Source organism: Fundidesulfovibrio sp. YSD1 (genome assembly GCF_055397115.1).
This window is the reverse complement of the sequence record NZ_AP043666.1, coordinates 444,235-495,000: the sequence shown is the minus strand read 5'-3', so window position 1 is coordinate 495,000 and position 50,766 is coordinate 444,235. Positions and strand designations below refer to the sequence as shown.

The 50,766-nt window shown below is 68.4% G+C and carries 39 protein-coding genes and 1 tRNA gene (2 of these 40 cut by a window edge); 26 read left to right on the top strand and 14 right to left on the bottom strand.

Annotated elements, in window-relative coordinates:
• Positions 1-759 carry the 3' portion of a glutamate racemase gene (murI, locus tag ACZ5V4_RS02395; RefSeq protein ID WP_464316582.1) on the top strand. It extends 51 nt beyond the left edge of the window, so only the last 759 of its 810 coding nucleotides appear in the window; its start codon lies off the left edge, out of view; its stop codon occupies positions 757-759.
• An 11-nt stretch (positions 760-770) separates the two neighbouring features.
• Here the strand turns inward: murI and ACZ5V4_RS02390 are convergent, their stop codons facing one another.
• The 4 genes from ACZ5V4_RS02390 to ACZ5V4_RS02375 form a co-directional block, all read right to left on the bottom strand.
• A complete protein-coding gene (locus ACZ5V4_RS02390; RefSeq protein WP_464316581.1) occupies positions 771-1,364 on the bottom strand; it encodes a hemerythrin domain-containing protein in 594 nt (197 codons plus the stop codon).
• Positions 1,365-1,632: 268 nt separating this feature from the next.
• On the bottom strand, positions 1,633-2,604 hold the full coding sequence (locus ACZ5V4_RS02385) for a chemotaxis protein (RefSeq protein WP_464316580.1): 972 nt from the start codon (positions 2,602-2,604) through the stop codon (positions 1,633-1,635).
• A 68-nt stretch (positions 2,605-2,672) separates the two neighbouring features.
• On the bottom strand, positions 2,673-3,524 hold the full coding sequence (gene ispH / locus ACZ5V4_RS02380; protein ID WP_464316579.1) for a 4-hydroxy-3-methylbut-2-enyl diphosphate reductase: 852 nt from the start codon (positions 3,522-3,524) through the stop codon (positions 2,673-2,675).
• Positions 3,511-4,512 (bottom strand): tRNA dihydrouridine synthase, encoded by a 1,002-nt coding sequence (locus tag ACZ5V4_RS02375; protein WP_464316578.1) that lies wholly within the window; start codon positions 4,510-4,512, stop codon positions 3,511-3,513. The genes ispH and ACZ5V4_RS02375 overlap by 14 nt, the downstream gene beginning before the upstream one ends.
• 196 nt (positions 4,513-4,708) lie before the next feature.
• On the opposite strand from ACZ5V4_RS02375, the gene ACZ5V4_RS02370 reads away from it, so the two are divergent.
• From ACZ5V4_RS02370 to ACZ5V4_RS02335, 8 genes are all read left to right on the top strand, one after another.
• Positions 4,709-5,635: a branched-chain amino acid transaminase gene (locus tag ACZ5V4_RS02370; RefSeq protein WP_464316577.1), complete on the top strand. Its 927-nt coding sequence runs from the start codon at positions 4,709-4,711 to the stop codon at positions 5,633-5,635.
• Between the two features lie 45 nt (positions 5,636-5,680).
• A complete protein-coding gene (gene dnaX, locus ACZ5V4_RS02365; protein ID WP_464316576.1) occupies positions 5,681-7,651 on the top strand; it encodes a DNA polymerase III subunit gamma/tau in 1,971 nt (656 codons plus the stop codon).
• A 13-nt stretch (positions 7,652-7,664) separates the two neighbouring features.
• A complete protein-coding gene (locus ACZ5V4_RS02360) occupies positions 7,665-7,976 on the top strand; it encodes a YbaB/EbfC family nucleoid-associated protein (RefSeq protein ID WP_464316575.1) in 312 nt (103 codons plus the stop codon).
• A gap of 87 nt (positions 7,977-8,063) precedes the next feature.
• Positions 8,064-8,669 (top strand): recombination mediator RecR, encoded by a 606-nt coding sequence (gene recR / locus ACZ5V4_RS02355; RefSeq protein WP_464316574.1) that lies wholly within the window; start codon positions 8,064-8,066, stop codon positions 8,667-8,669.
• A gap of 10 nt (positions 8,670-8,679) precedes the next feature.
• The gene (recD2, locus tag ACZ5V4_RS02350) at positions 8,680-10,854 is read left to right on the top strand and encodes an SF1B family DNA helicase RecD2 (protein WP_464316573.1); all 2,175 of its coding nucleotides are present in this window, start codon (positions 8,680-8,682) and stop codon (positions 10,852-10,854) included.
• A gap of 22 nt (positions 10,855-10,876) precedes the next feature.
• Positions 10,877-11,839, top strand: coding sequence for a lysylphosphatidylglycerol synthase transmembrane domain-containing protein (locus tag ACZ5V4_RS02345; RefSeq protein WP_464316572.1), 963 nt, complete (start codon positions 10,877-10,879; stop codon positions 11,837-11,839).
• Positions 11,836-12,639 carry a bifunctional hydroxymethylpyrimidine kinase/phosphomethylpyrimidine kinase gene (gene thiD, locus ACZ5V4_RS02340; protein WP_464316571.1) on the top strand — a complete coding sequence of 268 codons (804 nt, stop codon included), beginning with the start codon at positions 11,836-11,838 and terminating at the stop codon, positions 12,637-12,639. Before ACZ5V4_RS02345 ends, thiD begins: the two co-directional genes overlap by 4 nt.
• A gap of 18 nt (positions 12,640-12,657) precedes the next feature.
• A tRNA-Leu gene (locus tag ACZ5V4_RS02335) sits at positions 12,658-12,740 on the top strand.
• A 312-nt stretch (positions 12,741-13,052) separates the two neighbouring features.
• Here ACZ5V4_RS02335 and ACZ5V4_RS02330 read toward each other — a convergent pair.
• The 3 genes from ACZ5V4_RS02330 to ACZ5V4_RS02320 all read right to left on the bottom strand — a co-directional run bounded on the left by ACZ5V4_RS02330 (position 13,053) and on the right by ACZ5V4_RS02320 (position 14,935).
• A complete protein-coding gene (locus ACZ5V4_RS02330) occupies positions 13,053-13,316 on the bottom strand; it encodes a hypothetical protein (RefSeq protein WP_464316570.1) in 264 nt (87 codons plus the stop codon).
• A 569-nt stretch (positions 13,317-13,885) separates the two neighbouring features.
• Positions 13,886-14,149 (bottom strand): hypothetical protein, encoded by a 264-nt coding sequence (locus ACZ5V4_RS02325; RefSeq protein ID WP_464316569.1) that lies wholly within the window; start codon positions 14,147-14,149, stop codon positions 13,886-13,888.
• A gap of 297 nt (positions 14,150-14,446) precedes the next feature.
• Positions 14,447-14,935, bottom strand: coding sequence for a thermonuclease family protein (locus tag ACZ5V4_RS02320; RefSeq protein WP_464316568.1), 489 nt, complete (start codon positions 14,933-14,935; stop codon positions 14,447-14,449).
• Between the two features lie 282 nt (positions 14,936-15,217).
• Between ACZ5V4_RS02320 and ACZ5V4_RS02315 the strand changes: the two genes are divergently transcribed.
• The gene (locus ACZ5V4_RS02315; protein WP_464316567.1) at positions 15,218-16,144 is read left to right on the top strand and encodes a carcinine hydrolase/isopenicillin-N N-acyltransferase family protein; all 927 of its coding nucleotides are present in this window, start codon (positions 15,218-15,220) and stop codon (positions 16,142-16,144) included.
• A 43-nt stretch (positions 16,145-16,187) separates the two neighbouring features.
• Here the strand turns inward: ACZ5V4_RS02315 and ACZ5V4_RS02310 are convergent, their stop codons facing one another.
• Together ACZ5V4_RS02310 and ACZ5V4_RS02305 are read right to left on the bottom strand one after the other, a co-directional pair.
• Positions 16,188-17,852 (bottom strand): sensor domain-containing diguanylate cyclase, encoded by a 1,665-nt coding sequence (locus ACZ5V4_RS02310; RefSeq protein ID WP_464316566.1) that lies wholly within the window; start codon positions 17,850-17,852, stop codon positions 16,188-16,190.
• A 35-nt stretch (positions 17,853-17,887) separates the two neighbouring features.
• On the bottom strand, positions 17,888-21,919 hold the full coding sequence (locus tag ACZ5V4_RS02305) for a hybrid sensor histidine kinase/response regulator transcription factor (protein WP_464316565.1): 4,032 nt from the start codon (positions 21,917-21,919) through the stop codon (positions 17,888-17,890).
• Positions 21,920-22,132: 213 nt separating this feature from the next.
• On the opposite strand from ACZ5V4_RS02305, the gene ACZ5V4_RS02300 reads away from it, so the two are divergent.
• A complete protein-coding gene (locus ACZ5V4_RS02300) occupies positions 22,133-22,615 on the top strand; it encodes a PAS domain-containing protein (protein WP_464316564.1) in 483 nt (160 codons plus the stop codon).
• On the opposite strand, the gene ACZ5V4_RS02295 is transcribed toward ACZ5V4_RS02300, so the two are convergent.
• Positions 22,616-23,677, bottom strand: a complete 1,062-nt coding sequence (locus ACZ5V4_RS02295) for a choice-of-anchor A family protein (protein ID WP_464316563.1) — start codon at positions 23,675-23,677, stop codon at positions 22,616-22,618.
• A 339-nt stretch (positions 23,678-24,016) separates the two neighbouring features.
• Entirely contained in the window at positions 24,017-25,312 is a 1,296-nt protein-coding gene (locus ACZ5V4_RS02290) for an MFS transporter (protein ID WP_464316562.1), read from the bottom strand.
• A 275-nt stretch (positions 25,313-25,587) separates the two neighbouring features.
• Between ACZ5V4_RS02290 and ACZ5V4_RS02285 the strand changes: the two genes are divergently transcribed.
• The 8 genes from ACZ5V4_RS02285 to ACZ5V4_RS02250 all read left to right on the top strand — a co-directional run bounded on the left by ACZ5V4_RS02285 (position 25,588) and on the right by ACZ5V4_RS02250 (position 33,658).
• The gene (locus ACZ5V4_RS02285; RefSeq protein WP_464316561.1) at positions 25,588-26,262 is read left to right on the top strand and encodes a DedA family protein; all 675 of its coding nucleotides are present in this window, start codon (positions 25,588-25,590) and stop codon (positions 26,260-26,262) included.
• Positions 26,263-26,478: 216 nt separating this feature from the next.
• A complete protein-coding gene (locus ACZ5V4_RS02280; protein WP_464316560.1) occupies positions 26,479-28,269 on the top strand; it encodes a methyl-accepting chemotaxis protein in 1,791 nt (596 codons plus the stop codon).
• Positions 28,270-28,283: 14 nt separating this feature from the next.
• Positions 28,284-28,619: an STAS domain-containing protein gene (locus ACZ5V4_RS02275; protein ID WP_464316559.1), complete on the top strand. Its 336-nt coding sequence runs from the start codon at positions 28,284-28,286 to the stop codon at positions 28,617-28,619.
• Positions 28,616-28,975, top strand: coding sequence for a response regulator (locus ACZ5V4_RS02270; protein WP_464316558.1), 360 nt, complete (start codon positions 28,616-28,618; stop codon positions 28,973-28,975). Before ACZ5V4_RS02275 ends, ACZ5V4_RS02270 begins: the two co-directional genes overlap by 4 nt.
• Positions 28,976-29,000: 25 nt before the next feature.
• Positions 29,001-31,097 (top strand): chemotaxis protein CheA, encoded by a 2,097-nt coding sequence (locus ACZ5V4_RS02265; protein WP_464316557.1) that lies wholly within the window; start codon positions 29,001-29,003, stop codon positions 31,095-31,097.
• Positions 31,098-31,116: 19 nt separating this feature from the next.
• Entirely contained in the window at positions 31,117-31,971 is an 855-nt protein-coding gene (locus tag ACZ5V4_RS02260) for a CheR family methyltransferase (protein ID WP_464316556.1), read from the top strand.
• A gap of 11 nt (positions 31,972-31,982) precedes the next feature.
• A complete protein-coding gene (locus ACZ5V4_RS02255; protein WP_464316555.1) occupies positions 31,983-33,056 on the top strand; it encodes a protein-glutamate methylesterase/protein-glutamine glutaminase in 1,074 nt (357 codons plus the stop codon).
• A gap of 2 nt (positions 33,057-33,058) precedes the next feature.
• Positions 33,059-33,658 (top strand): class IV adenylate cyclase, encoded by a 600-nt coding sequence (locus ACZ5V4_RS02250; protein WP_464316554.1) that lies wholly within the window; start codon positions 33,059-33,061, stop codon positions 33,656-33,658.
• Between the two features lie 14 nt (positions 33,659-33,672).
• Here the strand turns inward: ACZ5V4_RS02250 and ACZ5V4_RS02245 are convergent, their stop codons facing one another.
• Entirely contained in the window at positions 33,673-36,627 is a 2,955-nt protein-coding gene (locus ACZ5V4_RS02245) for a PD-(D/E)XK nuclease family protein (RefSeq protein ID WP_464316553.1), read from the bottom strand.
• The gene (locus ACZ5V4_RS02240) at positions 36,628-39,798 is read right to left on the bottom strand and encodes a UvrD-helicase domain-containing protein (RefSeq protein WP_464316552.1); all 3,171 of its coding nucleotides are present in this window, start codon (positions 39,796-39,798) and stop codon (positions 36,628-36,630) included.
• A gap of 192 nt (positions 39,799-39,990) precedes the next feature.
• On the opposite strand from ACZ5V4_RS02240, the gene ACZ5V4_RS02235 reads away from it, so the two are divergent.
• Positions 39,991-40,320, top strand: a complete 330-nt coding sequence (locus ACZ5V4_RS02235; RefSeq protein ID WP_464316551.1) for a hypothetical protein — start codon at positions 39,991-39,993, stop codon at positions 40,318-40,320.
• 144 nt (positions 40,321-40,464) lie between these two features.
• On the opposite strand, the gene ACZ5V4_RS02230 is transcribed toward ACZ5V4_RS02235, so the two are convergent.
• The gene (locus ACZ5V4_RS02230; protein ID WP_464316550.1) at positions 40,465-42,840 is read right to left on the bottom strand and encodes an AsmA family protein; all 2,376 of its coding nucleotides are present in this window, start codon (positions 42,838-42,840) and stop codon (positions 40,465-40,467) included.
• 52 nt (positions 42,841-42,892) lie between these two features.
• Between ACZ5V4_RS02230 and ACZ5V4_RS02225 the strand changes: the two genes are divergently transcribed.
• The 6 genes from ACZ5V4_RS02225 to ACZ5V4_RS02200 all read left to right on the top strand — a co-directional run.
• Positions 42,893-43,768, top strand: a complete 876-nt coding sequence (locus ACZ5V4_RS02225) for a pseudouridine synthase (RefSeq protein ID WP_464316549.1) — start codon at positions 42,893-42,895, stop codon at positions 43,766-43,768.
• Positions 43,756-44,274, top strand: coding sequence for a hypothetical protein (locus ACZ5V4_RS02220; protein ID WP_464316548.1), 519 nt, complete (start codon positions 43,756-43,758; stop codon positions 44,272-44,274). The genes ACZ5V4_RS02225 and ACZ5V4_RS02220 overlap by 13 nt, the downstream gene beginning before the upstream one ends.
• A gap of 101 nt (positions 44,275-44,375) precedes the next feature.
• Entirely contained in the window at positions 44,376-45,089 is a 714-nt protein-coding gene (locus ACZ5V4_RS02215; RefSeq protein ID WP_464316547.1) for an ABC transporter permease, read from the top strand.
• A 3-nt stretch (positions 45,090-45,092) separates the two neighbouring features.
• Complete coding sequence (locus ACZ5V4_RS02210) at positions 45,093-45,833, top strand: ABC transporter ATP-binding protein (protein ID WP_464316546.1); 741 nt, start codon at positions 45,093-45,095, stop codon at positions 45,831-45,833.
• 1 nt (position 45,834) lies between these two features.
• On the top strand, positions 45,835-50,637 hold the full coding sequence (locus tag ACZ5V4_RS02205; protein ID WP_464316545.1) for an ABC transporter permease: 4,803 nt from the start codon (positions 45,835-45,837) through the stop codon (positions 50,635-50,637).
• Between the two features lie 3 nt (positions 50,638-50,640).
• On the top strand, positions 50,641-50,766 hold the beginning of the coding sequence (locus ACZ5V4_RS02200) for a DUF6785 family protein (protein ID WP_464316544.1). Its footprint extends 1,854 nt past the window's final position; the window shows 126 of its 1,980 coding nt (coding positions 1-126); its start codon is at positions 50,641-50,643; the stop codon falls past the right edge of the window.

Genomic DNA, 50,766 nt, shown 5'->3' with positions numbered 1-50,766 from the left:
GGGCTCACCGTGGCCCGCGCCGTGATGGAACGGCTCCCGCGCGAGAGCATCGTCTACTTCGGCGACACGGCCCGCGTGCCCTACGGCGTGAAGTCCCCGGACACTGTGAAGCGCTTCGCCGAACAGATCGCGCGCTTCCTGCTGGAGAGGCAGGTGAAGATGCTGATCATCGCCTGCAACACCATGGCCGCCGTGGCCTTCGATTCCGTGCGCGGGCTCTCCCCGGTCCCGGTGCTCGAGGTGATCGACGCGGGCGCGCGCACCGCCGTGTCCCGCACGCGCAACCACCGCATCGGGATCATCGCCACGCCCTCCACCATCGACTCGGGCGCGTACCTCTCGGCCATCCAGCGCCACGACGACAAGGGCATGTTCATCGCGGCCCAGGCCTGCCCGCTCTTCGTCCCACTGGTGGAGGAGGGCTGGCTGGACCACCCCGTCACGCGCCTGACCGCCTTCGAATACCTGACCCCGCTCCTGGCCCAGAACATCGACACCCTGGTGCTCGGCTGCACGCACTATCCGCTGCTCAAGCCCATGCTGGCCTCGGTGATGGGCCAGGGGGTGCGCCTGGTGGATTCGGCCGAGGCCGTGTCCGAGCGCGCGGAGAGCCTCCTGCGACAGATGTGCCTGGAGAACCCGGGCGCTGGCGAGCCCGAGCACGTGTTCCACGTCACGGACGTGCCCCAGCGTTTCCGCGAGGTCGGGGAGCGCTTCCTGGGCCGCTCGCTGGGCCGCGTGCGCGTTGAGAGCTTGTAAGGCCGCCGAGGCTACCAGTTGGAGCAGGAGAACTGCTGGGGGCATTTCTCCACGAACATGATCAGGTCGTTGAAGAGGGCGATCTTGTCGCGCTCGGGCAGGCGCTCGATGAAGACCCGGTAGTAGTGGTCGTAGCTGGTGCGGTTGGCGCCGGTGGCGTCGCGGATGTGGTTGTACCACCAACGCGCCACGTCGAAGAGCGCCTCGGAGACGAGGTTCTCCACCATCTCGGACTTCTGCGATTGCTCGAATATCTCCACCTGCGCTTCCAGCGGACGCATGAAGTTGTTCACGAACTTGGAATGCGCCAGTAGATGCCCATCGAACACGTTTTGCGGGAATCCGAACTTTTGCAACAGGATATGCAGCATCGTGTCCTCGAAGGCGAAGTGCGTGTCGCTGAAGAGTTCGAGGAACTTGAACTTCTTGCGCATGTAGTCGATCGACTGGAAATTCGTGACCTTGTTGCGGGAGATGTCGGTATACCAGGCGTTGATGAACCTCAGGATTCCCTGGTGCTGGCAGTTGATGAGGTGGACGATGCAGTCGTAGGTGGGTTTCCAGGTGATGAAGGGGATGATGGGCGACGCGTCTTCCTGCTGCATGATGCTGCTCCTCAAAGCGGGTACGTCCGTATGCTCCCCATCTCGCGGAGGATGGGTTTCTCTCTGCTTGGGTGCTCAAGGCCGCTCAGGCTCTCCTTCGCCCGGCTGTAATCGCTCATCTTGTATTTGTTTGAGTGCAGGCTGTCACGTTTTTCCGCAAATGTAAATGGGCGCTTCCCCGGGCAGGACCTGGGAAACAGGCCGGCCGGAAACGGAAAACGCCCGGGGCTTCGGCCTCCGGGCGTTCGAACTCGCGGGGGGATGAAGCTCAGACCGCTTCGGCGAGCCTGGCCTCGATGAGGCTCTTGGCCCTAAGCGCCAGCTGGCCCACCTCGGGCTTGGAGATCTGGTCGTCCGCGCCCACGGCCTCGCCCTTGTGGCGCAGCTTGTCGGTGATCAGCGAGGAGAAGAGCAGCACCGGCAACTGGCGCAGGGCGCTGTCCTCCTTGATGCGCTTGGTCAGGTTGTGGCCGTCCATGGTGGGCATTTCGATGTCCGAGACCACCACCTGCACGTAGTCGGAAACCTTCTTGCCCTCGTCCTCGGCCTTCCCCTTGATCTGCTGGAGCCGTTCCCAGGCCTGGAGCCCGGTATTGACCACCTCCACGTCGAAGTTGGCCTTCTCCATGAGGTCGCGCAGCATCTCGCGCACCAGGGCGGAGTCGTCGGCGATGAGCGCGCGGTAGCGCTGGCTGGCCTTCCAGTCGATGCTGGTGTCCAGGCGCAGGCCCAGCTGCGGGTTGAGGTCCGCCACGATCTTCTCCAGGTCCAGCAGGAAGACGATGCGGTCCTCCAGCTTGACCACGCCGGTTATGGAGTCCCCGCTCAGGGTGGAGACCAGGTTGTTGGGCGGCTCCACGGCCTCCCAGCTCAGGCGGTGGATGCGCGTGACCCCCGAAACCATGAAGGCGGTGGTGACCTTGTTGAACTCCGTGACGATGACCTTGGGAGATTCGTGCTCCACGCGCTGTTTGGCCAGCCAGACCGAGAGGTCCACCAGGGGGATGATGTGGTTGCGCAGGTTGAAGGCCCCGAGCACCGACGGGTGCGAGACCTCGGGCAGCTCCGTGACGCGCGGCAGGCGGATGATCTCCAGCACCTTGGCCACGTTCACGCCGTAGTAGCCCTTGTAGGCGTCGCGCCCGGAGGGGTCGCCCTCGGGCACGGCCTCGTCCAGGAAGAACTCGACGATTTCCAGTTCGTTGGTTCCGGCTTCGAGAAGGATGTTGGTCTGGGCCATCGGGGGTCCTCCGGGACTGGGGTGCTGCTTCTGCGGGGCGGGCCTGCCGGTGCGGCCCGGGAAAGGACTCAGAGCGTGCTCAGGATCGATTCCACCGCATCGATGATATTCTTGGGCGTAGAGGCTCCTGCTGTCAAGCCGATCACAGCTTTTCCCCTGATCTTTTCCAGGGGCAGCTCGCTTGCGGTCTCCACGTGCGCGCAGGGCACGCCCTGGGCCTCGGCCACCTTGGCGAGCCTCCTGGTGTTGCCGCTGTCGCGCCCGCCCACCACCACCATGAAGCCCGCCTGGCGGGCGATGTCGATGGTCTCCTCCTGGCGCTTGCGCGTGGCGTCGCAGATGGTGTGCAGCACCGGGATCTGGCGTCCCAGGGCCTCGAAGAGGTGGTCGCGGATGCGCTCGAACTCCGCCTCGTCCTGGGTGGTCTGGGCGGCCAGGAAGTAGGAGTCGGCCGGGTCCAGGGAGTAGCCCTTGATCTCGTCCAGGCTGTCGAAGACGATGGCCCCGTGGGAGGCGTGGGAGAGAAGCCCGCGCACCTCGGGGTGGGCATCCTCTCCGTAGAGCAGCAGGATGCCGCCCTTGTCGGCCTGGCGGGCGATGAGGTGCTGGGCCTTCTTGACCTTGGGGCAGGTGGCGTCCGCGATGACCGCCCCCCTGGCCAACAGCCGCTCGTAGACGCCCTTGGGCACGCCGTGGGCCCGGATGAGCACCGTGGCGCCGGGCTCCACGGCCTCGGGGTCCTCGATGCGCCTGACGCCCCGGGCCGCGTAGGCCTCCAGGACCTGCGGATTGTGGATGATGGGGCCGAAGGTGTAGATGGGTCCCTGGGCCTGGCCCGTCTCCAGAAGCTTGTCGAGCTTGCGCAGGGCCAGGTCCACGCCCATGCAGAACCCGGCGGACTGCGCTCTAAGGATGGTCATGGTCTTCTCCGTGGGCAGTCTCCCGGCTCCGGGCGGAGGGCGGCGTCAATTCGGCCACCCGGGCCGTGATGTCGTTCAGGTGCTCCCAGGAAGCGCACGTGGCCATCTCCTGGCGCAGGGCGCGCGCCCCGGGCAGCTCGCGCACGTAGCGCGGCACGATGGAGCGCATGCGCAGGATGGCGCGCTCCGGCGCGCCGTGCTCGCGGATGAGCGCCGCGTGGCGCTCGATGAGCCTGGCCACGTCCGCGCCCGAGGCGGGCTTGTCCGTTCCTTCGAGAAAATGCCTGAAAACCAGCGGGTCGTACATGGCCCCGCGCGCGAACATCACCCCGTCCGCGCCGGTCTCCTCCAGGCAGCGCCTGGCGTCGGCCGCCGTGAACAGGTCGCCGCTTGCGATCACGGGCACCTTTGCGCCCGCCTTGAGCTCGGCCAGGCTCTCCCAGCGGGCCGTTCCCGAATAGCCCTGGCGGGCGTGCCTGGGGTGCAGGGTCAGCCAGGCCGCGCCTTCGCCCTCCAGCATGGGGGCCAGGGCGAAAACCGCGCGGTCCTCCGCGTTCCAGCCCGTGCGCAGCTTGACGCCCACCCGGCCCGGGCCCGCCTTGGCCACCATCGCGGAGACGATGCGCCTGAGAAGCTCCGGTTCGCGCAAAAGCGCCGCGCCCGAGCCGGTCTTGACCACCTTGGGCACGGAGCAGCCGCAGTTGAGGTCGAAATAGGCAAACCCCATGTCCAGGAGCGTGTCCATGGCCCGCTCGATCATCTCGGGCTCGGAGCCGAAGAGCTGCACGGCCAGGGGCTCGTCCCCGGGGCAGGTGGCCAGAAGCCCCGAGGTGCCGGGGCTATGGAAGACCATGCCCTTGGCGCTGACCATCTCCGTGACCGCGCACGCGGCCCCGTACTCCCGGCAGAGCATGCGGAAGGGCAGGTCGGAGTAGCCCGCGAGCGGAGCCAGCCAGGGCTTGCGCGGGCCTATGGGGGGAAGAGTCATCAGCCGTGGAACCTCGGTGGGCGGGCTTCGCGGCCCGCAGGAAAAAGGCTCTAATCATTCCGGCGGGGCTTGGCAATCGTCACGGGGCAAGCGTCTCGTCCGGCCGGGTGTCCTTGACCTCGCGGGGGCTTTTGTCTAGCCTGCCGGTTTCAAGCCCGCCCGCCAGGGCCCGGGAAATACCACGAAAGAGGACTCTATGTCGCCCAAATCCGACCTTATCTGGTTCGACGGCGAGCTGGTGCCTTGGGACAAGGCGCAAGTGCATGTGATGACCCACACCCTGCACTACGGCGTGGGCGTATTCGAGGGCATCCGGGCCTACAAGCGCTCTTCCGGCGGTTCCGCCGTGTTCAGGCTGGCCGAGCACGTGCACCGCCTTTTCGACTCCGCCAAGATCGTGGAGATGAAGATCCCCTACACCGAGGCCCAGATCAGCCAGGCCATCGTGGAGACGCTCAAGGCCAACAAGATGGAGGCCGGGTACATCCGCCCGCTGGTGTTCATCGGCACGGGCGCGTCCATGGGCGTCTTCCCGGGCAAGAACCCCATCCAGACCGCCATCTGCGTCTGGCCCTGGGGCGCGTACCTGGGCGAGGAGGCCCTGGAGAAGGGCATCCGCATCCGCACGTCCTCCTTCACGCGCCACCACGTCAACGTGATGATGACCAAGGCCAAGGTCTGCGGCAACTACGTCAACTCCGTGCTGGCCAAGAACGAGGCCCTGGCCGACGGCTACGACGAGGGCCTGCTGCTCGACAGCGCGGGTTACGTGTCCGAGGGCTCGGGGGAGAACATCTTCATGGTGGTGGACGGCGTGATCAAGACCCCGCCGCTGACCTCCATCCTCTCCGGCATCACCCGCGACTCCGTGATGACGCTCGCGCGCGACATGGGCTACGAGGTGCGCGAGGCCCTCTTCACCCGCGACGAGCTCTACACCGCCGACGAGGCCTTCTTCACCGGCACGGCCGCCGAGATCACCCCCATCAGGGAACTCGACCGCCGCACCATCGGCGAGGGCAAGGCCGGGCCCGTGGCCAAGGCGCTCCAGAAGGAATTCTTCAAGGTGGTCAAGGGCGAGAATCCCAAGTACGCCCACTGGCTGCAGGACTACACCTTCTAGTTCCAGAAGGCCGGGGGGGCTCTCTCGGCTCCCCGGCCAACCAGCATGTCAGCGCCAAGCCTCACATCCAAATACCGGCCCCAGCGGTTCAGCGACGTGGCCGGGCAGGAAGCCGTCAAGCGCATCCTTTCCCGGGCCTCGGCCGAGGACAGAATCGCCCCGGCATACCTCTTTTCCGGCACGCGCGGCGTGGGCAAGACCACCCTGGCCCGCGTCCTGGCCAAGGCCCTCAACTGCCTCACCGCGCCCACGGCCGAGCCCTGCAACGAGTGCTCCCAGTGCCGCCAGATCACGGCCGGAATATCCCCCGACGTGATCGAGATCGACGCCGCCACCCACGGCAACGTGGAGGAGGCCCGCCGCCTCAAGGAGGACATCGGGTACGCGCCCCTGCAGAGCCGCTACAAGGTGTTCATCATCGACGAGGCGCACATGCTCTCCAAGGCGGCGTTCAACGCGCTGCTCAAGACCCTTGAAGAGCCGCCGCCGCGCGTGACGTTCATCCTGGCCACCACCGAGCCGCACAAGATCCTGCCCACCATCATCAGCCGCTGCCAGCACTACGTGTTCAAGCGCCTGGCCCAGCCCGAGCTGGAGGCGCACCTGGGCGGGCTTCTCGCGCGCGAGAACATGGGCTTCGAGCCCTCGGCCGTGAGCCTCATCGCCAGGCGCGGCGCGGGCAGCGTGCGCGACTCCATGTCGCTCCTGGCCCAGGTGCTGGCCATGGGCGGCCCCAGCCTGACCGAGGCCGACGTGCGCGACGTTTTGGGCCTGGCCGGGCAGGACGTGTTCTTCTCCTTCATGCAGAGCTTCCAGGAGGAGGACTGCCTGGGGGTGAGCGCGCTTCTGCGCCAGGTGCTGGACCGGGGCCTGGACATCGGCTTTTTCCTGCGCGAGCTGGCCTCCTGCTGGCGCAACATGTTTCTCTTGAACCAGGCCGGGGAGAAGGCCCTGCCCACCCTGGAGCTCACCGAGGAGGAGGGCGGCCAGTGGCTCGGCTGGGCCAGGCGCTTCGACGCCCGGCACATCCACGCCTGCTGGCAGATGACCCTGGAGGGCCAGCGCCGGGTGATGACGAGCCTGGAGCCCGCCCTGGCGCTGGAGCTTCTGCTTTTGAACCTGGCCTACATCCCGAGGCTTCTCTCGCTCGAGGCCATGAACGCCCAGTCCGGCCCTAGCCAGGCCCGCCCGGCTCCGGGCGGGGGGCCGAGGCCCGGCATGGGCGCACCCGGCCAGGGCCAGCCCCAGGCGCAGCCCAGGCCCGCCGCGCAGCCCTACGGTTCCGGCGGGGCCGCGACGCCCCAGCCCCCGCAGTACGGGCAGCGCCAGGCCTACGCGCCCCCGGGGCAGGGCGCTTTGCAGCCGCCCAGGCAACAGCCCGGAGGCCCGTACGGGCATCAGGGCCAGCCCGGCGTTCCCCGTGGCGAACTGGGCCAACCGCAACACGGCGGGTACGGCGCGGCGCAGCCGGCGCCTTCCGCGCCGGGCGGGCAGCCCGGGCACGCGCGTACCGGCGCGCCCGGGGGCGGCACGCCTCCCGAGCCTGCGCCCCAGGAGCCGGACCCAGACCAGGGCCACGACGATTACCGGCAGGACTACGAGGCCCAGGCCGGGCCAGCGCCCGTGGCCCACGGCGCGCCCAAGGGGCCGCCCACGTGGAAGGGCTTCCGGGAGTACGCCAGGCACGAGGTGCGCAAGAACCCGCTCCTCAAGGTGGCCCTGCCGCAGCTGACGGGCGTCTTCGAGGAGACCCCGGAGGGCGGGCTTCTGCGCCTTGGCTGCAAGAACGAGTTCCAGGCCGGGCAGCTGCGCGACAAGCCCGAGAACACGGGGCTTCTCGCGAAGCTCGCCCAGGAGTATTTCGGCCGTCCCGTGGCCCTTCGCTTCGCGGTGGAGGACGGCCAGCGGGCCTTGAGCGCGCAGGAGCTTCGCGCCAAGGCCGAACAGAGTGCGCTTTTTAAAGAAGCGCGCGAGAGCATGGGCGCGTACATCATCGACGTGCGCGCCAAAAACTGAACCGGAGGACCTCATGAAAGGCATGGGTGACATGCTGCGTCAGGCCCAGATGATGCAGAAGAAAATGCAGCAGATACAGGAAGAGCTGAAGAACCGCACCGTGGAGGCCACCGCCGGGGGCGGCATGGTCACGGTGGTGGCCAAGGGCTCCCAGGACATCGTCTCCATCAGGATCGACAAGACGGTGGTGGACCCCGCCGACGTGGACATGCTCCAGGACCTGGTGCTGGCAGCCGTGAACGACGCCCTGCAGAAGGCCCGCGAGATGCAGGCCTCCGAGATGTCCGCCCTCACCGGCGGGCTCAAGATCCCGGGAATGTTCTAGCAGCCGCGCTCCCCGGCCCGGCCGCTCGTACCGGGCCGGGGAGCGGCCCGCCTCAACCCTCACGCGCCGCGATACGGCATACCGTCAATGAAAGCTCTTCCCAAGCCGCTCGCCGACCTGACGGGCGAACTCTCCTCCCTGCCGGGGCTCGGCCCCAAGTCGGCCCTGCGCGCGGCCCTGACCCTGCTCAAGTGGCCCAAGGAGCGCACCCAGGGGCTGGGCCGCCTGATCCACGACCTGCGCGAGAACCTCTTCCTGTGCTCGCGCTGCGCGGGCCTGGCCGAGTCCGACCCGTGCCCCATCTGCGCCGACCCCGCCCGCACCCCCGAGTCGCTGTGCGTGGTCAGCGAATGGGATTCGCTCCTGGCCCTGGAGGAGACCGGCCTGTACAAGGGCCTCTACCTGATCCTGGGCGGGCTCATCTCGCCCTTGGACGGCGTGGAGCCCGGGGCGCTCGAGGTGGAGCGCTTCCAGGCCCGCCTGGCCGAGGGCGAGGTGCGCGAGGTGATCCTGGCGCTCGGCACCACCATGGAGGCCGAGGCCACGGCCAGCTACGTCAAGAACCTGGTGGAGCGCTCGCACCCTGGCGTGCGCCTGACGCGCCTGGCCCAGGGCATCCCCCTGGGGGCCGAGGTCAAGTACGTGGACAAGGAAACCCTCAAGCAGTCCATGGTCCACCGCCAGCAGCTCTGATCCGAAGCCCATGCCCGCCGAAATCACCTGCGAGGTCCACACCGTCACGTTCTTTTCCGAGGCCACCGGCTACCTGGTGGCCCGGGTGCACGCCAAGGGCGAGCCCGGCGTGGTGACCATCGTGGGGACCATGGGCCAGGTGACCCCCGGCGAGACGCTTTTCTTGCGCGGGGAGTGGATCACCCACCCGCAGTACGGCCGCCAGTTCAACGTGGAGCACTTCGAGCAGCGCATGCCCGCCTCGCTCACGGGCATCAAGCGCTACCTGGAGTCCAAGCAGATCAAGGGAGTGGGGCCGGTGCTGGCGGGCAAGCTCCTGCATGCCTTCGGCGACAAGGTGCTGGAGGTGCTGGACGAGGAGCCCGAGAAGCTCCTCAAGGTCAAGGGCATCACCCCCAAGGTGCTGGAGAAGATCACGGCCAGCTGGAACGAGCAGCGCGAGGTGCGCGGGCTCATGCTCTTCCTCCAGACCCACGACGTGCCCACCACCTTCGCCCAGCGCATCTTCAAGCACTACGGCGCCGGCGCGGTGCACAAGCTCAGGGAGAACCCCTACGCCCTGGCCTACGACATCCACGGCATAGGCTTCAAGACCGCCGACGCCATGGCCCTGAAGCTCGGCTTCGAGCACGACTGCCCGCAGCGCCTGGAGGCGGCCGTGGTCTACGGGCTCTTTTCCCTGAGCGACCAGGGCCACCTGTTCTACCCGCGCGACGAGCTCCTGGAGCGCGTGGACGCCATGCTCGGCGGCGTTGGGCTCAATCTTCTGGCGGACGCGCTGGACAGCCTGGAGACGCAGAAGCGCGTAGTCATGGAGGCCCTGCCCCAGCAGGACGTGGCCCGGGCCGTGTACCTGACGCATTTCTACAAGTGGGAGCGCGAGATAGCCGAGAGGCTCTGGGCCATCGCCTCGCACCCGGCCGCCTCCTCCGAGGAGAAGGTGGCCAAGGCCCTGCCCGGAGTGGAGGCCCAGTGCGGGGTCCGGCTGTCCAGCGAGCAGCACCTGGCCGTGACCCAGGCCTGCCTGTGCAAGACCTTCATCATCACCGGCGGGCCCGGCACGGGCAAGACCACCATCACCCGCGCGGTGGTGGGGGTGCTTAACAAGCTCGGCTACAAGGTGAAGCTCTGCGCGCCCACGGGCCGCGCGGCCAAGCGCATGAGCGAGGCCACCGGGCATCCGGCCTCCACGCTGCACAGGCTCCTCGGCACCCAGCCGGGCGGCGGGTTCGTGCACAACGAGGAGAACAAGCTCAAGGCCGACGCCGTGGTGGTGGACGAGGCCAGCATGCTGGACGTGCAGCTTTTGCTCTCGCTTCTGCGTGCGTTGCCCCTGACCTGCCGCCTGGTGCTGGTGGGCGACGTGAACCAGCTGCCGTCGGTCGGGCCGGGCAACGTGCTGGGCGACATGCTGGACTCCGGGGCCATCGAGCAGGCCAGGCTCACGCACATCTACCGCCAGGCCCTGGAATCAATGATCGTGGTCAACGCCCACCGCATCAACGAGGGCAGCTTCCCGCTCCAGTCCACCAAGCAGGCCCCGGAGGCGGATTTCTTCTGGGTGGAGTGCGACGACCCCCAGGCCGCGCAGGACAAGATAGTCGACCTCGTGGCCAGCCGCATCCCGCGCAGCTACGGATTCGACCCCGCGCGCGACATCCAGGTGCTCTCGCCCATGCACAAAGGCGAAGTGGGCACCCAGGCCCTGAACGAACTGCTTCAGGACCGGCTGAACCCCTCGGGCATGGAGCTAGTCCGGGGAAAAAACCGCTTCCGCGTGGGCGATAGGGTCTTGCAGACGAAGAACAACTATGAAAAGGACATCTTCAACGGCGACCTGGGGTGGATCACGGAGGTCGATCCGCGCGAGTGCGAGCTCACGGTGGACTTCGACGGCCGCCCCGTGCCCTACGGCGCGGCCGACATGGACGAGCTCACCCTGGCCTACGCCGTGAGCGTCCACAAGTCCCAGGGCAGCGAATACCCGGCGGTGGTCGTGCCCGTGGTCACCCAGCACTTCGTGATGCTCAAGCGGAACCTCATCTACACCGCGCTCACCCGGGCCAGGAAACTGGCCGTGATCATCGGCGGCAGGAAGGCCCTGCGCATAGGCCTCGGATCGTCCGGGGCGGTGAGGCGCTACACGCACCTGCGCTTCCGGCTGCAGGAAAGCTTCAACCGCTAGCCGGACAACCACCCACGACTATATGACCCTCAAGAAAACCATCAGCCTTTCCCTGCGCGCAGCCCTGGTGGGAGCCTGCCTGGTCTACGCCTTCTGGGGCGTGGACTTCTCGCTTCTGGGCGAGGCCTTCGCCAAGTTCGACCTCTTCGCCATCGTGGCCATGACGCTTTTGTCCTTCACGGGATACTGGGCCATGGCGCTGCGCATGAATTTCCTCTCCGGCTACACCTGCGGCCAGGTGGTGGGGCTCAAGTCGTTCCTCCTGGCCATGGCCGTGAACAACGTGGCCCCGGCCAAGCTCGGGGAGGTCGCCAAGGCCTTCTACCTGCGCAAGGAGTGCGGCTATTCCCTGAGCCAGAGCCTGAGCATGGTCTTCTGGGAGCGCTTCTTCGACCTGAACGCCATCCTGGCCATGGGCCTGGTGGTGGCCTTCCACTTCAACCTGAAGATGGCCTTCTTCCCCCTGGCCATCGGCGTGAGCTCCATCTGGGTCTGCCTGTTCTTCGTGCGCAAGTGGCCCGCCAAGGCCGAGAAGCTCATCGCCCTGGTGCCCTTCGAGCGCCTGCGCGAGTTCATCATCGAGGTGAAGCTCCAGCTCGTGCACGGGGTGACCCTGCGCTACCTGATCATCCTGGGCTTCTACACCATCCTGGTCTGGGTGCTCTACGCCATCCCCACCTTCCTGACCATCACCTGGGTGGCCGGGCTCAACCTGACCATGGGCCAGACCCTGGCCGTGTTCATCCTCTCGTCGCTCGGCATGGCCATGCCGTCCTCGCCCGGGGCCGTGGGCGTGTACGAGGCCGCCGTGATCTTCGGCCTTGGCCTCTTCAAGGTGGACAAGGAGCTGGCCCTGGCCATCGGCCTGGTGATCCACATGTCGCAGTACATCCCCACCACGGTCAGCGGGCTCCTGGTGCTTGCCAGGAGCGGGCTTTCCCTGCGCACCATCCGCAAGAGCGACGAGGAACTGGAGAGCGCATGAGCCGCCCCTGCGTTCTGACCATCGCCGGGTCGGACAGCGGCGGCGGCGCGGGAATCCAGGCCGACCTCAAGACCTTCATGGCCCACGGCTGCTACGGGGCCAGCGTGATCACCGCGCTCACGGCCCAGAACACCCTGGGCGTGACCGGCATCCACGCCCCTGATGCGGATTTCGTCGCCCTGCAACTGGCCACCGTGCTCGAAGACATCCCCGTGCGCGCGGCCAAGACGGGCATGCTCTTCTCGGCCGCCATCGTGGAGGCCGTGGCCGAGGGGCTTACGCGCAAGGACTTCCCCCTGGTGGTGGACCCCGTGTGCGTCTCCCAGAGCGGGCACGCCCTGCTCGAGGACGACGCCGTGGACGCGCTTCGCCTGCGCATGCTGCCCCTGGCCGACCTGCTGACGCCCAACCGGCCCGAGGCCGAACTGCTCGCGGGCATGGCCATCACCGACGGCCGAAGCCTTTTCGCGGCCATGGAGAAGCTTTTGTCCTTCGGACCCAAGGCCGTGCTCCTGAAGGGCGGGCACGCGCCCCAGAGCGGCGGGACTCTTACCGACTGGCTGGGCAGGCCGGGCATGGAGCCCGTGGCGCTGCCCGTGGCCTTCGTGGACACCCCGCACACCCACGGCACGGGCTGCACGCTCTCGGCCGCCATCACCGCGCGCCTGGCGCTCGGCGACGGGCTCGCGGACGCGGTGAAGAACGCCCAGGCCTTCCTGAACCGGGCCCTTGCCGCAGGGTACGCGGTTGGGCGCGGGGCCTCCCCGCCGAATCATCTGGTGGACTTTCCCGGTACGTGATAGGGGCTTGCCCCCGATGCGAGAGTGGCGGAATTGGTAGACGCACCAGATTTAGGATCTGGCGGGTGACCGTGGGGGTTCGAGTCCCCCCTCTCGCACCAAATTACAATCCAGGGTAGCTCCCCACAACAAGCACAAGGCCCGGGCCGTGGTTAAGGCCTCTGCCAGAGACTGCTCACACTCCAGTTAGAAAAGGGGGGCGTAAGCGTCCGCAAACTCCTGGCGAGGGGAACCATCCGGATCGAGGGGGGAAGATTCAGGCTGGGGTAAGCGGACTCACGACGCAACATAGGGGAAGTCTGCCCTCAGTAAGGCCAGTTCCCTGCGGGCTTCCTTTTTTCCGTCCTCGCCCTGTGGTGTTAAAAATGCGACAGGTTGGCGACACCTAAAAGAGGGCGGCGCGGGTGGCTGGTCTAGTCATGTATCCCGTCGCGAACCCACTTCATCTCGGAAATTGCATCAGCCATTGTCGGTTGGCACCTGCCCGTGACGGCAATGTATATCTCAAGTCCGGCTTCGTTACGCCCGCAGTGGTCAACGATCATCCAGCACTCGCGAGTGGTTTCTTTTTGCATCATCGCATCATTGTGAACGATGTACCCCTTTGGGAAACGCTTCACGATAGAGTTGGTCATGTCCCTGCCGTTGCGAGCGCCAATGATTTTGTGCTTGGTCATTCCGTCCTCCGTTGACCTTGTTATATCATAGCGTGTGATGAAGTAAATAATCCAGTGGCAGGATTTGCGCCGGGCTATATTGATTTCCTGCCACCGCGCGCGATAAAGGAGGGCCTGAGAACGGGGCTGAACGGGTGATCCAAAATAGGGCAGTCCCCAGTTTTGGGGGCACCTGTTGGGGCACTTCAAAAAATCCAATTGACCTGATCAAGAAATGGCAAGGGCTTCCGGCCTGAATAATAGGCTCCCCTCTGCACCAAATTACAATCCAGGGTAGCTCCCCACAACAAGCACAAGGCCCGGGCCGTGGTTAAGGCCTATGAGAGACTGCTTTCACTCCAGCTAGAAAAAGGGGGTGTAAGCGTCCGCAAACTCTTGGCGAGGGGGACCATCCGGATAGAGGGAGGAAGATTCAGGCTGGGGTAAGCGGACTCACGACGCAACATAGGGGAAGTCTGCCCTCAGTAAGGCCAGTTCCCTGCGGGCTTCCTTTTTTCCGTCCTCGCCCTGTGGTGTTAAAAATGCGACAGGTTGGCGACACCTAAAAGAGGGCGGCGCGGGTGGCTGGTCTAGTCATGTATCCCGTCGCGCACCCAGCGCATCTCGGAAATCGCATCGGCCATGGTACGGTGGATTCCCCCCGTCGCGGCGATGAATATCTCAAGACCTGCTTCGTTGCGCCCGAAGTGGTCCACGATCATCCAGCATTCAAACGGCGTCTCCTTCTGCATCATGGCATCGTTGTGGATAATGTACCCCTTGGGGAATCGCTTCACGATGGAATTTGTCATGTCCCTGCCGTTGCGAACGCCAATGATTTTGTGCTTGGTCATTCCGTCCTCCGTTGACCTTGTTATATCACAGCGTGTGATGAAGTAAATAATCCAGTGGCAGGATTTGCGCCGGGCTATATTGATTTCCTGCCACCGCGCGCGATAAAGGAGGGCCTGAGAACGGGGCTGAACGGGTGATCCAAAATAGGGCAGTCTCCAGTTTTGGGGGCACCTGTTGGGGCACTTCAAAAAATCCAGGGGACCATCCGGACCAAAGGGGGCGGTAGTCGAGGGGTGGACGGTTACCCCATAAACCGCCCTTTCGGACGACCCAACGATTTGGAACCAGCGAGTGGTTCAGTCTGTCTTGTGCCGCCACTCCCACGGGGGGACGGGGTCCCCCGTCTTCCAGAGGCCCTTCCTGGCGCTTTTGGCCGCCTCCTCGCCCTCCTTCCAGAAGTCGCAAATCTTCTTCTTGCAGGATTTGGGGTCAACCCAGGCCAGCCCGGCGTACACGAGTTCCCCTGACACGTTCCGGCCATCCGCCGCCAGTGTGACCACGGCAACGATCCGGTCGTGACTGCGGCCGCGCTGCTCCACCTCCACGACTTGGCGCAGGGTCATGGCCGCCACGAAGTCCCGGGCCTCGTCCGCGCCGGGTTGTTTGGCCCATTTGCGGGACTTTTTCTCGGGCGCGTCGATGCCCCACAGGCGCACACGCTGTCCAGTGTCGAGCGTGAGCGTATCGCCTTCGTGGACTGCAACGACGGTGGCTTGATAGGCCCACGCAGGGATGGCCAGGGTCAGGAGCAGGAGAAGGAGAAGCGCGGTTGCTATGCGGTTCATGTTCGTGGGGTACATGGAGAGAGGGCCGGGGGCAAGACGGGGGAACCAGAAGGTTCTGGCTACGTTGGAGCGTTATAAGCCAAAGAGCGGACAAGGGAAAAGTTGGCATCGCCCTCTCAGGTAGCAAGGTTGAGTGAAAGGTTGAAACGGGGTAGCCTTGATTTTTTGGGACGCTTGTTGGAGCACTTCAAAAGACCAAATTGACCAGCTCAAACACCGGCATGGGCTTCCTGCCTGAATAATAGGCCCCTCTGCACCAACCCACACCCCGGACGGCCCAGAATGCGCGCAAAATCCGTGATTTCCCGGCTCGCGGCCTTCCTCGCGCTGGCCGTCTTCCTCCTGGCCTGGCAGGCTCCCTCAGCCAGGGCCTGCACCCTGTGGGCGCTTGGCGGCCAGGACGTGGCCGGGGGCGGAACCCTGATCGCGAAAAACCGGGACTTCACCCCGGACCATCCCAACATCCTGTCCGTCGTCACCCCGGAAACGGGCTACAAGGCGCTCTCCCTCGTGTCCGTGGACCCGAAGGGCGCGAAAAGCCTGGTGGGAGGGGTGAACGAGAAGGGCCTGGCCGTGGTCACGGCCACGGTGGGCACCCTGCGCAAGGACGAACGCGTGGCGCGCGCCAGGGAACTGGGCCTGAGGAACGCCTCGCGGGCCATCCTGAAGCGCTGCGCCAGCGTGGCCGAACTCGAGGCCGACGCCGCGCTTCTGGGCTCGCTCTCTCCGGTGTTCGCCCTGGTGGCCGACGCGAGCCAGGTGGCCGTGCTGGAGAGTTCCGGCGGGAGCTGGCGCATCTGGAAGGTTCCGCCGGGAAACCCCGCCGCGCACACCAACCATCCCCTGTCCACGGACTTCCCCGAGATACGCTCCAGGGAGGATTCGCAAGGCAGCGTCGTCCGCCTGGAGCGCGTCCGCGAGCTTCTCGCGGGCCTGCCAAGGCCCGTGGGCTTCGAGGCCTTCACGGCCCTCTCCAACGACAGCAACGCCGGGCCGGATTTCTCCCTCATGCGCACCGGGTCCGGCGAGAAGAAGCCGCGCACCCTGGCGACCATCGCCTTCAGGCTGCCGCCGGGCGGCAAGGCCCCGGAGGTGTTCGCGCGTCTGACCAACCCGGGCGAGCCCGCCACGCAGATGACTTTCCTGCTGGACGAGGCGTTCTGGCGCGCCGCCCCGGCGCCAGGGCGCACGCGTCAGCTGCTGCCCTGAGCCTGGGCCCCGCCCCGGCCGCCTGCGGGCCGGACCCTTTTCATCATATCCGCACTTCGCCCGATTCCCCGGCGTGCATCACCAGGCGGTTCTTGCCCGCGTGCTTGGCGCGGTACAGGGCCTGGTCCGCGAGGCGGACGACGTCCTTGAACTCCTCCGCGTGGCCGGGCCAGCAGGCCCCGCCCATGCTCACGCCCACGCACGCCTTGCTGGCGCAGACCTCGATGGGCAGGTTCACTGCCTCTATCACCCTGGCGGCCACCGCGCGCACCGCCTGGTCGCGCTCGGAAGCGGCCGCCTCGAAGACCAGCATGAATTCGTCGCCGCCCAGGCGCACGGCCATGTCCTCCCCGCGCAGGCACTGGCCGAGCCTGACCGAGACCTCCTTGAGCAGGGCGTCGCCCGCCTCGTGCCCTAAAGTGTCGTTCACGGCCTTGAAGCCGTCCAGGTCCAGGCAGAGCACGGCCAGGCTCGTCCCTGCACGGCGCGCGCGGGCCAGCGCGGCCCCCAGGTTCTGCTCCAGGCCCAGCCGGTTCAAGAGGCCCGTGAGCGGGTCGCGCGTGGCCAGGGTCTCCATGCGACCGCGCGCTGTCTCGCTACGGGTCAGGTTGTCCACCATCTCGCGCAGCGAGGAGGAGAGTATCTCGATGTCCTTGACGCCCTTGAAGGCCGGAATGTCGGCCTGCTCTCCCCGGGCGAGCCTCGTGGCGGCGGCCGTGATGGCCCGCAGGGGCCTGGCCACGTGGCTGGCGGCCAGCAGGCCGACGAGGGCGAAGAGCGCCGCGCAGGCCGCTCCGGCCAGGAGAATCTCGCCGAGCAGCTTCCTGATGGGGCGGTACGCGGTGTCCAGGGGCTGGCGGGCCACCACGGTCCAGCCCAGGCCGTCCCGCGTTTCCTGCCCCGGGCCGCGCCCGTGGGCCAGGGCGGCCCCGGTCAGGTATTCCAGCCCGTCGGGCCAGCGCTCCACGGTCCAGGCCGGGCGGCCCTTCCTGGCCCGGGCCACGGCGTCCAGGGCCAGGGTCTCGCCCATGAGGCCGTCGCCGCCCAGGAGCACGGAGTCGCCCCGCGAGACCACGAAGAGCCCCACGTCGTGGCGGCCCTCCAGCGGGCTCAGCACGGACTGCTGCACCTCGCGCGCCCAGGCCCAGCTCAGGTGCGTGGCCAGCACCCCGGCCAGGCTGCCGTCGGCGTTCAGGATGGGGGCGCTCACGTCCACGAACTTCACGGGCTCGCCGCTGGGGTTGGGGATGAGCTTGGCCAGCATCACGGCCTCGTGCACGTCGCCCAGGAAGAGGCCCTTGGCCCCCTCCTGGAACACCGGGCGCGCGGCGATGGACACACCCTCGAGCAGGCCTCCGGCCGAGGCCTTGACCTTTCCGGAGGCGTCGGCCACGCCGATGAACGCGTAGGCCGGGATGGCCCGTTGCAGCTCCTCGATCACGGCCCGCACCGCGCCGGGGTCGTCCTGGGCGAGGAGCGGACCCAGGCGGGCCAGCACCTTGACCTCGCCCGCCCTGGCCCACATGTCCCGATCGAGCTTGCCGGCCATCTGACCGGCCATCTCCGCGAGCGCGCCGCCGATCTCGGCGCGGACCTGCCGCGCGGCGCGCCAGCCGATGAAGGCCCCGAGGATCGTCACCAGCGCCAGCACGGCAAGGGCGAAAGCCAGGGTGAAGCGGGTCCTGATGCTGGTGGAAGGGATGTTCATTTCGCGTGCTCTCCTAGTCGCGCCAGGCAGCCCGGTCAAGGCCGCTGGCGCGCCCGCCACTCGCTCGGGGTCTCGCCCACGTGGTCCTTGAAGACCTTGGCGAAGTAGGCCGGGCTGCCGAAGCCGCTCTGCATGGCCGCTTCGGTGACGCTCACGCCGCTGGCGCGCAGGAGCTCCATGGCGTGGCGCAGCTGGTTCAGCCTCTTGAAGTCGCGCCAGTTGATCCCGGCGCGTTCGAAGGCGCGCTGGAGGCTGCGCGGGCTCATGCCGAGCCTGCCGGCCACGTCGCCAAGGCTCAGTTCCTGCGCGAAATCCTGAGGAGTGAAGGCCTCGCGGATGCGCTCCAGGACGTCCTTCTCCGGCGCTTCCATGGTGGGGATGTCCCCGGGTTCCGGAAGGGCGGGCTCGAAGAGCACGGCGCGCCTGAGGCGCTGCGCCGCGAGCTCGCGGTTTCTCACCAGGGCCGCCGCCACCCGGAGCAGCTCGTCCGGGCTGAAGGGCTTGCCCAGGCAGGCGTCGGCGGACTGCTCGAACCCGGTCCGGCGGACCTCCTCCTCGTCGTAGGCGCTGATGAGGACCACCGGGATGTGGCAGGTGTCCAGGCGCTCCTTGACCTCTCGCACCAGTTCGAAGCCGCTGCGCCCGGGCAGCATCACGTCGGAGACCACGAGGTCGGGCAGGGTGGAGGCGATCAGCTTCCAGGCCTCTTCCGCGTCGCGGGCGGCGCTCACCTGGCAGTGCTCCCCGAGGAGCGAGGCCAGCTGGCCCGAGAGGTCCTCGTCGTCCTCCACCAGGACGACCTTCCTGCCCGAGAGCGCCGAGACGTTGGGCGCCCCGGCGGCGGGAGACCTGTCGAAGGCGTCGGCGTCTCCGGGCGGGGGGGCCAGGGGCAGGCGCACGCCGAAGAGCATCCCGCCCGTCTCGGGCCTGCGGGCTTCGATGCTCCCGCCGTGGCGCTCCACGGCCTCCCTGGCCGTGGGCAGCCCGATGCCCCAGCCCTCGGACGTAAGGCCGCCCTGGCCGCGCGAGAACCACTCGAACACGCGCGGGAGGTCTTCGGGGGCCACGCCGCCGCCGTCGTCGAGCACGTCCACGCGCAGTTCGCCGCTTTCGGCGCGGGCCTCCACGCGCACGGAGCTCCTGCCGTACTTGAGGGCGTTGGAGAGCAGGTTGCCCACCGCCGCGATGAAGAGCTCCCTGTCCATGCTCACCCAGGCCCCGGCCGCGCGGGAGGTGTCCTCCTCGATGCGCTTGCCCAGGGTTTCGGCCATGAGGCGGAAGGGCGCGAGGGTCTCCTCCAGGGCCTTGGCGGCCTCGAAGACCGTCTCGCGGCGGCGCGACTCCCCGCGCGAGACGTCCAGCACGGCCTTGATCAGGTTCGAGAGCCTCATGGAGCACTTGAGGGCCAGTTGCGCGGCCTGGGCCGCCTTGCCTTGGAAGCTCTCCATGTTGCGCTCCAGGGCGGTGACGATGACCGCCAGGGGAGTGCGCAACTCGTGGGCGATGGAGCGGAAGAGCTTTTCGCGCGCCTCCATGAGCCTGGCCAGGCTGGCGTTGCGCTCCTCGAGCAGCGCGTGGCTTTCGGCCAACTGGGCCGAGCGCTTGGCGACCTCGGTCTCCAGCCAGGCCGCGCGCCGGGCCTGGCGCGCCGATGCGGCCCGGGCCAGCAGGGCCATGAGCCCGGCCAGCAGGAGGGCGTAGGCCGCGAAGGCGGGCCAGCCGAGCCAAGGGGGGCTCTCCACCACGAAGCGGTAGTGCTCGGGCCCGGCGGACCACTGCCCGTGCGTCTCGCGCGCCTCCACCTCGAAGTCGTAGACGCCGGGGGACAGGCCCACGTAGGAGGCCTGGGTCTCGCCGCCCTCGCGCCAGCCGGTCTCCGCGCCGGCCAGGCGCACGCGGTAGACGATGTTGCCCGGCGGCTCGAAGGCCAGGGCGCTGAAGCGGAAGTCCATGTTCGGGGAGCGCCAGCCGAGGCGCGTCGCGCCGTTCTCCTCCACGCTCCCGGAGGGCGGGGAGGCCGAGAGCACGATCCGGGGCGGCTTCCTGGCGTTCTCGGGGCAGGGCACGCTGCCCGGAGCGAACATCACGAAGCCGTTGACCGTGCCGAAGAGCAACTCGCCCGTCTGGAGCCTGCCCCAGGCGTTGAAGTTGAACTCGTTGTCCGGCAGCCCGTCGCGCTTGAAGTAGCGCAGCACCGCGAACGTGGCCGGGTCGATGCGGGCCAGGCCGCGCATCGTGCTGGCCCACATGAACCCGCCGGAAGCCACGATGCCGTACACGGCCCCGTTGGGCAGGCCGTCCTCCTCGCGCAGGTTGCGCACCTCGCCTGTGTCCGGGGAGAGCACGGTGACGCCCGTCTCCGTGGCCACCCAGTAGCGCCCTGTGCCGTCCTCGGCCACGCAGCGCGCCCCGTAGCCCGCCAGGGAGGCGTCCGGCTTGGCCGGGTCGTGCTTCCAGACGGTGAACCCGGAGCGGTCCTCCTTTAGGAGCGCGAGCCCAAGGCTCGTGCCCACCCAGATGCGCCCGCGCCCGTCGCGGTGCAGCGCGCGGATGCGGTCGTGAGGCAGGGACGACGGGTCGGACGGGTCGTGCCCGAAGCGCCGCGCGGCACCGGTGGCGGTGTCGTAGAGCAGGAGCCCTTGGGAGAGCCCGATCCAGAGCTCACGGCGCTCCGGGTCCAAAAGCAGCAGGCGCGCTTCGTTGTTGGCCAGGGCCTGGCTTACGCCCGGGGCCTGCGAGATGGACGTGACCTCCCCGGTGGCGAAGTCCAGGCGCACCACGCCGCTCTTGCGCACGGAGATCCACATGCCGCCGGGGAAGGGCGCGTAGGCCCGGACGCTCTCCTTGGCGATTTCCCCCGAGAGGGCCGGGGGCAGGTAGGCGCTGGTGCGCGGGTCGAGGAGCGCCGAGCCCTTGGAGGTGCCCGCCCAGAGGCGGCCCAGGCTGTCCTGCGCGAAGCACCAGACGAGCGGGTTGGGCAGGCCGGAGGGCGACATGGGGTTGTAGGTGAAGCTCTTGAAGGCCTGGTCCCTGTCGAAGCGCGACAGGCCGCGCTCGTTGGTGCCGACCCAGACGTCCGGGCCGTCGCCCGTGACGATGGCCGTGACGATGTCGCTCGAAAGTGTCGTCGGGTCGGCGGGGCTGCTCTTGTAGGTGTCGAGCACGCCCTTGCCCGGCTCGAAGAGCTGCAGCCCGCCCTCCCAGGAGCCCACCCACAGCCTGCCCTGGCCCGCGTCGGCCACGGCCATCACGTCGCTGGCCCCGAGGCCGTCCCTTGCCTTGGTGTAATGCCGGAAGCGCACCCCGTCCGCGTCCTCGATGATCTCCACGAGCCCGGCGTTCTCCCCCCCGGCCCACACGCGCCCGGAGGCGTCGGTGAAGAGCGTGTTGAAGGATTTCTCCTCCAGGCCGTTGTCCCCGGGGCCGAACCAGCGCGCCTCGCCTTCCGGGGTGAGCCTGGCCAGGCCCTGGCCCTTTGTGGCCGCCCACAGGCAGCCCCGGCCGCGCGCCACGGCGCGGACCTTCCCGGCGTGGGGCGCGCCCGCCCGCCTGAGCTCCACGGCCACGGCGTCCTCCCCGCCATAGGGCAGGAACTTGAGCCCCGAGCCCGTGCCCAGCCAGAGCCCGGAATCGTCGGGCAGGATGCAGAGGATGTCGGCGTGGGCGATGGAGGGCGCTTGGACGCGCCTGATGGACGCCCCGTCCGGGCTGATGGCGTTGAGCCCGTTGCCCAGCACACCGGCCCAGACCACCCCGTCCGGGCCTTCGGCAAGGGCGGAGATGCAGTTGTCCGAAAGCGAGGCCGGGTTGCGCGCCGACTTCTTGAACACGGTCACCGAGGCGCCGTCCAGCCGGGCCAGCCCGTCCTCGGTGCCCGCCCAGACCTGGCCCGTGCGGCTCTTGAGGAGCGAGCGGATGGTCACCTGGGGCAGGCCTTCCTCGCTGCCCACGTGGAAGAAGCGGATGGGCGCGGCGGCCAGGCAGGCCGAGTGGATCAAGGACAGAAACAGGGCGGCCAGCAGGGCCGGGGCGGCGGCCTTCGCGCTCCAGACGGACGGGGAGGTCATATGTTGTCCAGTGTTTTCGTTATGTTGAACTGAACCGCAACCGGCGCAATAACTCTGCACCCGCCGCCCAGTCCAGTGCGAAACCGCGCTGTCCGGAGCCATTTTGGCGCGTTTGTTATAGGCTCCGGCGCGTAGTTGATTGTTCCCCCCGCGCGAAAGCGGCCATGTGCCCTGGAAAGAAGAGGGCAAGCCGCCCGCGAACGGAGGGAGACGATGCGCCAGGATTGCGCCGGTGAGGCCGCGACGGCCGTGTTCTCGAAGGCCAGGCGGCTGCGCCTGGGCCTCGCCGCCGGGCCGCGGGCGCGGGAAACGCCCCCGCGCGGCGGGGCCGGGCTCAAGACGGGCGACAGGCGGGTGATGGACGTTTCGCGGCGGGGGTACTTCCTGGCCGAGCGCGGGGGGCTCATCGTCTACTGCAACGCCGCCCTCTGCGCCATGCTGGGCCGCCAGGGGCAGGACCTCAGGCGGATGCGCGTGTTCGAACTCGGGCCGGACTGCGCGCCCGAAACCTGGGCCGCATTGCGCAGGCTGGTGGACTGCTCGGGCTTTTGCGTGCTGCCCTCGCGCATGTACTCGAAAGCCGGAGAGCTTCTTTCGGTCGAGATGGAGGTGGGGCTCTACCCGCGCGAGCACGGGACGCTCTACTACGGGATCGTGGACACCCCGGCCCCCCTCGAGGCCCTGCGCGACGCCTGATCAGGCTTTCGGCGCGCGCCCGGCCCTCGAACGCATGCGCGAGAGGGCCGCGAAGAGCACCCCCGCCCCCAGGAGCATGACCGTCCCGGGTTCGGGAGTGGCCGCGCGGGGCAGGTCCCCGCCGAAGGGCACGTCGTTGACCTGCACGGAGCTGTACCAGTTGGCCGCCACCACCTGCCCGGTGACGAGCCCCCACTGGTGCTGCACGGACGCGCCGGGCGCCAGGATGGAGCCGTAGATGGCCGAGCTCAAGGTCACGCTGGTGGCGTCGGGCAGGTTGAAGAGGATGCGCCCGGCCGCGTCCATGAAGTTGGTGTAGCCGTGGAAGCCGAAGTCCACCACGTTTCCGGAAATGTTGATGATCACGGTGGCCGTGTCCGAAAGCCCTTGCAGCACCATGTTGCGCGCCGCGTCGGCGGCCGTGATGTCGAACACCGCCAGCTCCCTGCCCGTGGCGTCCAGCACGAGCGTCCCCCAGAGGTCGGAGACCACGCCGGTGGGCGCGGCGATCCCCAGTTGGTCCGAGAGCGCGTTCAGGCGCACGGCCTCGGACGCGAAATCGAACCCGATGTCGAAGGGCGCGGCCGCGGCCGCGATGGGCAGGTTCACTCCGGGGATGGAGACGGACGAGCCGCTGACGTAGGCCTTGTTGCCGCCGCCCACCGACAGGCCCTGGGAGGCGTTCAGGTTTCCGCCCACGAACACGTTCCCGGTGAAGGCCCCCGAGTAGTTGGAGGTCAGGTTGCCGCCGACCAGCGTGTCCCCCCAGACCGTGCCGTTGTAGAAATTCAGGTTCCCGCCCACCACGAGGCCGGGGCCTTGCGTGCCCTGGTAGGCGAGGTTCACGGAATAGCCCTGTATGGCGGCGTTTCCGCCCACGGCCACGCGGCCCTGCACGTCGGAGTAGTAGGCGTTGAAGTCGCCGAAGGAGAGCAGGTTGAGGCTCGGGTCCAGGCCCAGGGCATTGAGCGGCGAGGCTCCTGCCCAGGAGGGGGCGAGGGTGGCCGTGAGAACGAGGGCCGAAGCGAGCGCCCTGAAGGCGCGGGAAAGGCGTGACGTCATGTGCGTATCCTCGGAAGAACTGCTGCCCACGAACAAGCAACAAGCGGGCCATCTGCCCGGAATTCAGGAGTGGAGGCGTCGCGCGGGCTTCCTGAGGGGCGCGATGACCAGGCTCGATCGGCCGTTGAAGGCTGCCATGAGAGGGTGCAGAGACTTTTTGTTTAGTAATTTAAGCCTGTTGATCTGTCAGTGCGGGGGGCTGACCGTCCGAGCTTTCCGGATTTTGTCCGGAATTTCCGGACCAGAAAAAAGAACCTGGAGAATCAGTCCGTTGAAAATGGTGTGACGGGAGTCCGGAATAGTCGGACAAATGGCGGGCCGGAATGCCCGGAGCGGCATTCAAGCCGCCTGGTCCCTCGTTTCCGGGCGCAGCGTCTCGGTGAGGCGCAGGCACACGCCCAGAAGCGCGGCCGACGTGCCGAGCAGGGCGGCGAACAGCGCGCCATAGCCCGCCTGGGTGAAGCCCCCTTCCGGCGTGCGGCCGTAGGCTTCCAGGATCAGGCCCAGAAGCGGCTGGAACACGGCCCCTCCGGCGAAGGGGAAGGTGTTCATGATGCCTGTGGCCGTGCCCGTGAGGGCCAGAGGGTAGAGCTCCTTGACCGAGGTGAAGGCCACGGCGGGCGAGGCCCCGGCGAAGACGCCGAAGAGGTAGAACACGGCGTAGAGTTCGGCCGTGGTGGCGGTCTGGAAGCGCGCGAGCAGATAGCCCAGGAGCGCGCAGAGCCCGGCCGCGCACAGCGCGAGCGTTTTCCTGCGGCTGCGCAGGACCCTGGTGGAGAGCGCGCTCAGCATTGGGGCCCCCGTGACCAGCCCCAGCGAGATCATGGCCAGCACGAGCCCCGATTCCGTGCGGTCGAAGCCGTGCACGTGCTTGAGGAACGGCCCGGCCCAGAGCCCGGCGAAGGAGAAGAACACGCCGTTGTCCAGGAAGAGCCAGGCCGCCAGCAGCCAGCCCCGGCGGTTGGAGAGCACCACGCGCACGCCGGGCCACAGGGCCTGCCTGCCCGGCTGCGGGCCGTGGGGAACGTCCGGGCCCTTGAACCCGGCCCGGGCCGGGGTGTCGCGCACAAGGAGCCAGAGCAGGGCGCACAGGCAGGCCGTGAGCGCGCCAAGCCCCAGGAAGGCGTTGCGCCACCCGGCCATCTGCGCGGCCCAGGCCAGCGGGGCCGAGGCCAGGAGCGAGCCCACCCCGCCCACGGACACGAGCATCCCGGCCATGGCCGCGAAGCGCGAGGGCGGGTACCACTCGGACACGGTCTTCAGCGTCGAGACCCAGATCATGGACATGCCGAGTCCCACCAGCACGCGTCCGCCCGTGGCCCAGGCCGCGTCCGGCGCCAGGCCCATGCACAGCGCCCCGGCCGCTGCCAGCGCGAAGAAGGTCGCCGTGGTGCGCCTGGCCCCCCAGGAGTCCGCCAGAAGTCCGGCCGGGAGCTGCATCAGGGCGTAGGAATAGAAGAACGCGCCCGAGAGCATGCCCAAGAGCCCTCCCCCGGCGTCGAGGTCGCGCATCATGTCCACGGCCACCACGGCCGGGCAGAGGCGGTGGAAGGTCACCAGCATGTAGGCCAGGGCCAGCACGGCGAAGACGCGCGTCCTGAAGGACGTGAAGGCCGGGCCGGTGGGAAGGGGCATCGCCCGGGCCTAGACCAAAGCGTCCGGCCAGGCAACAGTTGTTTATTCGGGGCGCAAAACAACAGTGGACAGAAGGACAAGCTGGGCTTAATCATCCGACGCCGGGCAATGCGCCCCGGACCTGTTGGACAAAACGCGCACCCCGTCTTCGGGCGCGTCAGAATCGCCGACAATCCGCCGGAATTCCGGATACAATCCACGCCCGGGAGCCCAAAGGCCCCAGGGGACATCCTCGCGGCCCAGGCCGCGACCCGCGAGGCAGGCGCGCACGCACCATGTTGGAATTTCTCGAAAGCGTCGTAAGGGACTACGGATATCTCGCCCTGTTCATCGGCACCTTCCTGGAAGGGGAGACCATCCTGCTGGTGGCCGGTTTCCTGGCCTTCAGCGGGCAGCTCGACCTGCACATGTGCATGCTCACCGCCTTCCTGGGCAGCCTCTCGGGCGACCAGACGGCCTTCTACATCGGGCGCTTCAAGGGCAAGCAGTTCGTGGAGTCGCGCCCCAAGTGGAAGTGCCGCGTGCAGCGCGTGCACCAGATGCTCGAGCGCTTCCACGAGGTGCTCATCCTGACCTTCAGGTTCTTCTACGGCCTGCGCAACCTCACCCCCTTCATCCTGGGCACCACGGACATCTCCGGCCTCAAGTTCTTCGTGCTCAACGCCATCGGCGCTGCCATCTGGGCCCTGACCTTCGGCTACGCCGGGTTTTTCTTCGGCACGGTGGTGGCCTCCGTGCTCAAGGACGTGCACCACATCGAGATGATCATCCTCATCGTGGCGGCCTGCGCGGGCCTGCTGATCTGGTACCTCAAGCGCCGCAAGCGCCTGAAGGCCGAGGCCTGCCAGGCGTCCGGCGCGCCCCAGGCCGGCGAAGGCGCGGACGCGGCCCCGCCCGCGGCCCAGCGCTCCGGCGAGGCCGCCCCGCCGGACGGCCCCAAGGCCGAATAGCCGCGCCGCCCGCTCCCCCTCCCGCCCGGCGGCGCATATCGCCGAGGCCACAATGTTTTCGTCCTCCCGGATCGCCTCTTCGGCTGAAGGACGATCATTCGCGCTTGCATTTTCGTCCTGTTTGGGACACCTTTTCCTGCGAAAAGGGAGCTCTCTCCAGCCCCCATCCGTCCCGGAACGCTCCGGATGGCGGCAGCAAGCGTCCTGAGAGGTATCATGTCCGCCGTAGCGCCCGACGAAGAAGAACGCATATCGGAAGCCGCCAGCCTCTGCGCTCGCGGGCTTGACGGGCTGGGCACGGGTTTTCTCAAGTCGTTCCACGGCCATGAGGGCGATTTTCTGCGCCTGGGCGGCGCGCTGGACTCCTTCAATTCCCAGGCCGGGGCAGTATCGGACGGCGCGTCCGAGCTCTCCGGGATGATCTTCGGCGAAGCGTTACTCGGGTCGGCGGCCAAGCTCTCCTCCCACCTGGACCGCCTTGGCGAGGCCTACGACCGGACCTGCGCGGGCCAGGAGGCCACCGGGTTGGCCTCCATCTCCTCGGTGGGCGCGAGGCTCACCGAGAGCATGCGCGACTTCGCCCGGCTGGTGAAGCACCTGAGCATGCTGGGCATCGCCACGCGCATCGAGAGCGCGAGGCTCGGCAGCCAGGGCCTGGGCTTCAGCACCCTGGCCGACGACGTGGAGACCCTCGCGGGCAAGATCGTCATCTCTTCCGACAAGATCCTCAAACGCTCGCTGGCCCTGACCACGCAGTGCCGCGACGCGGCAGCGCGCATCGACGAGATGGACCGCATGCGCCAGGACTGCACCATGAACGCCATGGGGCTCCTGCGGCGCGACCTCAAGGCCCTGGAGGGGCTCGTGGAGTCCTCGCGCTCCGTGGCGGGCGGCATCGGCGAGGAGGCCGCGCACGTGGTCAGGAGCGTCTCCGAGGCCGTGCTCTCCATGCAGTTCCACGACATCATCCGCCAGCAGCTCGAGCACGTGTCCGAAGCCTCCGAGGAGGCCCGGAACATGGCCCTGGAAGGCCCGGGCACGGAAGGCGGGCTCAACGCCTCGGACTGGACGGAGCTCGCCGGCTGGGTTTCCAGCGTGCTGGTGCTCCAGCATTCCCAGCTCGGCAACGCGCGAGCGCGCTTCGCCGAGGCCATGCTCTCCCTCGAGGACAGCCTGCGCGACATCGCGGGCCGCGTGGAGAAGATGGGCGCCCAGGCGGGATCGCTGGCCGACCGGCAGGGCGGCCCGGGCGCGGTCCTGGTCCAGATCGAGGAAGAAGTGAGCGGCATCGCCCGGTCCCTGAGGGACTACGCGGAGCTGGAGCGCGGCATGGCCGCCGTCATGCGCGAGGTGGGGGACTCCATCGGGGACATGTCCGCCTCGGTGGCCGAAATCGAGGAGGTGGGCTCCGAGATCGAGCTCATCGCCCTGAACGCCTCGGTGAAGGCCGCGCACACGGGCGAGGAGGGCAAGGCGCTGGGCGTGCTGGCCTCGGCCATCCAGAAGCTTTCCGTGGACGCCAGGGGGCAGACGGAATCCATCATGGGCCTGTTGGGCTCCGTGGACTCCTCGGCCTTCGCGGGCCAGGCCGAGGCGCAGGGCGGCTGCTTCTCGCTGATGGAGGAGATCGTGGCCGACCTGGACGCCGAGGTCGGCAGGCTGAAAGACATCGGGGCCCGGACCGAGAGCGCGGCCTCGCGCGTGCGCGAACTCGCCGCCGCGCTTTCGGCGCAGATCGGGGGCGCGGTGGAGTCGCTAGGGTTCCAGCACGACCTGGTCCAGGACATGACCGTGGCCGAGGTGCGCCTGCAGGAGCTCGTGGAGGAGCTGGCCGCCGTCCTTCCGGAAGGGGCGGGCTCCTCCCATTCCCCGAAGCTGCGCGAGATGCTCGAGCGCTACACCATGGAGGCCGAGCGGCTGGTGCACGAGAGCGTGCTGGGCATCGAGGGGAGCCAGGAGCACTCGCCCGGGGAAGGCGAATACGGCGACAACGTCGAACTTTTCTGATCCGGAGGCCGCGATTGGGCGTAATCACCACCGATTCGGCCGGGGAGGGCCTCACCGCAGTCAGGGCCTCGGGCCTGTTCGACCTTTCCTGCGCGGCCGAGGCGCGCGCGGCCCTGGCGGAAGCGCTCGAGAGCGCGGCGGCCGGGCTGGTTCTGGACCTGGGCGGGGTCGAGGGCGCGGACCTGACCTTCTTCCAGCTGCTCTTCGCCCTCTGCCTCCAGGCCAGGCTGGACGGCAAACGGATCGTAATGGACACGCCTCTGCCAGAGCCTCTTCGCCGGGCGGCAGAGAACATGGGGTTCTCCCAGCGGGACTTTCACCAGGCGTTTTGTTCCGGGGATGGTGCATGAAGACGATCATGACAGTCGACGATTCGGCCAGCGTCCGCCAGATGGTGGCCTTCACCCTCAAAAACGCCGGCTACGCCGTGATAGAGGCCGGTGACGGGAAGGACGCGCTCTCCAAGCTCCAGGGCAAGGTGGACATGGTCATCACCGACCTGAACATGCCCAACATGGACGGCATCTCGCTCATCAAGGCCGTGCGCGCCCAGGCCGCCTACAAGTTCATTCCCATCGTCATGCTCACCACGGAGTCCCAGGCGGGCAAGAAGCAGGAAGGCAAGGACGCCGGGGCCACGGGCTGGATCGTCAAGCCCTTCAAGCCCGAGCAACTGCTGGCCGTGGTCCAGAAGGTACTGCGCTAGGAAGCCTGCGCGCAACGGGCCGCCCATGGAAGACATCCACCGCCAAGCCTTCCGCGACGAGGCCGCCGACCTGCTCTCCGAGCTGGAAACGGCTCTGCTCGAACTGGAGGACGCTCCGGGTGACGGCGAATCCGTCAACCGGGTCTTCCGGGCCATGCACACCCTCAAGGGCTCGGGCGCGATGTTCGGCTTCGACGACATCGCCCACTTCACCCACGAGGTGGAGACGGTCTTCGACAAGGTCCGCTCCGGGCAGCTGGCGGTAACCAAGCCCCTGCTCGACTTCACCTTCCGGGCCAAGGACCACGTCAAGACGCTCCTGGAGAACGACGGGGGCGACCTCTCTCCCTTCATGGCCGAGGCCGAGGCCATCCTGGCGGGCTTCAGGGAGCTCTCCGGCGGGGTGCGCGTGGTCCTGGAGGCCCCGCACGAGGCCGCCCCGGAGGACTTGCGGGCAGCCCCCGGGGAGGAGGCCGCGAAGCCCCAGGTACGCCGCGTGCGTATACGGCCCAAGGCCGACATCTACGCCAGCGGGAACAACCCCGAATTCTTCCTCCAGGACCTCGCCGAACTGGGCGAAACCCTGGTCTTCGCGCACACGGAGAACATCCCGCCCCTGCGCGAGCTCGACCCCCAGTCCTGCCACCTCTGGTGGGACGTGCTCTTGACCTCCGACACGCCGGAAAGCGCCATCAAGGACGTCTTCCTCTTCGCCGAGGACGAATGCGAGTTCTCGATAAGCACCGTGCAGGCCTCGGAGGACACGGAGCTCAAGCGCCTGGGCGAGATTCTTGTGGAGCGCGGCGACATCACCGCCGAGGGCGTGGACCGGGCGCTCGGGTCCCAGAAGCGCCTGGGCCAGATACTCACCGAGGCCGGGCTCGTGCCCAAGGCCAGCGTGGACGCGGCCCTGGCCGAACAGTGCCTGGGCAAGGAGCGCCAGGAAGGGCGCAAGGCCCCGGACGCGGCCACGAGCCTCAGGGTCTCGGCCGAGAAGCTCGACCTGCTCCAGGACCTGGTGGGCGAGCTGGTCATCGTCCAGGCCCAGATCCGGCAGGCGGCCCTGGCCCTGGCGGACGTGAACATGCTCACGCTCACCGAGGAGCTCGAGCGCCTAAGCGACGACATCCGCGACTCAACGCTCTCCATCCGCATGCTGCCCATCGGCTCCAGCTTCAGCACCTACCGCAGGCTGGTGCGCGACCTCTCCTGCGAGTTCGGCAAGGAGATCGACCTGGTGACCAGCGGCGAGGACACGGAGCTGGACAAGACCGTGCTGGACCGCCTGGGCGACGCGCTCATCCATCTGATGCGCAACAGCATCGACCACGGCATCGAATCCCCGGGCGAGCGCGAGGCCGCGGGCAAGCCGCGCAAGGGCGTGATCAGCCTCACGGCCGAGCACACCGGCGGGGACGTGGTCATCAGGATCGTGGACGACGGCAAGGGCATCGACCCGGAGAAAGTCCGGCGCAAGGCCCTGGAGCGCGGGCTCATCCCGGAGAACGCCGAGCTTTCGCCCAAGCAGACCCTGGAGCTCATTTTCCTCCCCGGCTTCTCCACGGCCAGCAAGGTCTCGAGCATTTCCGGGCGGGGCGTGGGCATGGACGTGGTCAAGCGCGTGGTCAACTCCATGCGGGGCAGCATCGAGATCGAATCCGAACTCGGGCGCGGCTCCTCCTCAACCATCAGGCTGCCCCTGACCCTGGCCATCATCGACGGCCTCCAGGTGCAGGTGGGGGACCAGGGCTACGTCATGCCCCTGGACCTGGTGGAAGAGTGCGTGGAACTCAAGCGCGGCGAGCTTTCCGGCAACGGCCGGGGGCGCATCATCAACCTGCGCGGCGAGGCCGTGCCCTTCGTCTCCCTGCGGGAGGCCTTCCGCCTGCCCGGCGAGCCGCCAGCCATCGAGCAGGTGGTGGTGCTGGGCGTTGAAGGCCAGCGCGTGGGCATGGTGGTGGACCTGGTCGTTGGAGAGCACCAGACCGTCATCAAGAGCCTGGGCCCGGTTTTTCGCAAGCTCGAGGGCTTTTCCGGAGCCACCATCCAGGGCGACGGCACCATGTCCCTGATCCTGGACGTGAAGCGCCTGGTGCGCATGGCCCTCGACGAGGCGCAATGACCAGCGGGATTTACCTGAAATGAACCAGGCCGACACGTCTTCCAGGCGGCAGGAGAGCCTGCCCGCCCGCGACTTCAACCGTCTGGCGGAGTTCATCTACGCCGAATGCGGCATCAAGCTGCCCCCCACCAAGAAGACCATGCTGGAGGCCAGGCTGCACAAGCGCCTGCGCATCCTGGGCTTCGAGAGCTACTCCGCCTATTGCGAGTACCTCTTCAGCCCCAAGGGCCTGGAGAACGAGCTCATCGACCTGATCGACACGGTGACCACCAACACCACCGAGTTCTTCAGGGAACCCAAGCACTTCGACATACTCTCGGGCAAGGTGCTGCCCGACCACTTCCACCGCCACGGCCCGAGCGTCCCCTTGCGCCTCTGGAGCGCCGGATGCTCCACGGGCGAGGAGCCCTACACCCTGTCCATGGTGCTCTCCGAGTTCGCGCTGAAGACCCCGGGGTTCCGCTTCAACGTCCTGGCCACGGACATCTCCACCCAGGTGCTCAAGCGGGCCATGAACGCCACCTACTCCGACGAGAAGGCGCGCGCGATCCCCATGGAGTACAAGAAGCGCTACATGCTGCGCGGCAAGAACCGCTCCCTGGGCCTGGTGCGCTTCACCAAGGAGCTGCGCGAGCGCATCCGCTTCGAGCGGCTCAACTTCATGGAGGAGTTCGCCTTCGACAAGCCCATGCACGTCATCTTCTGCCGCAACGTGATCATCTACTTCGACCGCAAGACCCAGGAGAACCTCCTGGGGCGGTTCTGCCGGTGCCTGGAGAAGGGCGGGCACCTGTTCATAGGCCATTCGGAGAGCATCACGGGAATGGACCTCCCGCTCACCCCGATAGCACCCACGGTCTACCGCCGCACATAAGGAGCCACAGGATGAAAGCAGGAAAGCTCCGCGTCCTCGTGGTGGACGATTCGGCCCTGGTGCGCCAGGCGCTCACGGAAATACTCTCCTCCGACCCGGACATCGAGGTGATGGCCGCGGCCTCCGACCCGTACAACGCCGCCTCGCACATGGCCGAGGAGATCCCGGACGTCATCACGCTGGACATCGAGATGCCGCGCATGGACGGGCTGACCTTCCTGAAGAAGATCATGACCCAGCACCCCATCCCGGTGGTCATCTGCTCCACGCTGACCGAATCGGGGTCGGAGGTGACGCTCAAGGCCTTGGAGTTCGGCGCGGTGGACATCATCACCAAGCCCAAGCTCGGGGCCAGGCAGTTCATCGAGGAGTCGCGCATCCGCATCTGCGACGCGGTCAAGGCCGCGGCCAAGGCAAAGCTCAAGCTCAGGCCCCAGGCCGCGCCCATGCAGGTGCAGCCCAAGCTCTCGGCCGACGCCGTGCTGCCCGGGCCCACGGGCAAGGCCATGTTCGGCACCACGGAGAAGGTCGTGGTGGTGGGGGCGTCCACGGGCGGCACCGAGGCCCTGCGCGTGTTCCTGGAGGCCCTGCCGCGAGACTGCCCAGGCATCGCCATCGTGCAGCACATGCCCGAGAACTTCACGGCGGCCTTCGCCAAGCGCCTGGACTCCATCTGCAAGGTCACGGTCAAGGAGGCCAAGGACAACGACTCCGTGCTGCGCGGCCAGGCCCTGATCGCGCCGGGCAACAAGCACATGCTGCTCAAGCGCTCGGGCGCGCGCTACTTCGTGGAGGTCAAGGACGGCCCGCTGGTCAGGCGGCACCGCCCCAGCGTGGACGTGCTCTTCCGCTCCAGCGCGCGCTACGCGGGCAAGAACGCCGTGGGCGTGATCATGACCGGCATGGGCGACGACGGAGCCGAGGGCATGAAGGAGATGAGGGACGCCGGGGCCTACACCATCGCCCAGGACGAGGCCAGCTGCGTGGTGTTCGGCATGCCCAACGAGGCCATCAAGCTGGGCGGGGTGGACAAGGTGACGTCCTTGGAGCGCATCGCGGGCGAAGTGTTGCGAGTGTGCGTGTAGGGATGGCCAGGGAACTGGAAGCCAAGTTCGCGGTGGAGTCGCTGGACGCGGTGCGCCGGGCGCTCGCAGGCCAGGGCGTGCCCCATAAGCCCTGCCGTTTCGAGCGCAACGCCGTGTTCGACACCCCGGACCGCGCGCTCAGGGCCAGGGGCGAGCTTCTGCGCCTGCGCCAGGCCGGGGAGCGCTGCATCCTCACCTGGAAGCGGCCCGCGCGGGTCGCGCCGGTGGCCGGGATCAAGGCCATGGACGAGGTGGAGACCCGCGTGGAGGACTTCGAGGCCACGCGCAGGATCCTGCACGGCCTGGGCTACGCCGAGGCCCTCTGGTACGAGAAGTGCCGCGAGACGTGGCGGCTCGGCGAGGCGCTGGTCTGCCTGGACGTGCTGCCTTTCGGGGAGTTCGTGGAGATCGAGGGCGAGCCGGACGTGATCGCCAGGGCTGCTGGCTGCCTGGGCCTCGGCATGGCGCAGGCCAGGGCCGTGACCTACCACGACCTCTACCGCGAGCACCTGGCCAGGCTCGGGGCCGCTCCGGCGGACAGCTTCCTCTTCTCGGCCGCCGACAAGGCCCGGCTCAAGGCCCTGTGCCCCATCCCCGAATGAGAATCGCCGGTTAGCTATTCTTCCCGGGCGCGGCCGCAGGCCTGCCGCCAGGCGCACCACGCGCAGCCGCGCGAGGGCTGGGGCTTGAACGTGGGCGTCCCGAGCATCATGGACACCACGAACCCTGCCAGGAGCGGGGCCTTCTCCCGGATGATCGCCGAGCGGGCCTCCTCGTCCACCCCCGGGCCGAAAAGGGCCTCTTCGACCCCTCCCTTGCCCAGGCAGACGAAGGCCGCGTCCGCCGGTTCGCCGCCAGTGGCCTTCCAGCAGGCGTGCAGGTACAGGGGCATCTGGATGGAGCCCAGCTTCGTCGAGAGCTCCTCCAGCATGGAGAGCCCGGCGGCCACGTCCCCCGATTCCACCACGTCCCAGAGGCGCTCGTCGTCCCAGAACTTCTTCTGGGGCTTTTTCGGGCTGCCCGTCTTGTAGTCCAGGATGACGACGCCCTGCTCGCGGCGGTCCAGGCGGTCCAGCACGCAGGTGATCCCGTAGGGTGCCGGCCCTGTCTCCAGGGTCGCGCCGATGCGTTTTTCCGTCTCCAGGGGAGTGCAGGCCGGGGTGTTGCGCGCGAACGCCTCCAGCCGCCCGTCGGCCGTGCGCGCGAGCATCCTCCTGGCGTGGGCGGGCATCTGCCGGAAGAAGGGGGCCTCCTCCAGGCGCCGCGCGAAGAGCGCACGCAGGGCCGCCCCGTCCAATCCTCCGGCCGGTATGGCCTTGCCCAGGAGCGGGGCGAAGAAATCGTTCAGCACCTCGTGCACCAGCTGACCGAAGGCCGGCGGATCGCCTTCCTCCGCGACCTCCTCGAGGGGAGTGAGCGGCGTCAAGTTGGCGTAGAAGAAGGCCAGCGGGCACCTGATGAAGCTGTCCAGGAGCGTGGCCGACACGCCCCGGTAGCGGAGCCTGGTCTCGAGCTTCAGGCGGCAGGCCCGGGTGTTCTCCACCTCGGGGGAGGGCGGGCGCACGCCGCGCATGGGCATGGTGATGAGCCTGCGCGGCTCGTCGGCCGGGCCGAGGATGCGCCCGGCGCGTTTTTCCTCCTCCCAGATGAGCTGCTCCACGTAGCGGCTGGGCATGCTCTTGCCGTCCAGCAGCCCGGGCTGGATGCCCGAGGAGTAGAAGAGCCCCACTTCCCTCGCGCCCTGGATCAGGCGGTGGAAGGTGTGGGCGGCGGTCAGGTCGCGCTCGCGCTGGCCGGGCAGGCCCAGGGCCTGGCGCAGGGGGTCGGGCAGGAGCGGGTCCGGGCGCGGGGTTCCGGGAAGAACCTCCTCGGTGGCCCCGAGCACGAAGACGCGCTCGAAGGTGAGGAGCCTGGTCTCGAGCATGCCGAGCACCTGGAGCCCGGAGAGGGGATCGGCGTCGAAGGGCACGCGCTGGCGGCGGAGCATCTCGCGGGTCATGGAGCGCACGGCCTCGGGCGGGAATCTCTCGGCGCTGAGTTCGCTCTCGCCGAGCTCCGGGATCACCTGGTCGATGAGCCTGGCCAGGCAGGCCGCGTCGATGACGAAGCGCTCCCAGCGTCCGCCCGAGTGGGCCGGGTCGAGCAGGAGCGAGGTGAGGCCGCCAAGCGCCTCGGCCATGGCCTTCGGGGTCGTCACGTCCTCGAAGGCGGTGAAGCAGGTCTGGATCACGCGCGCGCGCAGGGTCTCGGCCTCGGGGTCGGCCTCCGGGGGGGCCCAGCCATGGGGGGAGAGGTGCTTTTCGCCCTGGCGGATGGCCGCCTCCCAGTCGTGGAAGAAGAGGCGCAAGGGCGTCTCCTCTCCGATGCGCAGGAGCTTGAGCAGGGGGTGGCGCAGAAGCGTTATCACCTCGCGCCAGTGGTAGCCGCCGGGCATGCGCCCGTCCTGGAGGCGCAGGATGGTCTCGATGAGCTGGAAGAGCGGCGAGCGCCACAGCGGGAAGCCCATGGAGACGTTCACGTCCCGGCGCGGCAGGTGGTGCAGCACGGGCATGAGCATGCTCGTGTCCGGCAGGACCACGGCGTAGCCCGCCGTGTCGCCCACGGCGTCCAGTTCCTTGCGCAGGGCCATGAGCTGCGAATGCAGGTCGAAGCCCTGGTGGAAGGTTATTTTCGCGCGCCTGGGCGGCTCGGGCGCGCTGGCGGCCGCGAAGAGGCTGAACTGGTCCGAGCGGGTGCGCCAGGCGGGCTGCGGGGAGCGCTTCTCGTCCTCGGCGAGCCTGGCGCGGGCCTTCCACTGGGCGAGCCAGCGCACGTGCTCCTCGCAGGACCAGTGGGCCTCGCGCGCCGAGCCGGCCACGGCCGGGTCGGTGTGCCAGACGATCTCGGCCGTGCCCTTGCGCCAAAGGGCCTTGAACAGGGCCTCCTCGCTGCCCGTGAGCGCGTGGAAGCCGCAGGCCAGCACGGTCCTGCCCGCGAGCAGCGCCGTAGCCTCTTCGGCCCTGTCGGCCACCAGGGCGCTCAGGAGCCCGGGGGTGGCCGCCCCGCGCGCGAGAAGCGCCTCGCGGTAGGCCTGCTGGATGTTCTTCAGGCTGCCCAGGAGCGCGGCCGCCGTGGGCATGACCATGTCCTGCACGTGGTCCAGGTTGGCTGCGGTGACGCCCTGCTGGAAAAGCTCCTCCAGGAGCGAGGCGAGGCCGAGCCCCCAGGGGAAGAAGTCGCGCACCTCGCGGGGCAGGGCGTTGTCCGGGCCGCGAAGCCCGGAGCCCAGGCCCAGGACCACCTTGTGCAGCACGCCCACGCGGTCGAGCTCGGTGAGCGTGCGCGGGGGGGCGTCCAGGAGTCTCCCGGCGAGCTCCGCGAAGAGCTCCCCGATGGAGAGCACGCGCGGCAGCAGGCAGGGCTTGGGCAGGCGCGCGTCCGCGGCCAGCCTGTCCAGCAGGTAGCGCCGGGGCCTGCGGTGCGGGAAGAGCACCACGAGGTTCTCGAAGCGGCCCTGGAAATTCTCCACCAGATGCGCGGACAGGCCCGCGATGAAGTCCCGGTCCCAGGGGATGACGGTGATCGGATTCACTTAGGCCTCCCCGGGGAGCACTTCGCGCCAGGCCTTCAGGTCCACGTAGGCCAGCACGCCGCGCGCGGGCTTTCCCGCAGAGGCGGGCAGGGCCTGGACCAGGCGCAGGTAGCGGCGCAGCTGATCGTGGTGCGCCGGGTCCTCCCGGCCGGTCTTGTAGTCGAGCACCAGGGTCTCCTCGGGCAGGAAGGCAACCAGGTCCGGCCGGTGGACCGCGCCGTCCTCGTCCATGATCTCGATTTCCGCGAGCCCCGCGCCATGGCAGCGCCGGAAGAACTCCTGCGAGGCGAGCCATTCAAGGCCCAGGGCCAGCTCCAGGGCCATGTCGTCGTCGCCGAAGCCCTCGGAGGCCATGGCCCGCATCACGGCGGGCAGGGGTTCGTCCCCCGGGTGAAGGAGCTCGAGGGCCTTGTGCAGCACGATGCCGCGCCTGCGCTCTCCTGCGCCCGGGCGCGCGGCCGGGTCCGTAAGCTGGCTGCGCACGATCTTGAGCCCGGGAAGCCATTCCAGCGGGGGGCGCGCGCTGAGCGGCGCGGGCAGGGGGGCGGTTTGTTCCTCCCTGGGCAGCGGCTCGGGCGGGCGCACCAGCTCGGCCTGGCTGGGCGGGCGCCTGCCGAAGACCGCCCCTGCCCCGGCGGGGTCGATCCCGGCCGCCTGGAGCATGATCCCGGCGGCCTTGGCCAGGGGCGAGGCGTTCACCAGGCGCGGGCTCGACGGCATGAACAGGTGCAGCTCCTCCTCGGGCCTGGTCCAGGCCACGTAGAGCAGGTTGACCTGCTCGGTGAGCGTCCTGGCGGCCTGGCGGTGGTATTCGTCCCCGGCCTCCTTGCACATGGGGGCCAGGAAGCGCGCGTCCCCGTCCCCGGCCTCCACGAAGCCGGACGGGGCGCGGAAGGAGAACGCGTGGAAGGGCACCACGGCCACGGGGAACTCCAGGCCCTTGGCCTTGTGGATGGTCAGCACGCGCACGGCCTGGGCGTCCTCGGGTTGGGGGATCTTCTCCTCGCCGCCCTTGGCGTTCCAGAACTCGATGAAGGACGACAGCGAGCCGTGGCCCTGGGTCTCGGCGTTGTGCACCAGCTCCAGGAAGCGGCGCAGGAAGACCTCGTCGCCCGGGCAGGACTCGAACACGCCGCAGGCCTCGAAGAGCTCGCGCACCAGGTCGTAGGGGCTGGCCGGGCCCGCGCCCTTGAGGAAGGGCTCGATCAGGCGCTGCCAGGGCTCGGGGAAGTCCTTGCGGAATTTGCGGTAGAGCGGCCCCGGCCCCTGGGCGGCCAGCCAGTCCGAGAGAATCTGCGGGGAGACGTTCTGCGGGCGGCAGAAAAGCTCCCGGCAGGAGAGGAACCCCCACAGGGCCATGTTGTCCGGCGGATAGTCCAGGAAGGCCAGGAAGCTCACCGCGCCGCGCACCACGGGGTGCTCGGCCAGGCGCAGGCTGTTCTCCGTGACCACCGGGATGTCCAGGTCCACCAGCCACTGGGCGGCCTTGGCAGCGTCCGCGTTGGTCCTGGCCAGCACGGCGATCTCGGAGGGGGCGCGGCGCCTGAGCAGGTCGCGCGTGAAGAGATCGGCCAGGGCCTCGCGCACGGCCTCGTCGTGCTCGGCGTTCGAGTCGCCGGGCAGGCGCGTGAGGGTCACGAAGCCGCCGGATTCCTCGCCGGCGCGGGCGGGCTCCTGGGCGCAGTGGTCGAAGCAGGCCCGAAGCTCCCCGGCCAGGGATTCGAGCACGGCCTCGGGCGCGGCGTTCAGGAGCGCCATGGACACGAGCCTCGCCGTGTCCGGCGCGCACAGGGAGGAGAAAACCCGGTTGTTGAACGTGACGATCTCCGGGGCGCTTCGCCAGTTGCGCGCAAGCGTCTCGCGCTCGACGGGCGCGAGCGCGCAGAGCTCGGGGTCCTCGGCGGCGGCCTGGAAGAGCGCTGCCTGCCCGCCGCGCCAGCCGTAGATGGCCTGCTTCACGTCGCCCACGTAGAAGAGCGAGCCGCCCTTGGCCAGGCACTCCAGGGCCAGGCGCGAGAGCACCTCCCACTGGCTTGCGCTCGTGTCCTGGAACTCGTCGATGAGCAGATGGTTGAGCCGCGAGCCCAGGCGGCAGTATGCCTCCGGCACGCCGCCCGACTCCGAGAGCAGTTCGGCCACGCTGCCCGGCAGCTGGGAGAGCAGCGCCAGGGCCTTGTCGCGCCTGTAGGCCTCGAAGGCCCCGAGCAGAAGCGCGCCGAATTCCAGGAAGGGGTGCCAGGACAGGGCCTTGGAGAGAAGCGGGCCGCGCGTTTTCGCCTCGCCCCAGCGCTCGCGCAGCTGGCGGTAGAGCTCCTCCAGGCCGGGTGTGGCCAGGTGCTTGGAGTCCTTGAGCAGGCAATCCTCGATGGAGCCCTTGGCCGCGAAGGCCGAATCCGGCGGGGGAGCGAGCGGCGGCAAGGCCAGCAAGGCATCGAGAAATCCCGAGAAGTTGGAGACGGGGCGGGCTCCGGCCCGGGCCAGGGCGTTTTTGAGCTCCTGCGCCGTGGCCTTGAGCGAAACCGTGAGCGATTCCATCTCGCCCTGAAGCGCCGCCGGGTCGCACGGCGGGGGCGGCCCCTGGGTGAGTAGCCGCCCGAAGACCTTGCGCAGGCGCTCCTCCATGCGCGGCCCCAGCCAGAACCCGCTTGCGCACTCGATGCCGGTGAGCGCGTCGCCCATGCGCGCGACCAGCCCCTCGAGCTCCGGGTCCGAGCCTTGGCTTCGGCCCATGACCGCGTCGTAGAGGTCCTGGAAGACCATGTCCTCGTCCAGGCTGGTCTCGAAGCCCGGGGGCAGGCCCAGCTCCAGGGCGAAGAGCCTGGCCAGCTGGTTGAGCAGGCTGTCGATGGTGCGGATGTTCAGCGTCTGGAAGTGGCGCAGGGTGCGCTCGAGCCAGGCCTTGGCCTTGGCGCGGTCCGCCGGGGAGGAGTAGTCCGGGTCGGGCAGGCCCATGGCCACGGACTTGAGCGCCTTGAGCACGCGCTCCTTCATCTCCGTGGCGGCCTTGTTGGTGAAGGTGATGGCCAGGATGCTCTCCGGGCCGTAGCCTTCGCCGGGCACGGGGCCGCAGGCCGGGGCCGGGTTTCCGCTGTGCATGAGCAGGCGCAGCAGACGCCTGGTGAGGCGGTAGGTCTTGCCCGAGCCGGCCGAAGCGTGGAGCTGTTCGATCATTTTCTGGCGTCTTGGTGCATGGCGGTCTGGGCCTTGTAATCCCTTCGGGCCGCTTGGGCAATCACCGGGAGGTGGACGAAATGGTGAAAGGGACTTACATTATTGTATTGATTTCCGTCCGATTGGGCCGGAGATGACCTTCGGCATGGGAATTGCTCAATCGTGTTTCAAGAAGACGCAAGGAGGCGGATCATGCACAGCCATCACCATGCCACGGCTCCTGTCAAGGTTCCGGGAGACCTGCCCGGCCGCATAGCGCGCAGCCTGGGGATCGGCGAGACGACCCTGAACGAGGTGGATTTCGACGACCTCTTCATGTCCGAGAACGTGGTCAAGGCGTTGAGGCACATGACCTTCGCCGTGCTCGGGCACCTGCCCGAGGGCACGGCCGGGGAACACCTCAGCGCCTACTGGGTGGACGGGTCCATGGACTTGGTGCTCTGCGCCGATTCCGGCGAGGAGCTCCACCTGGTGCGGGTTCCGGGCGAGCAGTGGACGGTCAAGCCGCACACCTGCCACTGAGCTGGAACGGCCGCACGGGCGGCTCGTGAAAACGACGGCATATCGACAGTTCCCTGGGGAGGTCACGCGCTTCCCCGCCACGACTGAAAAGGGCCGCCTCCGTTTCCGGAGGCGGCCCTTCCACGTTCACGCCCTGTTTGCGGGCTACTTCTTCTTGCCGCCGCCGAGCACGCCGCCCAGCGCGTCCAGCGCGCCCTTGCCCAGGTTCTCGGGCTTCAAGAGCTCCTGCGGGTTCTTGGGGATGTTCTCGATCACGCCCTTGGCCAGCGCGCCCGCCAGCGCCGCCGGGTCCGGCGTGAAGCTCGGGGAGTCGAGCTTGCCCGACACGTGCACCGGGATGGGGGTCAGCTTGGCGAAGGTGACCACGAGCCTGTAGTCCAGGGTCTCGGCGGGCAGGTTGATGGAGCCCTGGCCCGTGATCTTGTGCGGCGGGGCCGAGACGATGAGGTCGTTGCCCTGGGCCACTCCGTTGGAGATCACGTAGCTGCCGCTGACCGCCTCCAGCACGGTGCGCGACGGCCCGCTGTCGGTCTTGAGGATGTTCTGCGGGGCCGAGAGCAGGTCCGGCGAGAGGTTCATGCCGAGAAGCGCGCCGTTTCTGAGCGCGAAATTGGCCCTGCCCGAGAGCGTGGAGAGCACCTGCTTGGCCTCCTGGCCCCTGGCGTTGAGCGAGGCGTTGAAGGTGGCCCTGCCGGAAAGGCGCGCCTTGCCGGTCATGTCGCGCAAGAGGGGCTCCACCTGGATGCCGTCGGCGTTGACCGTGAGCGCAAGCGGCGCGGTCGGTCCGCCGCGCACGTCCGTGCGCGCCGTGGCCTTCACCGAACCCTGGTAGAGCGACACCGTGGCCGGGTTCACGTCCAGGACGTTGTCCTTGATCGCTATCCTGGCCGCGACGTTCTGCATGTGCAGCTTGGACGCGGTGAGGCTGCCGACCTCCACGGTGCCGGTCACGTCGGCGGGCACGTCCACGGGCTTGCCTGCTTCCTTCTTGGCCGGCGCGGCCTTGGCCTCGCCGTCCTTGGGCATGTAGCGGTCGGCGTTCAGGGCGTCGGCCTTGAAGGCGAAGTCCACCTTGGGCTTGGGGCCCTTGCGCACGCTGGCCGTGAGCGTCATGTTCGTGTCGTCGAGCTTGAAGCCGGTGGTGCGCATGGAGAAGGTGTCGCCCTGGCCCTCGAAGGAGTAGGCCAGGCTGAAGCGCGTCAGCGCGGCCGGGTCCGCCATGGCGGGCAGGGGCTGGCCCAGCGCGGCCATGAGCTTGCGCGGGTTGAATTCCGCCACGGCCACCGAACCGCGCACCTTTGGATCGCCGGAGATCTCCGTGGCGTGGACCTCGCTTGCGATGTCCAGGCCCAGGGCGCGGATCTTCACGTCCTTCACGTCCGCCGTGCCCTTGCCCATGTCCGCCTCGGCGGTGAAGGAAGCCCGGGCCGGGCCGGACTCCTGGATGGTCACGCCGAAGCGCTCCAGCACCTGGCGCGGGTTGAACTCGTTGGTGGCCATGGCGGCCTGGACCGTGGGCGAGGCGTTCAGCCCCTTGGCGTGGACCTCGCCCGAGAGCACGAAGCCCATGACGTCGAGCGAAAGCCCTGTGACGTCGGCGGTTCCGGCGGTCAGGTCCGCCTTGGCGTCCAGGGCCAGGTTGAACCCGGCCCCGGCGTCCGGCAGCACGCCGCCCTTGCCCGTGGCCGAGAAGGCGAGCTTCTCGCCCGAGAAGACCTTCTTGTTCACGTCCACCTTCAGCCCGCCCGTGTACTGGGCCTGGAACTCCTTCACCGGCAGGCCCTTGCCCGACCCGGTGGTCTTCACCGTGGCGTTCTCGAAGGCGAACTGCATGGCCTCCAGCACGGCCTTGCCCTGGCCCGTGAGGTCGAAGCGGCCCGTGACCTCGGGGGAGGCCAGGGAGTAGCCGAAGCCCACGGAAACCTTGAACGGCTCGCCGCGCACCACCTTGCCCGAGGAAAGCCCGAAGTCGGAAAGCACGGCCATGTTCCTGGTCATGCGGTCGTCGAAGCTGAAGCGGGACTTGGACACGGTGACGCCCTCGATCTGGTAGTCGATGGCGTAGCGTTCGTTGTTCTCGGTGACCACGACCACCTTCTCGCCCTCGATGGTCACCTCCTTCACCGGAGGCATGGGCACGTTGAGCCTGCCCTCAACGTCGCGCACCACGTTGAGCTCGAGCGCGTCCACCAGGATGGCCCCGGTCTCCACCTTGCCGGAGACGAGCGGCATGAGCTTCACCGAAACCACGGCCTTGCCGAGCTTGGCGAGCACGCCCCCGCCCGAGGCAGGGGGGGATTTCACGGTCACGCCGCTCAGGCTGACGCCCAGCGACGGAAACCAGGAAACCTCGATGGGGCCGTCGAAGGAGACTTCGAGCCCGGTGGTGTCCTTGACGGCCTTGGAGATCTGGCCTTTGAACATGCCCGGGTCCAGGCTCGCGCCGAGCACGAGGAGCCCGGCCAGGATGGCCGCGGCGATCCCCGCGCCGATGAGCGCCAGTTTCAAGGTTCTGTTCATGCTATCGCTCCTTGGAAAGGTTCGCTTTCTCCTATAGACCGTCGGCAGAGCCATGACAAACGAAAACGGATTCGATGTGGACGAGTCTTGCGCGGGCGAACGCCTGGACCGGTTCCTGGCCGGGGCTTCGGGCCTGGGCCTGCGCGCGGCCAGGCGGATGATCGAGGCCGGGCGAGTGCTCGTGCAGGGCCGCCCGGCGCGGGCCTCGCACAGGCTCGGGGCCGGGCAGGCGGTCCGCGTCCTTGGGGATGCGGGTATTGAAGAAGGGCAGGGCGCGCTTCGGGCGGTCCTCCTGAAGAAGGCCGGGGACTTCGCCGCCCTGTGCAAGCCCGCGGGGCTGAACACCGCGAGCCTCGCCGGCGGCGGGGGCGCGAGCCTGGAGGCGCAGCTCGGCGGGCTTCTGCCCGAAGGCGGATACCTTCTGGTGAACCGCCTGGACCGCGACACCTCGGGCATCGTGCTGGCCGCAGCCACAGAGGCGGCCAGGGCGCGCTTCAAGCGCCTGGAGGACGAGGGCAGGGTGGACAAGCGCTACCTGGCCGTGGTCCAAGGCGTGCTTTCGGCCCCGGTCGAGCTTCGCTGGGCCCTGGACACGGCGGACAGGGCGCGCACGCGCGTGCTGGACGGCCCGGCCGCCGACCCCCTGCGGGTCACGGCCGCGAGGCCCCTGGCCTCGGATGGCGGACTCACCCTGGTGGAGGCGCTCATCGCCAAGGGCGCGCGCCATCAGATACGCGCGCACCTGGCCCGCGCGGGCCACCCCATACTGGGGGACGCGCTCTACGGGGGCTGGACGGACGCGGGCGGGCTCAGGCTGCACCACTGGCGCTGCGAAATGCCCGGGTTCTGCGCGGCCGCGCTCCCGGACTGGGAAGAATTTAAAGTCGAAGTTGAACTTTTAGCAAAGGAGAACCCGTGCGCGGACTGATCCATACCCTGGCCGCCCTGGCCCTGACGGCCGCCCTGGCGGGCTGCTCGCTTTTCTCGTCTTCCGGGGCGGGCTCGCAAAAGCCTTCCCCCAGGCAGGACGCGGTGCTCGGATACCTGGACTCGGGCAGGCCCAAGGCCGCGCTGGTGGAGGCGGACCAGCTGGTGGCAGAGGCCCCGGACGACTACCAGTCCTACCTGACCAGGAACGCCGTGCAGCTGGTGCTGCGCGACAACGAGGCGGCCCAGGCCGACAACGCCAAGGCCCTCCAGGTGTTCGAGGCCAACCAGGGCCGCTACCCGGAGAAGGAGCGCAACTACCGCCTGGCCAAGATCCACGAGAGCATGGCCCTCACCGCGCTGGTGGCCTCTCGCCGCGCCACGGACCCGGCCGCGCGCGCGAGCCTGGAGGCCCAGTACCGCGAGCACGCGGACACGGTGCGCCAGCTCGACGAGGACACCTGGAAGAACCTGCGCGGCCTGGCCGGGGAGAGCGTGCCCGAGTGAGTTGGCTGGCGGGCGGGCGGCCGCATCGGGCCTTTCCATTTCGGGGGAACTAGGCTAGACCCAATTGATCGGAATACCATGCACATCCGACCCGAAACCACATGAGCAGCAAAGAGCAGTCCCAGCACCCTTTCCAGCCCTCGGGAGAATCCCTTTCCAGGCAGGTGGTGCTCCCCATGGGCAAGTCCCTGGAGATCAGCCTCAAGAGCCTGAAGGTGCGCTTTTTCCGCTCGCTCATCACGGTCATGAGCCTCGTGCTGGCCGTGGCCTTCCTGGCCTTCATCCTGCTGGGGCACGACGTGGCCATGGGGCTTCTGGCCTCGGGCGACCCGGCCCTGCAGTCGGAGCTGGTCAAGGCCGGGTTCGACCTGGCCCCGGGCCGCTACCCGGGCACCTACGAGGTGGCGGCCAGCGCCAAGGACCGCTGGATCGTCATCCTGTCGCTGCTGGTGTGCACCGTGGGCATCGTGAACGCGCAGCTCATGGCGGTCACCGAGCGCTTCCGCGAGATCGGCACCATGAAGTGCCTGGGCGCGCTGGACAGCTTCGTCCTGCGGCTTTTCCTGCTCGAGGCCGGGATGCAGGGCGTGGCGGGCGCCCTGGCCGGGGCCGTGATCGGCGCGGGGGCGGGGGTGCTCATGGGCCTCGCGCGCTTCGGCGCGCCAGCGCTCGCCAACCTGAGCCTTTCCGGCGCGGCCGCGAGCGTCGGGCTGGCCGTGCTCGTGGGTTTTCTGCTCAGCCTGGCCGGAGTATCCTATCCGGCGCTGGTGGCCTCCCGGATGCCTCCGGTCGTCGCCATGCGCGCCGAGGAATGACGCATGTCCGAAAAGCACAACATCGTCCGCGTCTCGGGAGTCACCAAGTCCTTCGAGCTGGGCAAGCTCACGGTCCAGGCCTTGAAGGGCGTGGACCTCTCCATCCGCTCGGGCGAGTACCTCTCGATCATGGGCCCTTCGGGCTCGGGCAAGTCCACGCTCTTCAACATGATAGGCGGGCTCGACAAGCCCACCACGGGCAAGGTGTTCATCGACGAGGTGGACATCGCCCAGCTGGACGCCTACGAGCTGGCCTGGCTCAGAAACCGCAAGATCGGCTACATCTTCCAGACCTTCAACCTCATCCAGGTGATGACCGCCCTGGAGAACGTCACCCTGCCCATGATCTTCGCGGGCGTGCCCGAGGACGAGGCCGCGCGCAAGGGCCTGGAGCTCCTGGGGCTCGTGGGCCTGCGCGAGCGCCACGGCCACCGGCCCATGGAGCTCTCCGGCGGCCAGCAGCAGCGCGTGGCCATCGCCCGCTCCCTGGCCAACGACCCGGCCATCCTCCTGGCCGACGAGCCCACCGGCAACCTGGACCTGAACACCGGCGAGGAGATCATCGCGCTCCTCAAGAGCCTGAGCAGGGACAGGGGCGTGACCATCATCTCCGCCACCCACGACTACAAGATGCTGAACGTCTCCGACCGCGTGGTCTGGATCCGCGACGGGCGCATCGACAAGGTCGAGGAGCGCGACCAGCTGCGCATCACCCTGGGCGGCATCGGGGCCAAGGAGTATTGATGTGAGCCGCTTCTTCGCCGTGCTCTACGCGCTGTGCGCGCTCCTGGCGTGCGCGCAGCCGTGCCTGGCGAAGAAGGGCGCTCCCGCGCCCAGGCTCGATCCGGCCCAGGTGGAGGCCTTCGGGCGCGACCCCGTGGGCGTGCTGGCCTCCCTCGGCGACCGCTCCACCGGCTCCCCGGGCGCGGCCCGGGCGGCCGGGATCATCCACGCCTGGTTCTCCTCCCTGGGCTCGGGCACGGCAGGGCGCCAGCCCTTCCAGACGCCGGTGAAAGCCAACGGCGAGTGCTCGCTGGAGGTGGACGGCAGGCGCTTTCCCCTGCACCAGGCCGACCTGAACGCCCTCGCCCCGGCCGCGGCAGCGGGCCTGGAGGGCGCGCTCATCGACGCCGGGCCGGGCGAACTCTCGGATTTCAACGGCAAGGACGTGGCCGGGGCCATCGTGCTCATGGACCTGGACTCGGGCAAGAACTGGATGAACGCGGCCCTGCTCGGGGCCCGGGCCGTGATCTACCTCGACCGCCACAAGGGCGGCGAGCCCTCGGGCAAGGGCGTGTTCGAGGACAAGTTCGAGCTCACGCCCATGGCCTTTCCCCGCTTCTGGGCCGACCCGGCCGCGCTGAACGGCGGGCTGGCCGGGCTCACGGGCAAGCCCGCCAGGCTCGTATCGCGCTCGGCCTGGAAGCCGCACCTGGCCGAGAACGTCTACCTGTTCATCGAGGGCTCCGACCCCGCGCTCTCCAAGCAGCTCGTGGTGGTGGAGGCCTTCTACGACAGCAAGGCCTACGTGGCCGGGCGCTCCCCGGGCGCGGACGAGGCTTCCTCAATGGCCGCGCTGGTGGAGATGGCGAACGCCTTCACGGCCAAGAAGCCCAAACGCTCGGTGCTCCTGGCGGCCACCGCGGGCCACGACCAGTCCCTGGCCGGATGGCGCGAGATGCTGGGCGCGTTTCGCGTCAAGGGCAAGGACCTGCGCACCGAGCGCAGGGACCTGGCCGCCACGGCCAAGAACGCCGCCCAGGTGATCGAGGTCCTGGGCAAGCCCGGGTTCTCCCTGAACGACCCGGCCCTGGCCCAGGCCCTGGACACGGCCCTCAAGGACGAGGTGGACCGCGTCACCTCGCGCCTGATGCGCCTGCGCCTGGAGGGCGCGGACGCGGCCTCCAACCCGGAGCTGGCCTCGCTCACGGCCAGGCGCGCGCTTCTGCGGAGCCTCGGCTGGCGCGGCGGTTTCGCCGGGCTCACCCCGGTGGAGGACTCGCTTGTGCGCGAGCTCCTGCCCCTGGTGCGCGCCTCCGGCGAGGAGGCCGAGGCCGACGCCTCGCGCCAGCTGGCGGCCCTGGACGGAATCCGCGACTTGCGCCAGCTCACGGGCGAGGCCGAGGTCATGGCCGCCGTGTCCCTGCACCTCTCCAGCCACGGCGACGGAGTGGGGGCCTTCAACGACGGCTGGCTCTACACGCTCAAGCCCGAGATCAGCCGCGTGCAGCCGTATTCGGCGGTTTCGAGCTTTTTGGCGTCGAGCGCCGAGAAGCTCGGATACCCCAAGGACGGCGTGCGCTTCGTCAACGGCCTGCGCGCCGACCGCACCCGGCCCTGGCGCAGCTACTTCGTGGACAACCCGGCGCTCGGCGGCGAGGTGAGCGCCTTGTCCGGGCTCCTGGGCCTGACCCTGGCCACGGTCAACGACGGCCGGCCCCTCTGGGGCACGCCCTCGGACACGCCGGAGCGCGTGGACCGGGCCAACCTGGCCAGGCAGGCCGCCCTGGTCACGGGGCTCGTCTCCTCGCTGGCGGATTCGGGCCTCGCCATGCCCGAGAGCCTGCCGCGCAACGGCTTCGCCACCCTCAAGGGCCGGGCCAAGTTCATCCGCCAGGGCGAGCTCTTCCCGGACAGGGTCGCGCCCGGCACCGTGTCGCTCGTCTTCCAGGGCGAGAGCCGCTTCATGGCCATGACCGGCTCCGACGGGTCGTTTCGGGTGCAGGGCCTGGCCGACAGCAAGCACGTGCTGGACAAGGCCGTGATCGAGGCCTTCCGCCTCTCCCCGGAGACCGGCGAGGCGGTCTGGGCCGTGGACAAGAAGCAGACCGGCAAGGACGCCTACCGCGTGCGCCTGCGCAGGCTCGTCTCCGAAACGGACGTGGTGATGTTCTCGTGCAGCCAGAGCACGCTGTTCTCCGCCTTCGACCCCAGGACCTTCCGCTATTTCACGAAGATCGAGGTGCTCGACGGCAGGCGCGAGGCCGAGCCCATGCGCTACTGGTTCTCCAGGCTCGACACCCTGGACTCCACGGCCCTGAGCCTGTTCATGGAGCCGGGCGCCACCTACAAGCTGATCCTCTCCGACACGGTGCTGGCGCGCAAGATGATCCTCCTGGACTCCACGCCGGAGAAGCCCGGGGGCACGGGCTACCCCGTGGACAAGTGGCCGCTTCTGTCCTGGACCGAGCTGCACGCCGCCGAGGACATGTGGGACCTGCTCGCCCCGCGCATAAGAAACCTCGAGGACCACGGCATCTTCAACGAGCGCATCCGCGAGATGCAAACCGACGGCACGTCGCTCCTGAAGAAGGCTTACGAGCTCAGGCAGGCCAAGCGCTACGACGAGGCCGTCTCCAGCGCCCGGTCCTCCTGGGCCTTCGCCTCGCGCGTCTACAACGACGTGGAGAAGACCCAGAAGGACGTGCTCATCGGCGTGCTCTTCTACATCGCGCTGTTCATCCCCTTCGCCTACTGCATGGAGCGCCTGGTCTTCGCCTTCACGGACATCCACAAGCGCATCATGGGCTTTTTGGGCATCCTGGCCACGGTCATCGCCATCATCTACAACGTGCACCCGGCCTTCAAGCTGACCTACAGCCCCATGGTGGTCATCCTGGCCTTCTTCATCCTGGGGCTGGCCGCGCTGGTGGCGCTCATCATCATCATGCGCTTCGAGCAGGAGATGCAGGAGCTGCAACGGCGCTCCAAGCACGTGAAGACCGCCGAGATAGGCAAGCTCAAGGCCTTCATGGCCTCCTTCGCCATCGGCGTGACCAACCTGCGCAGGCGCAAGGTCAGGACCTCGCTCACCGTGGCCACGCTGGTGATCCTCACCTTCACCATCATGAGCTTCACCTCGGTGCGCAGCGCGCGCGTGGACCACGCCGTGCGCTTCTCGCCCGAGAGCCCCTACCAGGGCGTGATGCTGAAAAGCCTGGGCTGGAAGACCATCCCGGTGGAGGCCGAGAACGTCATCTCCGACCAGGCCGGGCAGGGCAAAGCCGCGCCCCGGGCCGTGATCGAGGCGCGCGACCGCGTGAGCCCCTTCGTCACTCAGGTCATGGGGCCGCGGGGCCACGAGACCGTGCAGGGCGTGCTCGGGCTCTCCGCCAACGAGGCGGGGGTCACGCGCATGGACCGCATCCTGGTCAAGGGGCGCTGGTTCACGCCGGGCGAGCGCCGCGGCGTGCTCTTGCCGGACGGCCTGGCCGAGCGCCTTGGGGCGGCCCCGGGCGGGAGGGTCATGCTCTGGGGAGAGTCCTACGAAGTGGCGGGCGTCTTCTCGGGCAAGGCCATGGAATCCTTCACGGACCTGGACGGCGAGATCATGACCCCCGTGACCTTCCCCAGCGAGACCGCCGTGGAGGTCACCGAGACGGAGAAGGACGCCGTGGAGTCGGGCGAGGACGTGGTCACCTACCAGGGCCGCTACCAGCACGTGCACGGCGACCAGGTGATCGTGCTGCCCTACGAGTCTGTCATGAGCATGGGCGGCCAGCTGAAGAGCGTGGCCGTGTCCGCCGGGGGCGCGCAGGACCTGGCGGGCAAGCTGGCCGACCGTTTCGGCCTCACCGTGTACGCCGGGCTGCCCACCGGAACCTTCGTGTTCCACTCCTCGGACACCATCAACTACGCGGGCGTGCCCAACATCGTCATCCCCCTGGCCATCGCCATGCTCATCGTGCTGAACACCATGATCGGCGCGGTCTACGAGAGAAAGCGCGAGATCGCCGTGTACACGGCCGTGGGCCTGGCCCCCACGCACGTGTCGTTTCTTTTCATCGCGGAGTCCCTGGCGTTCGCCGTGCTCTCGGCGGTGCTGGGCTACCTGGTGGCCCAGAGCGCGGCCGGGCTTCTCTCCGGGACGTTCCTCTGGAAGGGCATGACCGCCAACTACAGCTCGCTCTCGGGCGTGGCGGCCATGGTGCTGGTGATCCTGGTGGTGCTCCTCTCGGTGATCTACCCCTCGCGCGTGGCGGCCAACATAGCCATCCCGGACGTGAACCGCTCCTGGACGCTGCCCGAGCCCGTGGACAACACCATCAAGGCCACGCTGCCCTTCCTCATGCACATCCGCGAGCAGGACTGCGCGGGCGGATTTTTGCTCGAGTACTACAAGGCGCACCACGACGTGTCGCACGGGCTGTTTTCCACGGCCGAGGTGCGCCAGGACTTCGTCTGCCCCTGGAAGAACCCGGGGGCCGGGCCGCACCCGGCCGAGCTGCACGGCGAGTTCTGCACGCTGGACTCCTGCCTGCGCATCATGGCCCGGGTCTGGCTCGCGCCCTTCGACTTCGGCATCAACCAGCACGTGACCATCACCTTCTCCCCGGCCATGTGGCACCCGGGCTACCTGGAGATCGAGGTGGAGCTCACGCGGGAGGCGGGCGAGGCGGGCATGTGGAAGCGGCTGAACAAGGGCTTTCTGGACGACCTGCGCAAGCAGATGCTCATCTGGCGCTCCCTGGACGAAGAACGGCGGACCTCCTACGAGAAGAGCGTGGACGTGAGCCTGAAAAACCCCGAAGCGCAGGGGCGGGGCTGAGCCATGCAGGCGAGCACCATCCGTCCCCGCTCGATCCTCCTCGGCGTCCTGGCCGGCGCGGCCCTGTGCCTGGCCACGCCCTACAACAACCTCTACCTGGCGGCCACGCCGCTGGGCGGCGGGCACTTC

Coding starts and splice junctions, on each gene's coding strand:
- ACZ5V4_RS02390 (WP_464316581.1), bottom strand. CDS start 1,364: ATGCAGCAGGAAGACGCGTCGCCCATCATCCCCTTCATCACCTGGAAA.
- ACZ5V4_RS02385 (WP_464316580.1), bottom strand. CDS start 2,604: ATGGCCCAGACCAACATCCTTCTCGAAGCCGGAACCAACGAACTGGAA.
- ispH (WP_464316579.1), bottom strand. CDS start 3,524: ATGACCATCCTTAGAGCGCAGTCCGCCGGGTTCTGCATGGGCGTGGAC.
- ACZ5V4_RS02375 (WP_464316578.1), bottom strand. CDS start 4,512: ATGACTCTTCCCCCCATAGGCCCGCGCAAGCCCTGGCTGGCTCCGCTC.
- ACZ5V4_RS02370 (WP_464316577.1), top strand. CDS start 4,709: ATGTCGCCCAAATCCGACCTTATCTGGTTCGACGGCGAGCTGGTGCCT.
- dnaX (WP_464316576.1), top strand. CDS start 5,681: ATGTCAGCGCCAAGCCTCACATCCAAATACCGGCCCCAGCGGTTCAGC.
- ACZ5V4_RS02360 (WP_464316575.1), top strand. CDS start 7,665: ATGAAAGGCATGGGTGACATGCTGCGTCAGGCCCAGATGATGCAGAAG.
- recR (WP_464316574.1), top strand. CDS start 8,064: ATGAAAGCTCTTCCCAAGCCGCTCGCCGACCTGACGGGCGAACTCTCC.
- recD2 (WP_464316573.1), top strand. CDS start 8,680: ATGCCCGCCGAAATCACCTGCGAGGTCCACACCGTCACGTTCTTTTCC.
- ACZ5V4_RS02345 (WP_464316572.1), top strand. CDS start 10,877: ATGACCCTCAAGAAAACCATCAGCCTTTCCCTGCGCGCAGCCCTGGTG.
- thiD (WP_464316571.1), top strand. CDS start 11,836: ATGAGCCGCCCCTGCGTTCTGACCATCGCCGGGTCGGACAGCGGCGGC.
- ACZ5V4_RS02330 (WP_464316570.1), bottom strand. CDS start 13,316: ATGACCAAGCACAAAATCATTGGCGCTCGCAACGGCAGGGACATGACC.
- ACZ5V4_RS02325 (WP_464316569.1), bottom strand. CDS start 14,149: ATGACCAAGCACAAAATCATTGGCGTTCGCAACGGCAGGGACATGACA.
- ACZ5V4_RS02320 (WP_464316568.1), bottom strand. CDS start 14,935: ATGAACCGCATAGCAACCGCGCTTCTCCTTCTCCTGCTCCTGACCCTG.
- ACZ5V4_RS02315 (WP_464316567.1), top strand. CDS start 15,218: ATGCGCGCAAAATCCGTGATTTCCCGGCTCGCGGCCTTCCTCGCGCTG.
- ACZ5V4_RS02310 (WP_464316566.1), bottom strand. CDS start 17,852: ATGAACATCCCTTCCACCAGCATCAGGACCCGCTTCACCCTGGCTTTC.
- ACZ5V4_RS02305 (WP_464316565.1), bottom strand. CDS start 21,919: ATGACCTCCCCGTCCGTCTGGAGCGCGAAGGCCGCCGCCCCGGCCCTG.
- ACZ5V4_RS02300 (WP_464316564.1), top strand. CDS start 22,133: ATGCGCCAGGATTGCGCCGGTGAGGCCGCGACGGCCGTGTTCTCGAAG.
- ACZ5V4_RS02295 (WP_464316563.1), bottom strand. CDS start 23,677: ATGACGTCACGCCTTTCCCGCGCCTTCAGGGCGCTCGCTTCGGCCCTC.
- ACZ5V4_RS02290 (WP_464316562.1), bottom strand. CDS start 25,312: ATGCCCCTTCCCACCGGCCCGGCCTTCACGTCCTTCAGGACGCGCGTC.
- ACZ5V4_RS02285 (WP_464316561.1), top strand. CDS start 25,588: ATGTTGGAATTTCTCGAAAGCGTCGTAAGGGACTACGGATATCTCGCC.
- ACZ5V4_RS02280 (WP_464316560.1), top strand. CDS start 26,479: ATGTCCGCCGTAGCGCCCGACGAAGAAGAACGCATATCGGAAGCCGCC.
- ACZ5V4_RS02270 (WP_464316558.1), top strand. CDS start 28,616: ATGAAGACGATCATGACAGTCGACGATTCGGCCAGCGTCCGCCAGATG.
- ACZ5V4_RS02265 (WP_464316557.1), top strand. CDS start 29,001: ATGGAAGACATCCACCGCCAAGCCTTCCGCGACGAGGCCGCCGACCTG.
- ACZ5V4_RS02260 (WP_464316556.1), top strand. CDS start 31,117: ATGAACCAGGCCGACACGTCTTCCAGGCGGCAGGAGAGCCTGCCCGCC.
- ACZ5V4_RS02255 (WP_464316555.1), top strand. CDS start 31,983: ATGAAAGCAGGAAAGCTCCGCGTCCTCGTGGTGGACGATTCGGCCCTG.
- ACZ5V4_RS02250 (WP_464316554.1), top strand. CDS start 33,059: ATGGCCAGGGAACTGGAAGCCAAGTTCGCGGTGGAGTCGCTGGACGCG.
- ACZ5V4_RS02240 (WP_464316552.1), bottom strand. CDS start 39,798: ATGATCGAACAGCTCCACGCTTCGGCCGGCTCGGGCAAGACCTACCGC.
- ACZ5V4_RS02235 (WP_464316551.1), top strand. CDS start 39,991: ATGCACAGCCATCACCATGCCACGGCTCCTGTCAAGGTTCCGGGAGAC.
- ACZ5V4_RS02230 (WP_464316550.1), bottom strand. CDS start 42,840: ATGAACAGAACCTTGAAACTGGCGCTCATCGGCGCGGGGATCGCCGCG.
- ACZ5V4_RS02225 (WP_464316549.1), top strand. CDS start 42,893: ATGACAAACGAAAACGGATTCGATGTGGACGAGTCTTGCGCGGGCGAA.
- ACZ5V4_RS02215 (WP_464316547.1), top strand. CDS start 44,376: ATGAGCAGCAAAGAGCAGTCCCAGCACCCTTTCCAGCCCTCGGGAGAA.
- ACZ5V4_RS02210 (WP_464316546.1), top strand. CDS start 45,093: ATGTCCGAAAAGCACAACATCGTCCGCGTCTCGGGAGTCACCAAGTCC.